The sequence below is a fragment of the Cupriavidus sp. H19C3 genome (genome assembly GCF_049393815.1).
Lineage (GTDB): Bacteria > Pseudomonadota > Gammaproteobacteria > Burkholderiales > Burkholderiaceae > Cupriavidus.
The window spans coordinates 341,034-398,704 of the sequence record NZ_CP184986.1 but is presented as its reverse complement, the minus strand read 5'-3'; the positions used below and the strand labels follow the sequence as shown (position 1 = coordinate 398,704).

At 66.9% G+C, this 57,671-nt stretch carries 48 protein-coding genes (2 of these 48 cut by a window edge); 23 read left to right on the top strand and 25 right to left on the bottom strand.

What is annotated here, in order from left to right; all coding sequences use genetic code 11:
• Nucleotides 1-594, top strand: the 3' portion of a protein-coding gene (locus DFLDMN_RS21305; protein ID WP_423199857.1) for an SDR family oxidoreductase. It extends 135 nt beyond the left edge of the window; only the last 594 of its 729 coding nucleotides appear in the window; the start codon falls outside the window, past its left edge; the stop codon is at nt 592-594.
• A gap of 84 nt (nt 595-678) precedes the next feature.
• On the top strand, nt 679-1,671 hold the full coding sequence (locus DFLDMN_RS21300) for a Bug family tripartite tricarboxylate transporter substrate binding protein (RefSeq protein ID WP_423199856.1): 993 nt from the start codon (nt 679-681) through the stop codon (nt 1,669-1,671).
• Between the two features lie 56 nt (nt 1,672-1,727).
• Here DFLDMN_RS21300 and DFLDMN_RS21295 read toward each other — a convergent pair whose 3' ends face one another.
• Complete coding sequence (locus DFLDMN_RS21295; protein ID WP_423199855.1) at nt 1,728-2,348, bottom strand: 2-hydroxychromene-2-carboxylate isomerase; 621 nt, start codon at nt 2,346-2,348, stop codon at nt 1,728-1,730.
• Between the two features lie 180 nt (nt 2,349-2,528).
• Between DFLDMN_RS21295 and DFLDMN_RS21290 the strand changes: the two genes are divergently transcribed.
• Both DFLDMN_RS21290 and DFLDMN_RS21285 read left to right on the top strand, forming a co-directional pair.
• Complete coding sequence (locus DFLDMN_RS21290) at nt 2,529-3,605, top strand: MATE family efflux transporter (RefSeq protein ID WP_423199854.1); 1,077 nt, start codon at nt 2,529-2,531, stop codon at nt 3,603-3,605.
• Between the two features lie 48 nt (nt 3,606-3,653).
• Nucleotides 3,654-3,917 carry a hypothetical protein gene (locus tag DFLDMN_RS21285; protein ID WP_423199853.1) on the top strand — a complete coding sequence of 88 codons (264 nt, stop codon included), beginning with the start codon at nt 3,654-3,656 and terminating at the stop codon, nt 3,915-3,917.
• Nucleotides 3,918-3,963: 46 nt separating this feature from the next.
• Here the strand turns inward: DFLDMN_RS21285 and DFLDMN_RS21280 are convergent, their stop codons facing one another.
• The 3 genes from DFLDMN_RS21280 to DFLDMN_RS21270 form a co-directional block, all read right to left on the bottom strand.
• Nucleotides 3,964-5,523, bottom strand: a complete 1,560-nt coding sequence (locus DFLDMN_RS21280; protein ID WP_423199852.1) for a methyl-accepting chemotaxis protein — start codon at nt 5,521-5,523, stop codon at nt 3,964-3,966.
• 181 nt (nt 5,524-5,704) lie between these two features.
• A complete protein-coding gene (locus DFLDMN_RS21275) occupies nt 5,705-8,407 on the bottom strand; it encodes a DUF6600 domain-containing protein (RefSeq protein WP_423199851.1) in 2,703 nt (900 codons plus the stop codon).
• Nucleotides 8,408-8,923: 516 nt separating this feature from the next.
• Nucleotides 8,924-10,252 (bottom strand): putative bifunctional diguanylate cyclase/phosphodiesterase, encoded by a 1,329-nt coding sequence (locus DFLDMN_RS21270; RefSeq protein WP_423199850.1) that lies wholly within the window; start codon nt 10,250-10,252, stop codon nt 8,924-8,926.
• Between the two features lie 323 nt (nt 10,253-10,575).
• Here DFLDMN_RS21270 and DFLDMN_RS21265 point away from each other — a divergent pair, with 323 nt between their 5' ends.
• From DFLDMN_RS21265 to DFLDMN_RS21230, 8 genes are all read left to right on the top strand, one after another.
• Entirely contained in the window at nt 10,576-12,240 is a 1,665-nt protein-coding gene (locus DFLDMN_RS21265) for a methyl-accepting chemotaxis protein (protein ID WP_423199849.1), read from the top strand.
• A gap of 58 nt (nt 12,241-12,298) precedes the next feature.
• A complete protein-coding gene (locus DFLDMN_RS21260; protein WP_423199848.1) occupies nt 12,299-12,766 on the top strand; it encodes a chemotaxis protein CheW in 468 nt (155 codons plus the stop codon).
• Nucleotides 12,767-12,774: 8 nt separating this feature from the next.
• On the top strand, nt 12,775-14,379 hold the full coding sequence (locus tag DFLDMN_RS21255) for a CheR family methyltransferase (RefSeq protein WP_423199847.1): 1,605 nt from the start codon (nt 12,775-12,777) through the stop codon (nt 14,377-14,379).
• Complete coding sequence (locus DFLDMN_RS21250) at nt 14,372-15,070, top strand: chemotaxis protein CheW (protein WP_423199846.1); 699 nt, start codon at nt 14,372-14,374, stop codon at nt 15,068-15,070. The genes DFLDMN_RS21255 and DFLDMN_RS21250 overlap by 8 nt, the downstream gene beginning before the upstream one ends.
• The gene (locus DFLDMN_RS21245) at nt 15,067-17,532 is read left to right on the top strand and encodes a hybrid sensor histidine kinase/response regulator (protein WP_423199845.1); all 2,466 of its coding nucleotides are present in this window, start codon (nt 15,067-15,069) and stop codon (nt 17,530-17,532) included. The genes DFLDMN_RS21250 and DFLDMN_RS21245 overlap by 4 nt, the downstream gene beginning before the upstream one ends.
• Nucleotides 17,529-18,542 carry a chemotaxis response regulator protein-glutamate methylesterase gene (locus tag DFLDMN_RS21240; RefSeq protein WP_423199844.1) on the top strand — a complete coding sequence of 338 codons (1,014 nt, stop codon included), beginning with the start codon at nt 17,529-17,531 and terminating at the stop codon, nt 18,540-18,542. Before DFLDMN_RS21245 ends, DFLDMN_RS21240 begins: the two co-directional genes overlap by 4 nt.
• 34 nt (nt 18,543-18,576) lie before the next feature.
• Nucleotides 18,577-19,593, top strand: a complete 1,017-nt coding sequence (locus DFLDMN_RS21235; RefSeq protein WP_423199843.1) for a diguanylate cyclase domain-containing protein — start codon at nt 18,577-18,579, stop codon at nt 19,591-19,593.
• Between the two features lie 277 nt (nt 19,594-19,870).
• Nucleotides 19,871-20,695, top strand: coding sequence for a DUF4397 domain-containing protein (locus DFLDMN_RS21230; RefSeq protein WP_423199842.1), 825 nt, complete (start codon nt 19,871-19,873; stop codon nt 20,693-20,695).
• A 125-nt stretch (nt 20,696-20,820) separates the two neighbouring features.
• Here the strand turns inward: DFLDMN_RS21230 and DFLDMN_RS21225 are convergent, their stop codons facing one another.
• The 4 genes from DFLDMN_RS21225 to DFLDMN_RS21210 form a co-directional block, all read right to left on the bottom strand.
• A complete protein-coding gene (locus DFLDMN_RS21225) occupies nt 20,821-21,144 on the bottom strand; it encodes a transcriptional regulator (RefSeq protein ID WP_423199841.1) in 324 nt (107 codons plus the stop codon).
• A 109-nt stretch (nt 21,145-21,253) separates the two neighbouring features.
• Complete coding sequence (locus DFLDMN_RS21220) at nt 21,254-22,756, bottom strand: tripartite tricarboxylate transporter permease (protein ID WP_423199840.1); 1,503 nt, start codon at nt 22,754-22,756, stop codon at nt 21,254-21,256.
• 13 nt (nt 22,757-22,769) lie between these two features.
• Nucleotides 22,770-23,231: a tripartite tricarboxylate transporter TctB family protein gene (locus tag DFLDMN_RS21215; protein WP_423199839.1), complete on the bottom strand. Its 462-nt coding sequence runs from the start codon at nt 23,229-23,231 to the stop codon at nt 22,770-22,772.
• 453 nt (nt 23,232-23,684) lie between these two features.
• Nucleotides 23,685-25,181, bottom strand: a complete 1,497-nt coding sequence (locus DFLDMN_RS21210) for an MATE family efflux transporter (protein ID WP_423199838.1) — start codon at nt 25,179-25,181, stop codon at nt 23,685-23,687.
• A 121-nt stretch (nt 25,182-25,302) separates the two neighbouring features.
• Between DFLDMN_RS21210 and DFLDMN_RS21205 the strand changes: the two genes are divergently transcribed.
• Nucleotides 25,303-26,730, top strand: a complete 1,428-nt coding sequence (locus DFLDMN_RS21205) for an NAD-dependent succinate-semialdehyde dehydrogenase (protein WP_423199837.1) — start codon at nt 25,303-25,305, stop codon at nt 26,728-26,730.
• On the opposite strand, the gene DFLDMN_RS21200 is transcribed toward DFLDMN_RS21205, so the two are convergent.
• The 7 genes from DFLDMN_RS21200 to DFLDMN_RS21170 all read right to left on the bottom strand — a co-directional run bounded on the left by DFLDMN_RS21200 (nt 26,717) and on the right by DFLDMN_RS21170 (nt 33,704).
• Nucleotides 26,717-28,033, bottom strand: coding sequence for a DUF2252 family protein (locus tag DFLDMN_RS21200; RefSeq protein ID WP_423199836.1), 1,317 nt, complete (start codon nt 28,031-28,033; stop codon nt 26,717-26,719). The two genes, DFLDMN_RS21205 and DFLDMN_RS21200, sit on opposite strands and share 14 nt — an antisense overlap.
• 54 nt (nt 28,034-28,087) lie before the next feature.
• Nucleotides 28,088-28,462: a cytochrome C oxidase subunit IV family protein gene (locus tag DFLDMN_RS21195; protein WP_423199835.1), complete on the bottom strand. Its 375-nt coding sequence runs from the start codon at nt 28,460-28,462 to the stop codon at nt 28,088-28,090.
• A gap of 8 nt (nt 28,463-28,470) precedes the next feature.
• The gene (locus DFLDMN_RS21190; RefSeq protein ID WP_423199834.1) at nt 28,471-29,196 is read right to left on the bottom strand and encodes a heme-copper oxidase subunit III family protein; all 726 of its coding nucleotides are present in this window, start codon (nt 29,194-29,196) and stop codon (nt 28,471-28,473) included.
• Nucleotides 29,197-29,213: 17 nt separating this feature from the next.
• The gene (locus DFLDMN_RS21185; RefSeq protein ID WP_423200528.1) at nt 29,214-29,858 is read right to left on the bottom strand and encodes a bb3-type cytochrome oxidase subunit III; all 645 of its coding nucleotides are present in this window, start codon (nt 29,856-29,858) and stop codon (nt 29,214-29,216) included.
• A gap of 29 nt (nt 29,859-29,887) precedes the next feature.
• The gene (gene ctaD / locus DFLDMN_RS21180) at nt 29,888-31,645 is read right to left on the bottom strand and encodes a cytochrome c oxidase subunit I (protein ID WP_423199833.1); all 1,758 of its coding nucleotides are present in this window, start codon (nt 31,643-31,645) and stop codon (nt 29,888-29,890) included.
• Nucleotides 31,646-31,701: 56 nt separating this feature from the next.
• On the bottom strand, nt 31,702-32,886 hold the full coding sequence (locus tag DFLDMN_RS21175; protein WP_423199832.1) for a c-type cytochrome: 1,185 nt from the start codon (nt 32,884-32,886) through the stop codon (nt 31,702-31,704).
• Nucleotides 32,887-33,200: 314 nt separating this feature from the next.
• Complete coding sequence (locus tag DFLDMN_RS21170; RefSeq protein WP_423199831.1) at nt 33,201-33,704, bottom strand: hypothetical protein; 504 nt, start codon at nt 33,702-33,704, stop codon at nt 33,201-33,203.
• A 216-nt stretch (nt 33,705-33,920) separates the two neighbouring features.
• Between DFLDMN_RS21170 and DFLDMN_RS21165 the strand changes: the two genes are divergently transcribed.
• Together DFLDMN_RS21165 and DFLDMN_RS21160 are read left to right on the top strand one after the other, a co-directional pair.
• On the top strand, nt 33,921-34,103 hold the full coding sequence (locus DFLDMN_RS21165) for a hypothetical protein (RefSeq protein WP_423199830.1): 183 nt from the start codon (nt 33,921-33,923) through the stop codon (nt 34,101-34,103).
• Nucleotides 34,104-34,150: 47 nt separating this feature from the next.
• On the top strand, nt 34,151-34,321 hold the full coding sequence (locus DFLDMN_RS21160) for a hypothetical protein (RefSeq protein ID WP_423199829.1): 171 nt from the start codon (nt 34,151-34,153) through the stop codon (nt 34,319-34,321).
• 71 nt (nt 34,322-34,392) lie between these two features.
• Here the strand turns inward: DFLDMN_RS21160 and DFLDMN_RS21155 are convergent, their stop codons facing one another.
• Together DFLDMN_RS21155 and DFLDMN_RS21150 are read right to left on the bottom strand one after the other, a co-directional pair.
• Entirely contained in the window at nt 34,393-34,578 is a 186-nt protein-coding gene (locus DFLDMN_RS21155) for a rubredoxin (RefSeq protein ID WP_423199828.1), read from the bottom strand.
• A 75-nt stretch (nt 34,579-34,653) separates the two neighbouring features.
• Nucleotides 34,654-38,811 (bottom strand): DUF748 domain-containing protein, encoded by a 4,158-nt coding sequence (locus DFLDMN_RS21150; protein ID WP_423199827.1) that lies wholly within the window; start codon nt 38,809-38,811, stop codon nt 34,654-34,656.
• Between the two features lie 336 nt (nt 38,812-39,147).
• Here DFLDMN_RS21150 and DFLDMN_RS21145 point away from each other — a divergent pair, with 336 nt between their 5' ends.
• Nucleotides 39,148-40,452, top strand: a complete 1,305-nt coding sequence (locus DFLDMN_RS21145) for an MFS transporter (RefSeq protein ID WP_423199826.1) — start codon at nt 39,148-39,150, stop codon at nt 40,450-40,452.
• A gap of 127 nt (nt 40,453-40,579) precedes the next feature.
• Here DFLDMN_RS21145 and DFLDMN_RS21140 read toward each other — a convergent pair whose 3' ends face one another.
• The 5 genes from DFLDMN_RS21140 to DFLDMN_RS21120 all read right to left on the bottom strand — a co-directional run bounded on the left by DFLDMN_RS21140 (nt 40,580) and on the right by DFLDMN_RS21120 (nt 44,974).
• Entirely contained in the window at nt 40,580-41,716 is a 1,137-nt protein-coding gene (locus DFLDMN_RS21140; protein WP_423199825.1) for an alpha/beta hydrolase family esterase, read from the bottom strand.
• 182 nt (nt 41,717-41,898) lie between these two features.
• Nucleotides 41,899-42,741, bottom strand: a complete 843-nt coding sequence (locus tag DFLDMN_RS21135; RefSeq protein WP_423199824.1) for a DUF2950 family protein — start codon at nt 42,739-42,741, stop codon at nt 41,899-41,901.
• Between the two features lie 2 nt (nt 42,742-42,743).
• Nucleotides 42,744-44,171, bottom strand: coding sequence for a DUF3300 domain-containing protein (locus tag DFLDMN_RS21130; protein ID WP_423199823.1), 1,428 nt, complete (start codon nt 44,169-44,171; stop codon nt 42,744-42,746).
• 89 nt (nt 44,172-44,260) lie between these two features.
• Nucleotides 44,261-44,569, bottom strand: coding sequence for a hypothetical protein (locus tag DFLDMN_RS21125; RefSeq protein ID WP_423200527.1), 309 nt, complete (start codon nt 44,567-44,569; stop codon nt 44,261-44,263).
• A 117-nt stretch (nt 44,570-44,686) separates the two neighbouring features.
• A complete protein-coding gene (locus DFLDMN_RS21120) occupies nt 44,687-44,974 on the bottom strand; it encodes a transposase (protein WP_423199822.1) in 288 nt (95 codons plus the stop codon).
• Between the two features lie 1,046 nt (nt 44,975-46,020).
• On the opposite strand from DFLDMN_RS21120, the gene DFLDMN_RS21115 reads away from it, so the two are divergent.
• From DFLDMN_RS21115 to DFLDMN_RS21105, 3 genes are all read left to right on the top strand, one after another.
• Nucleotides 46,021-46,983, top strand: coding sequence for a LysR substrate-binding domain-containing protein (locus tag DFLDMN_RS21115; protein WP_423199821.1), 963 nt, complete (start codon nt 46,021-46,023; stop codon nt 46,981-46,983).
• 396 nt (nt 46,984-47,379) lie between these two features.
• Nucleotides 47,380-48,045 carry a response regulator gene (locus DFLDMN_RS21110; RefSeq protein ID WP_423199820.1) on the top strand — a complete coding sequence of 222 codons (666 nt, stop codon included), beginning with the start codon at nt 47,380-47,382 and terminating at the stop codon, nt 48,043-48,045.
• Nucleotides 48,046-48,300: 255 nt separating this feature from the next.
• Entirely contained in the window at nt 48,301-49,581 is a 1,281-nt protein-coding gene (locus DFLDMN_RS21105; protein ID WP_423200526.1) for a cobyrinate a,c-diamide synthase, read from the top strand.
• Here the strand turns inward: DFLDMN_RS21105 and DFLDMN_RS21100 are convergent.
• From DFLDMN_RS21100 to DFLDMN_RS21090, 3 genes are all read right to left on the bottom strand, one after another.
• Nucleotides 49,578-50,402 carry a hypothetical protein gene (locus DFLDMN_RS21100; RefSeq protein ID WP_423199819.1) on the bottom strand — a complete coding sequence of 275 codons (825 nt, stop codon included), beginning with the start codon at nt 50,400-50,402 and terminating at the stop codon, nt 49,578-49,580. The two genes, DFLDMN_RS21105 and DFLDMN_RS21100, sit on opposite strands and share 4 nt — an antisense overlap.
• Before the next feature lie 305 nt (nt 50,403-50,707).
• A complete protein-coding gene (locus DFLDMN_RS21095) occupies nt 50,708-51,169 on the bottom strand; it encodes a MarR family winged helix-turn-helix transcriptional regulator (RefSeq protein ID WP_423199818.1) in 462 nt (153 codons plus the stop codon).
• A gap of 37 nt (nt 51,170-51,206) precedes the next feature.
• The gene (locus tag DFLDMN_RS21090) at nt 51,207-52,817 is read right to left on the bottom strand and encodes an MFS transporter (RefSeq protein WP_423199817.1); all 1,611 of its coding nucleotides are present in this window, start codon (nt 52,815-52,817) and stop codon (nt 51,207-51,209) included.
• Between the two features lie 232 nt (nt 52,818-53,049).
• On the opposite strand from DFLDMN_RS21090, the gene DFLDMN_RS21085 reads away from it, so the two are divergent.
• The 4 genes from DFLDMN_RS21085 to DFLDMN_RS21070 form a co-directional block, all read left to right on the top strand.
• Nucleotides 53,050-53,244 (top strand): hypothetical protein, encoded by a 195-nt coding sequence (locus tag DFLDMN_RS21085; RefSeq protein WP_423199816.1) that lies wholly within the window; start codon nt 53,050-53,052, stop codon nt 53,242-53,244.
• A 116-nt stretch (nt 53,245-53,360) separates the two neighbouring features.
• Nucleotides 53,361-55,613 (top strand): YcaO-like family protein, encoded by a 2,253-nt coding sequence (locus DFLDMN_RS21080; RefSeq protein ID WP_423199815.1) that lies wholly within the window; start codon nt 53,361-53,363, stop codon nt 55,611-55,613.
• Between the two features lie 96 nt (nt 55,614-55,709).
• Nucleotides 55,710-56,606: a hypothetical protein gene (locus tag DFLDMN_RS21075; RefSeq protein WP_423199814.1), complete on the top strand. Its 897-nt coding sequence runs from the start codon at nt 55,710-55,712 to the stop codon at nt 56,604-56,606.
• 2 nt (nt 56,607-56,608) lie between these two features.
• Nucleotides 56,609-57,671: the beginning of a YcaO-like family protein gene (locus DFLDMN_RS21070; protein WP_423199813.1), read on the top strand. It continues 1,205 nt past the right edge of the window; only the first 1,063 of its 2,268 coding nucleotides appear in the window; the start codon lies at nt 56,609-56,611; the stop codon falls past the right edge of the window.

Here is a 57,671-nt window from a genome sequence, read left to right as displayed (position 1 = left end):
GAACAGATCCGGGCCGAGGGCGGCGAGGCCCACGCATTTGGCTCCGACGCGCGCAAGGAGGACCAGATGGTGGCGCTGTTCCAGCAGATCGAAGCGGAGATCGCGCCGATCGAAGTGGCCATCTTCAATATCGGCGCCAATGTCCGCTTCGATATCACCGAGACGACCGCGCGCGTCTACTACAAGGTGTGGGAGATGGCCTGCTTCGCGGGCTTCCTGATGGGCCGTGAAGCGGCGCGCGTGATGGTGCCGCGCGCGCGCGGCTCCATCTTCTTCACCGGCGCCACCGCGAGCCTGCGCGGCCGGGCCGGCTATGCGGCCTTTGCCGGCGCCAAGCACGGCCTGCGTGCGCTGGCGCAATCGATGGCACGCGAGCTCGGCCCCCGGGGCGTCCATGTGGCACAGCTGATCGTCGATGGCGCGATCGACACCGAATTCATCCGCGAGACCTTTCCCGAGCGCTACAAGCTCAAGGAGCAGGAAGGCATCGTCAATCCCGACCATATCGCCGACACCTACTGGATGCTGCACCGGCAGCCGCGCGATGCATGGACCCACGAGCTCGATATCCGGCCGTGGATGGAATCGTTCTGACGGCACGCGAGCAGCGGCGCCAGCGGTAACGCGCGACGGCCGGGTCATCGACACCGGCCGCGCGCACTTCACCAGGAGACAGTAGTGAAACGGCGTGATGTTCTGCATCTGCCGGTGGCGACGCTCGCCGCCGGCTGCTTCGGCCTGACGGCCGCCATGGCAGGGGCGCAGCCTGCCGACCCGAACTTCCCCACGCGGCCCATCCGCGTACTGGTCGGCTTTACCGCGGGCGGCTCCACCGATACGCCGATGCGCGTGCTGGCGGCCAATGCCGCGAAGATCCTCGGCCAGCCGGTCGTGATCGAGAACAAACCCGGCGCGGCCGGCGTGATTCCCGCGCAATTGCTGCAGTCGAGCGGCGCCGACGGCTACACCATCGCCGTCATTCCGCAGGGCGTCTACCGCGCGCCCTACACGTCGAACATCAGTTGGGATCCGGCCCAGCTCAGCTACATCATCGGCCTGTCGGGCTATGTGTTCGGCATTGCAGTGCCGGCCGATTCGCCGATCCGCACGATTGCCGACTACGTAGCCTATGCGCGCGCCCACCCCGGCGAGCTCAGCTACAGCACGCCGGGCTCGCTGACCACCAACCACCTGACCATGGAGCAGTTCGCGCGACTGACGCAGACGCGCCTCAATCATGTGCCGTTCAAGGGCACGCCGGAATCGTTGCAGGCTGTCATGGCCGGCCATGTGATGTCCGCCGCGGAGACCTCGGGCTGGGTGCCATATGTGGAAGCGGGCAAGCTGCGGCTGCTCGCGGTCTGGAGCGACAAACGCATGCCGCGCTTTGCGGCCGTGCCGACGCTGAAGGAGTCCGGCATCAACCTGGTCCAGACCTCCCCCTGGGGACTGGCCGCGCCACCGCATACGCCGCCCGCGGTGGTGGCCAGGCTGCACGACGCCTTCAAGCGCGCGATGGAACAGCCAAACTTCCGCGAAGTGCTGTCGAAGTACGACATGGAACCGGCCTACCTGAGCAGCGAGGCTTATCGCCGGTACGCCATCGCGGCGATGGCGCGCGAGCACGAGGTGCTGAAGCAGATCGGCTTCACCAGATCCGGCGCGAATTGACCGCGCGCCCCGGCGCCTCGCCTCCGCCCCAGGGGAGAGGCGCGGCGTCCGGCCACTCAGCGCGCCGTCTGCAAGCGCACGATCTCCTCTTCCACCGACGGCAGCGTGTCCTTGCCAAAGTAGATTTCGCCGTTGACGAAGAACGTCGGCGAACCGAAGGCGCCCTGGTCGAAAGCCTGCTGCGTATTGTCGATCAGCCTCTGCTTGACGTCGGCCTCGCCGATGCGGCGCAGGATCCGTTCGCTGTCGAAGCCGGCGGCGTCGAGCGTGCCGGCAAAGATGGCCGGGTCGTCCATCTTCCTCTCGTCTTCCCACATGGCCTTGAAGATGGTGTCGACATAGCGCTCGAAGTCGCCGTCGATCTGCATGGCCACCGCACCGCGCATCAACTGCAGCGTGTTCACCGGGAAATGCGGATTGGGCCGGTATGCATCGAGCCCGTGCCGGGCAACAAAACGGCGCGTCTCCAGGCGCGCGTACTCCTGCTTGTTCTTGATACCGGCAAACGCTTCCGCCGGCGAGCGGTTGCCGGTCAGGCGGAACAGGCCGCCGAGCAGGATCGGCACATACGCGAACGCCACGCCCGTGCGTGCCGTGATGCCCGGCAGGACCCGGTGGGACAGATAGGCATTGGGGCTGCCGAAATCGAAGCAGAACAGCGCGGTGACATCGCTCATGTCAGGTCTCCTGTAGGACTATTTTCGGAACAATGTACTGCACTGCAATCCAAATCACAACCATCGCTCGGGTAGCATTCTGCAAGTTAACAATATTGACGCTACAATCCGCCGCATCCGCCCGCTGAATTCGGAATTCTATTCCGGATAGCAGTCAACAATGCCCCTCCGAAGACGCGTATGACCGAGCCCACCAGCGCCACCGCCGCGGCAGCCCCCGCAACACCGTCAACCGCCGCCAATGCGCGCGCGGCCCGGCTGCTCAACGACCCGATCCTGCCCACGCTGCTGCGGCTGGCGGTACCCAATATCGTGGTCATGCTGGCGCAGGCGACGGCCAACTTCCTCGAAAGTTACTACGTCGGCAAGCTGGGCGTGCCGGCGCTGGCCGGCGCCGCACTGGTGGTGCCGCTGATCATGGCCATGCAGATGCTGTCGGCCGGCGCGGTAGGCGGCGCCATCTCGTCGGCCATCGCGCGCGCCCTGGGGGCCGGGCGCCATGCCGAGGCCGAGGCGCTGGCGCTGCATGCCACGGTGATCGGCGTGGTAGCGGGTGTGGTGCTGAGCGTGGGCATGCTGGTGCTGGGCCCGCATATCTATACCGCGCTCGGCGGCGATGGCAGTACCCTCGCGGCAGCGGTGACCTATTCCAACGCGGTGTTTGTCGGCACTACGTTCCTGTGGCTGCTCAATGCGTTCGCCAGCGTGCTGCGCGGCACCGGCAACATGATGCTGCCCGCCTGCGTGGTAACGGGCGGCGTGCTGGTGCTGGTGGTGGCGTCGCCGTTGCTGATCTTCGGCGCGGGACCGATTCCGCCGCTTGGCATCGCTGGCGCGGGCTACGCGCTGGTGACGTACTACGTGGTGGGCTGCAGCGTGCTGCTGGTGGCGCTGCTGCGCGGCTACGGCGGCATCCGGCTCTCGTTCGCGCACCGGCTGCGCTGGCGCCTGTTTGCCGAAATCCTTGGCGTGGGGCTGTTTGCCGCGGTCAACAGTCTCATGATCAATGTGTCCGTGATCACCGCCACCGCCATGGTCGGCATGCATGGCGCGCACGCGCTGGCCGGCTTTGGCCTGGGCATTCGCCTGGAGTATCTGCTGGTGCCGCTGATCTTCGGCTTTGGGGCGGGCATGGTGGCGATGGTCGGCATGAACACCGGCGCGGGCCAGCATGCGCGCGCGCGCAGGGTGGCATGGACCGGGGCGCTGGCGGCGGCGGCACTGACCGAACTGATCGGGCTGGCCGCCGCGCTATGACCCGAGGCGTGGCTGTCGCTGTTCACCCAGGACGCGGAAGCGATCCGCATGGGCGCGGCGTACCTGCGCGCGGTGGCGCCCGCGTATGGCTGCTTCGGCCTGGGTCTGGCACTGTACTTTGCTTCGCAGGGCGCGCGGCGCCTGCAGTGGGCGGTGTTCGCCTCGCTCGCTCGCGTGGCGGTTATCGTAACGCTCGGCTACCTGACGCAACGGCTGTGGGGCATGGAGATTGGCGCGTTCTTCGCCGCGCTGGTGGTCGGACTCGCCATCTTTGCGGCCATGAACGCGGTGCCGTGGCTGGTGCGGCGCTGAAGCGCCGCCGGGCGCGGGCGCCCGGCGGCTACCGCTGGCCCGGCGTTCAGGCGCGGAACACCGCCATCGCCTCGCGCAGTTCGCGCGACTGACCGTCGAGCGCGGAGGCCGCCGCAGAGGTCTGCTCCACCAGGCTCGCGTTCTGCTGCGTAATGGCATCCATATGCGCCACCGCGCGGCTGACCTCCTCCACGCTCGAAGCCTGGTCGACCAGCGCATCGGCAATCTCGTTGACGATACCGTTGACGCGCCGCACCGAGCCCAGGATCTTGCTCATGGCATCGGCCGCGCTCTGGATATCCGCGGCACCGTCGTGTACGTGCTCGACCGAACTGGCGATGAGCGTCTTGATTTCCTTGGCCGCCGTCGACGACCGCTGCGCGAGCGAGCGCACTTCGGTCGCGACCACCGCAAAGCCCTTGCCCTGCTCGCCAGCGCGCGCCGCCTCCACCGCGGCATTGAGCGCGAGGATATTGGTCTGGAACGCAATGCCTTCGATCACGGCGGTGATGTCGGCGATCTTGTTGGATTCGGCGGTAATGCCATCCATCTTCTGCACGATCGACTGCACCATCTCGCTGCCCTGCTCGACCTCGGCCGCGGTCGTGGTGGCCAGCGTGTTGGCATGCTGCGCGCGTTCGGAGTTCTGGCGTACCACGCCCGCCACCTGCGCCATCGACGCCACGGTCTGGCGCAGTGCCGAGGCCTGACTGTCGGTACGCGTCGCCATGTCGGCATTGCCGGCGGCAATCTGCTCGGTCGCGTTGGACACGGCTTCGGTATGCGCGCGCACGTTCAGCACCACATCGCGCAGTGCGGCCTGCATATGGTGCAGCGAGGCCAGGATGCTGCTGTCGTCACCCTCGCGCACCTGCGCCGGATAGGTCAGGTCGCCCTCGCCCACCGCTTCCGCCACGCGCTTGACGTCGGGCGGCTCGGCGCCGAGCGTCAGCGAAATGCTGCGCGCAAGCAGCCACGTCACGCCGATACCGAGCGCGATGGCAATGGCCGTCAGGCTCAGCATCAGCACCTGGAAGTGCACGCCGACGTCGCGCGCCATCGCGCCCTGCTCCTGGTTCAGCTGCTCTTCGAGGTCGATAAACGCGTTGATGGCGGCCAGCCATGCCACAAAGGCGGGGCGAGCCGAGTCCAGCAGCACGCGCCGCGCGCCTTCCGCGTCGCCGGCCTGCTGGCGGGACAGGACATCGGCGATCAGCGGCATGGTACGCGCCTCGGCCGACTTGATGGTGGCAAGGCGGGCGCGCTCTTCCTGCGAGACGCGCATGCCCTTGGCAAAGATCTCGTCCATGGGCTGCGCGGATTCGCGATACGCGCGCGCCAGCTGTTCGATCTGGTTGACCACGGCGGGCAGGTCGGCCGCCGAGACCAGCGTCGCATCGCGCAGCGCGATCGAGCGGTCGTGCACGCTGCCACGGAAGTTGATCGCGTAGCGTTGCTTGACGCCATTGACCTCGTTGATCGTATAGAGGCCGGCGTTGATCTTGTTGACGCGCGTGATACCTACCGCGGTCAGGACGATCATCGCCAGCAGGAGACCGGCAAAGCCGCCCGCGATACGCGCGCCTACGGAAATACGTTGCAGCATGATGCGCCTGGTTCAGGTTGATGGAAGACCCTCCGCCTTACGACCGGCGGGGCCAAACCTTTAGCGCATCGCGTGCGGCAATTCCACCTTGCGGGGCGAATGCGGCAGGACTGCGGCGATTTGCCACGGATCCTGCCTGCGATTCGAAAGAAATCGGGTGAAAACAAAAGGGACCGGACTGTCAGCGCCGGTCGTCGTTGCGCGCCTGTTGTCCTCCACGCGAGAACTGGCGTTGTTGCTGTTGTTGAGAGTGTTGTTGCTGCATTTGCTGCTGACGCTGCTGTTCCTGCATCTGCCGCTGCTGCTCGAACGCCTGGCGCTGCTGCTGCTGGAACTGCCGCTGCTGCTCCATCTGCTGACGCTGCATCGCCTGGGCGCGCTGCTGCTCCGCCTGCGCCCGCTGCATCGCCGCGCGCTGCTGATCCTGCTGCTGGCGCTGCATCTCCGCCGCGCGTTGCTGCTCCATCTGCGCGCGTTGCATGGCCGCGCGTTGCTGGTCCTGCTGCTGCCGCTGCTGCTCGAAGGCGCGCTGCTGGTCCTGCTGCGCGCGCTGCATGGCCGCACGCTGCTGATCCTGCTGCTGGCGCTGCATCTCCGCGGCCCGTTGCCGATCCTGCTGGGCGCGTTGCATGGCCGCGCGCTGCTGGTCTTCCTGCTGGCGCCGCTGGTCGAAGGCGCGTTGCTGTTCCTGCTGCGCACGTTGCATGGCCGCGCGCTGCTGATCCTGCTGCTGGCGCTGCATCTCCGCGGCCCGTTGCTGATCCTGCTGGGCGCGTTGCATGGCCGCGCGCTGCTGGTCTTCCTGCTGGCGCCGCTGGTCGAAGGCGCGTTGCTGGTCCTGCTGCGCACGCTGCATGGCGGCCCGCTGGTCATCCTGTTGCTGACGCTGCTGTCCAAACGCGCGCGGCTGGTCCTGCTGCTGCCGCTGCAGCGCCTGCTGTTGCTGACGCTGGAAGTCCTGGCCCTGCCGCTGCTGCTCGTGCAACTGGCGCTGCTGGTCCAGCTGCTGCCGCATCAGCGCCTGCTGTTGCTGGCGCTGGAATTCCGGCTGCTGACGCTGTTGCTCGCGCAACTGCCGCTCCTGATCGAAGCGTTGTCGCTGCATGGCCTGCTGCTGGCGCAGCGCCTCGTCCGGCAAGCCGCGCATCTGTTCCGGCCGGGCCACGAAGGCGTTGCGGCCTTCGCGCGGACGCTGGGCCGCCTGACTGATGCGTACATCGGGTTGCGCCACGGGTTGCGGCGTACGGTAGGCGGACTGACGCGGGTTCTGTCCGCCGGGCTGACGCGCATCCGGGCCCGGCGCGCCACGCCACGCCGGGCCCGCGCCGGCCGTCCCACCTTCGCGCGCAAACCGCCGCGCAAGCTCGTCGGGCGCCACGCGCCCGGGCGCACGCGCGGCAATGACCTCGCGTGCAAAGCCCTGCCGCGCCTGCGGCGGCAAGTTGCGGGTCGGCGCCGCGCCGAACAGGCTCGCCTTGACCGGCGCCATCGCGGGCGCCCCGCGTTCGCCAGGCGGAATACGGCGCCATTCGTCCATATGCATGCCGCGCGACCGCTGCCCTTCGACAAAACTGCGCGCCGGCATGCCGGTAATCGCCCCGGGGACGCCGTGGTTGTACCAGCGCTCGCGGTCGCCACGGCCATGCCAGCGGTCGACCGGGAAATAGTTCACGCGCGTCTGATAAGCCGGGCTCGCGCGGTACACCGGCCGATAGCGTTCGCCCGGCCCGAGCGGATACCAGGCCACGCCCGGGCCGCCGCCGATGCGTACCCCCACCGTGGCGCCACCGATAAAACCGACCACCGCAGGCGCGTAGCACGGCCGCACGTTGAGCGGCCCCGGCACCCAGCCCCAGCGGCTGCCGACGTACGCCCAGCGACCGTAGTGCGACGGCGCAAAACCCCAGGGCTGGTCGTCGATCCAGGTCCATCCCCAGGGCGCCACCCAGGCCCAGTGGCCCACGCTATAGGGTGCCCAGCCCGCCGGTACCGCGCGCGGAAACCAGATCGCACCGTAGTCGCCATCCTGCTGCCAGTCGCCATAGCCGTCGAGCGCCGTGTAGCCAGTCATGTCGCGCGGCACATACTGGGCCGCCACCGAGCGGTCCTCGCGCGCGTCGCGCTCGGCGGTCCAGCGGTCGAAGGCGTCGGTCGGCGCGAGGTTGCCGGCGCCGCCGTCCTCGAGATCGGTCCCGGTAAAGCGCAGCCGCTCGCCGCGCTCCATCTCGGTCGACCGGTTGTCGCCATACAGCACGGCATGGCCGTGCCGCATGGTGACGGTCGTGGCGCTGCCGTCGGGCGCCACGTCGATCCGATAGTCGCCTGGCTCGGTCGGCAGGAATGCGAGGTTGGGGGTATCGATCTCGACCGATTGTCCCTGCGGCAGCGCGCGCACGCGCAATTGCAGCGTGCCTTCGGTCAGCTTGATCTGCGTACTGGTGTCGTCGAGGTCGAGCACGCTGACCGCGGTGGCGCCGCCGAGGCGTACCGCCGTGGTGCCGGCATGCAGTTCCGCGCGGCTGCCCGGATCGACCCAGAGCCGGTCACCGGTCGTCACGGGGCGGTTCAATCCGGTGGCAGCCCACTGGTCGGAGCCGGCCGGGGCAAAGCTGATATTGCCGGCCACATCGGTCAGCGTGGCGATACGGGCGGAAGGGTCGGCGCCCACCGCGGCGGCATTCGGATCGCCAACCGGACCGCCGAGCGGATCGCCCAGCGGGTTGTCGGCGGGCATGGCGCCCGGGTTGGCCCCGGGGTAATAGTCGGGTGGCGGTCCGGCATTCTGCGCGCGCGCCAGTCCGTGTGCGCCAAGCACGGCGAGACCGAGCGCGGCAATCGGCGCCAGCCGGCGCATGCGAAGGCAGGGCAGGCGAAGGTGAGGCAAGTGGGAAACCATGAAGCGGGGCATGTGCTGCGGGGTCCGGAGGGGAGTCGTACGCCGTGTCGGGTGGGCCATATTGTCACCCTATATCCGGATGGGCGGCACCGGCACAATTGCCGCCGCAGACTTTGTAAGCACGTATTTCCCGCGCCGGGCACGATGGTATGTGCGCTTGCCATGCGAGGCAGATGGCGGGCGGCTGGCCGCCCGGGCGGCAGCGGCCGCGCGATGGGCGGCCGTGAAAGATGGATACAAGTCTTGCACGCGTGCGGTCCACAGCGCGGCATCGTCGGCCATGCTGCACCGCCGCGAAATGGCTGGCATCCACACTGCCAGGCAGTACGGTGGCACGGCGAAGCGGGAGATCGGAAGCGGAAAGCGGAAAGCGGAAAGCGGAAAGCGGGAGGCGGGAGGCGGGAGGCGGGAGGCGGGAGCCGGAGAGCGGGAGGCGGTGGGGGAGGAAGCGGCTTAGAAACGCGGAGAGCGACCGGGGGGAAAGGCCGAAGAACCGCGATCGTCTCAGCGCGGCTGGTTGCGCAGGTAGTCGGTCAGCCGGTCCGGCGCCATCGGCCGGCCATAGAGATAACCCTGCGCCTCGAAGCAGCCATGGGCCAGCAGGAAGTCGCGCTGCCCGGTGGTTTCGACGCCTTCGGCAACCACGCCAATGCCCAGGCTCTTGCCGACGGTGATCACCGAATTGACGATGGCCGCATCCACACCGTCCTCGACCACATTGCGGATAAACGACTGGTCGATCTTGAGCCGGTCCACCGGAAAGGTCTTCAGGAACGACAGCGAGGCATAGCCGGTGCCAAAGTCGTCGCAGGTCAGCGTGACGCCGTCGCGCCGCAGCGCCTGCAGCTGGTCCGACACATCGTCGCCCTGCTGGAGCGCGATGGTTTCCGTGATCTCGATCTCGAGCAGGCCGGGGGGCAGCTCCAGCGCGCGCAGCACGTGGCGCACCTCGGTCAGCAGCCGGCTCTCGGCCAGCTGCGCGGCAAACAGGTTGATCGCCACGCGCGGGGCCTCGTCGCCAAACTGCAGCGACCAGGCCCGCGCCTGCGCGCAGGCGGTATGGAGCAGCCACATGCCGACGTCGCTGGCCACGCTGCTGGCGGCCAGGGCATCGATAAAGGCGGCCGGCGTGAGCAGGCCGAGCGTCGGATGGCGCCAGCGCATGAGCGCCTCGGCGCCGAGCACGCGGCCGTCGCGCAGATCGACCTGCGGCTGGTAGAGCAATTCGAACTGGCGCTGGGCATACGCCTCGCGCAACGCCTGCACGAGCGAGAGCCGCGTGGTCACATCGGCGCGCATCTGCGGCTTGAAGAAGCGGATGGTGCGACCGCCGTCGTGCTTGGCCCGGGCCAGCGCCAGGCTGGCGGCGGCAAGGACGTCGGACGTGTTGTCGCCACCGGGGGGCAGCACGCAGGCCCCCACGCTCGCCAGCACATGATGGCGGCGCCCGGACATCTCGAACGGCGCGGACAGCATCGACTGGATGGCGGCGCTCACATGGCGCACCAGCGTCGGATCGGAAATGGAGGTCAGCAGCACGCCGAATTCGTCGCCGCCGACGCGGCCGATAACGGCATCGCGCGGGGAGGCATCCTTCAGGCGCCGGGCCACGTGCTGGAGAATCGCGTCGCCCTCGGCATGGCCATGCATGTCGTTGAATGCGCGGAAGTCGTCAATACCGATCAGGAGCAAGGCAAAGCGCGGCGTCGCCTCCGCACCCAGGCGCGCCTCCAGCCGCTTCAAGAATGCCTGGCGGGCGACCACGCCGGTCAGCGGATCGAGATCCGCCGGCGGCAAGGCGCCAGTCGCCTTCGCCTCCGACTTGGCCACCATTCCTGCCCTATCTGTTGTGATTGACATTTTCCCCGCTCAGCTATTTGGCAAGTGTGACGAAAACCATGGAAAAATCAAGCGCTACCGCATGCCGGCGCAAGCGCGCAACGACCGGCCAGGCGCCTTGCGGGCGTCGTTGAAATGGACAAGCCCTTAAAGTACCCTAGCCCGCAACCGGTACCACCCCGCCGAAGCGGTGACTTTTTTCCCTCATTTGACAAATATGTCATCGCATATGATGTCATCGCATATGCCGATCAGACCGGACGCACCGGAGGCTTCAGGTTGGACACGCGACGACCGATAACCATCGTTGCGGTGCAATGTCCGACCGAGCGGCCAGCATCCTCATCCATCAGACCTCTATCGTGAAGCACTGGACCATCCGCACCCGCATTCTCGCTAGCTTTACCTTCATCCTGCTGGTCATGACGCTGATGGCGGCGGTGGCATACAACCGCCTCGACGCGATCGACCGGGAGACCAGCCTGATGCGCCGGGACGCGCTGCCGGGCCTGACCTACAGCGCCGGCATGCGGGGTATCTGGGGCGAGATCTACGTGCTGGCCTGGCAGACCGTAACGGCGGCCGACGAGGCCCAGCGCGGACGGCTGCTGGCGCAGACCCGCGATGCGAACCAAAGGTTCGACCGTTTGGAACAAATGTATGAAGCCTCGATTTCGCGCGCAGAGGACCGCACGCGCCTGGAGGCCTTCAAGCAGGTCCGTGCCAGATACGACCAGGCCGCGCTGCCCTATATGGATCCGCTGCGCTGGAAGGACACCGCCGCCGCCGAGGCGGCCCTGCGCGGCAGCGCCCATGACCTCTGGTTCCAGGGCCGCAAGCTGCTCCAGCAACTGGTCGACGACAATACCGCCGTCAACGAGCGGGCGGCCGCCAGCATCGTGCGCGCCGTGGACACCGCCGAATCCAGTATCGCGGTGGCCCTGGCCGTGGCCCTGCTGGTGGCGCTCGTCTGCGGCTTCCTGCTGCTGCGCGCCATTACGGTGCCGATGCAGTCGATCGTCTCGCTGCTGGGCTCGATGCGCGGTGGCGACCTGCGCCAGCGCATGGCGCTGCAGCGCCGCGACGAATTCCATGCGGTGGAGGAAGGCTTCAACCAGATGTCGGGCGAACTGACCTCGCTGGTCGGGCAGGCGCAGCGCTCGGCCATCCAGGTCACGACCTCGGTCAACGAGATCGCCGCCACCGCGCGCCAGCAGCAGGCCACGGCGACCGAGACCGCCGCCACCACCACGCAGATCGGCGCGACCTCGCGCGAGATCTCGGCCACCGCGCGCGACCTGGTGCGCACCATGAGCGAGGTCTCGCACGCCGCCGAGCAGACCGCCGGCCTGGCCGGCACCGGCCAGGTGGGCCTGTCGCGCATGGAGGCCACCATGCACCACGTGATGGAGGCCGCCGGCTCGGTCAACGCGCGCCTGGCCACGCTCAACGAGCGCGCCGGCAATATCAACCAGGTGGTGACCACCATCGCGCGCGTGGCCGACCAGACCAACCTGCTCTCGCTCAACGCCGCCATCGAGGCCGAGAAGGCCGGCGAGTACGGCCGCGGCTTCTCGGTGGTGGCGACCGAAATCCGCCGCCTGGCCGACCAGACCGCGGTGGCGACCTACGACATCGAGCAGATGGTGCGCGAGATCCAGTCCGCGGTGGCAGCCGGCGTGATGGGCATGGACAAGTTCTCGGAGGAAGTGCGCCGGGGCATGTCGGAGGTGACGCAGGTGGGCGACCAGCTCTCGCAGATCATCGGCCAGATCCAGTCGCTGGCGCCGCGCGTGCAGATGGTCAACGAAGGCATGCAGGCACAGGCCGGCGGCGCCGAACAGATCAACCAGGCGCTGATGCAGTTGTCCGAGGCGGCGCAGCAGACCGTCGAATCGCTGCGGCAGTCGAGCCAGGCGATCGACGAACTGACCCTTGTGGCCAACGAACTGCGCAGCGGCGTGTCGCGATTCAAGGTGTGAGCACCATGCGCATGCGCGGGCATCCGTGTCCCAGGCGTCGCGCACCGGAGTGCAAGCGATGAAACTGTTCCTGCTGTTCCGTATCGGCGCTGACCGCTACGCCCTCGACGCCGCCGAGATCGCCGAGGTGCTGCCGCTGACCCGGACCAAGCAGATCCCGGGCGCGCCGCCATGGGTGGCGGGGCTGATGGTCAGGCACGGGCAGCCGGTGCCGGTGCTCGACATTGCCGCGCTCGCCACCGGCACCCCGGTCGTGCCGCGCACCAGCACGCGCACGGTACTCGTGCACTATCGGCGCGGTCCCGATGGCCCCACGCATCGGCTCGGGCTGCGGCTCGAATTCGCCACCGAGACACTGCGTTGCGACGAAGCCTCGTTCGTCGCCGGCGGCCTCGACCCGGCCCATGCGCGCTATCTGGGCCCGGTGCGCCACGACGCGCGCGGCCTCGTGCAATGGATCACCGTGTCGGCGCTGTTACCCGACGATGTGCAGGCGCTGCTGTTTCCCGCGCCCCTGCCAGCATGACCGACGCCATGTCCCTGCCGAGACCCGAAACGCAGATCGAAGCATTGCTCAAGGAGCGCATCGGCCTGGACGCCGAGACCATCGGCGGCGGCGCCATCGCCCGCGCCGTGCGCGACCGCGCGCTGGCGGTGGGCGCGCGCGATACGGCCGCGTACTGGAACCTGCTGCATGCCGCCCCCGACGAACTGCAGGCGCTGATCGAGGCGGTCATCGTGCCGGAGACCTGGTTCTTCCGCCACCGCGAGGCGCTGCTCGCGCTGGCGCGCGTGGCCGCGCAGCAGGTGTTCGGCGCGCCCGGCATGGTTCCCCACACCCCGGGCCCGCATCCCTTTGGCCCCCATCCCCTGGGTACGCACGCCGGCACGGGGGGAGATCCGCCCCTGCTGCGTATTCTGAGCGTGCCGTGTTCGACCGGCGAGGAGCCCTACTCCATTGCCATGGCGCTGCTCGATGTTGGCATTCCCGCCGCGCGCTTCCGCGTCGATGCCGTCGATATCAGCGCCCGCTCGCTGGAACGCGCGCGCATCGGCCACTACGGCAGCAATGCGTTCCGGGGCCGGCCGCTCGATTTCCGCGACCGCCATTTCGTGCCGGCCCCCGCCGGCTACCAGTTGAGCGAGGCGGTGCGCGCGCAGGTGCGGCTGCTGCGCGGCAACCTCATGGATCCACTGCTGCTTGCCAACGAGCCGCCCTATCACTTCGTGTTCTGCCGCAACCTGCTGATCTACTTCGACGCCGACACGCAGCGGCGCGCGGTGCGTACGCTGCAGCGGCTGACGCGGACCGACGGCATGATCTTCGTCGGTCCGGCCGAAGCCAGTCTGCTGACCCGCGAAGGCCTGTCCGGCACCGGCGTGCCGCTCGCCTTTGCCTTCCATCCGCACGATGCGCTGCCGCGCGCGGCGGCCGCGCCCGGCCCGGCGTCCGCGGCGCGCGTGCGGAGCGGCGCCGCCGCCGGTGGCGCGGGCGGCGCGGGCAGTGCCACCGCGCGCCTGCGGCCGCCGCAGGCGGGCACGGCACGGAGCGCCGCCGCTTTGCCGGGGGCGGCGGGCAGCGCCGCACCCACCGCGGCGGCGCCGAAGGTCGACGCGCCGGATATCACCGCACCGGGTTTCACCACGCCGATTGTCAGCGCACCGAACAGCGCCGCACCGGACCGCAACCCGGCCCCGTCCCGGCCGGGCGCGGCGAATGTGCCGGCTTCCGGTGGTCCGGCTTCCGCTGTGTCGCCTGCCGCTGTGTCGCCTGCCGTGGCGTCCGCCTCGCCATCATCGTCATCCATGTCCGGCGATGCCGCGGCACGCGCGGAGCTTGCCGCCATCGCGGCGCAGGCCGATCGCGGCGAACTGGAAGCCGCCACCGCGGCATGCCGCGACTACCTCGCCCGCCATGCCCACGCCGCCGACGCCTATTGTCTGCTCGGCGTGCTGCACGACGCCGCCGGGCGCACCGCCGATGCGCAATCGGCCTACCGCAAGGCGGTCTATCTCGATCCGGGCCATGAAGAAGCGCTCTATCACCTTGCCGCGCTGCTGGAAAGCAGCGGCGATGCCGCCGGCGCCGGGCGCCTGCGCCAGCGTGCTCAACGACATGCCCGCCTGAACCATGGCTGAGCACGCAACCGAATCCCCCCTGCTACGCGCAGGCGCCGTCGACGATTGCTGGCGCCGCATCGGCGTCTCGGGCGACCGCAGTTGTCCGCAACTGGCAACCTGTATCCATTGCCGCAACTGCCCGGTGCACGCCCATGCCGCCGTCGCGCTGCTCGACGCGCTGGGCGGCGGCGAAGCCGTCGATGCCGCCACGCTCGAGCATGAGCCAGCCGGCCATGCGGCCGAGCGCGCGCGCAGCCGGTCCTGCCTCGTGTTCCGCGTGGACGACGAATGGCTCGCATTGCCCACCGCGGTGCTCGGTGAAGTGACCGCGCCGAGCCCGATCCACTCGCTGCCGCATCGCCGCCATGCGGCGCTGCTGGGCGTGGCGCCCGTGCGCGGCGCACTGCTGCCGTGCATGTCGCTGGCGCTGCTGTTCGGTGGCGAGCGCCCGCGCGAGGCTGCGCCGCAGGCGCGCGCGCGCTTTCTGATCCTTGGTCAGGGCCGCCATGCCATGGCGCTGCCCGTGGACGAGGTGGCCGGGGTGGAGCGCATCGGCGATAGCGCGCTGCTGCCCTTGCCCGCCACGCTCGCGCGTGCGTCCGCGCGTTATACCGAAGCACTGTTCGATCAGGCCGGACGCGTGTCCGGCACCGTCGGCCTGCTCGATGCCGACCTGCTGCGGCAGGCCCTGGCGCGGAGCCTGGCATGAATCCCGAGCAATTGCGCGATGCGTCCCTGCTCGAGCTGTTTGCGCTCAAGGCCGAGTCGCAGGCCGAGGTGCTCAATGCCGGCCTGCTCGCGCTCGAACGCGACCCCGTGGCGGCGGCCCATCTCGAAGCGTGCATGCGCGCCGCGCATTCGCTCAAGGGCGCCGCGCGCATCGTCGGCATCGACGGTGGCGTGCGCGTGGCCCACGTGATGGAAGACTGCCTGGTAGCCGCGCAGCGCGGCAGCTTGCGACTGTCGGCAAGCCATATCGACGCCTTGCTGCAAGGCACGGACCTGCTCCAGCGCATCGGCCACCCGCCCGACGGCGATCCCGGCTGGGCGGAGCGCGACGGCCAGGCGGCAATCGCGGCGTTCGTGCAGCGCATGGAAAGCCTGCTCGCGAATCCGGGGCGGCAGGAGATGGGGAGCGGCAACACTGCGGCCGGGACCGCGGCGCCGGCACCCGCGGTGGCACCCGTGGCCGCAACGACCGCAACGCCGCTGCCTGCGACCGCAGCAGGCGCCACGCAGCCAGGGCCGACCGGATCCGGGCCGGCATCCCAGCCCACGGCGACACCGCCCCCCTCGACCGCTCCCTCGACCGCTCCCTGGGCCGCTCCCTCGACCGTCCCCTCGCCCGCACCCGCGCCCGCCCCCTTGCCCGCGACCGCGCGCGCGGCGACTCCCGCGGCCGGGCCCTCCGGCGACACCCAGGAGCGCATGCTGCGCGTCAACGCCGACCGCCTCGACCGGGTCCTCGCAATGGCCGGCGAGGCGATGGTCGAAACCAACTGGCTGCATCCGTTCGGCGTCACGCTGCAGCAGGTGCGGCGGGAGCAACTGCGCGCGCTGCAGGCCATCGACGCGATGCACGCCCTGCTCGGCAGCCCCGATGCGAGCGTGGCCGGGATGCGTACGGCACTCGGCGAGATCCGCGCGCTGATCGGCGATGCCAGCGACCAGATTGCGCGCCGCGTGGACGAGCTCGATCAATACGACCATCGCACCGGCCGTCTGTCGCGGCAGCTCTACGACACCGCACTGGCCTGCCGCATGCGGCCGCTCTCGGACGGTATCACCGGCTTCTCGCGCATGGTGCGCGACCTGGCCCGCACGCTCGGCAAGTCCGCCCGCCTGGAGATGTCGGGCGAGCAGACCCAGGTCGACCGCGACATCCTGGAACAGCTCGACGCCCCGCTCGCGCACCTGCTACGCAATGCCGTCGACCATGGCATCGAGCCGCCCGCGCTGCGTGCCGCGGCCGGCAAGCCCGACGAGGGCCGCATCTCGCTCTATGCGCGGCATAACGCCGGCCGCCTCGTCATCGAAATCTTCGACGACGGCGCGGGCGTCGACCTCGAAGCGCTGCGCGCGGCCATCGTCAGGCGCGGGCTCGCGCAACCGGATACCGCCGCGCGGCTCTCCCAGGCGGAACTGCTCGAGTTCCTGCTCCTGCCCGGCTTCAGCCTGCGCGACACGGTGTCCGAGGTATCGGGCCGCGGCGTCGGCCTGGACGCCGTGCAGGACATGGTGCGCGCCGTGCGCGGCAGCCTGCGCGTGTCGCAGCAGCCGGGCAGCGGCCTGCACTTCCACCTGGAGCTGCCGCTCACGCTGTCGATCGTGCGCGCGCTGATGGTGGAGGTGGCCGGCGAGGCCTACGCCTTTCCGCTCGGCCATGTGCTGCGCGCGGTCAGCGTGCGGCGCGACGAGATCGCGCAGATCGAAAGCCAGCAGCACTTCCGTCACGAGGGCCGACCCGTCGGACTGGTCAGCGCCGCGCAGCTGCTGCAGCGCCCCGAGCGCGCGCATGACGACGACGCGCTGCCGGTGGTGGTGCTCGGCGAGCACGACCGCATCTACGGCGTGGCGGTGGACCGCCTGCTCGGCGAACGGACGCTGGTGGTACAGCCGCTCGCGCCCGCGCTGGGCAAGATCAAGGACATCGCGGCCGGCAGCCTGACCGACGACGGCACGCCGGTGCTGATCTTCGACGTGGAAGACATGCTGCGCTCGGTCGAGAAGCTGGTCGCGGACGGTCGCCTCGCGCGCGTGCGCCAGCCCGGCCAGGATGCGGCCCAGACGCGCCGCAAGCGCGTGCTGGTGATCGACGATTCCCTGACCGTGCGCGAACTCGAACGCAAGCTGCTGGCCGGCCGCGGCTACGACGTGGCGGTGGCGGTCGACGGCATGGATGGCTGGAACGTCCTGCGCGCCGAGCATTTCGACCTCGTCATCACCGACGTCGACATGCCGCGCATGGACGGCATCGAGCTGGTGGGCCAGATTCGCGCGGAACCGCGCCTGCAGCAACTTCCGGTCATGATCGTGTCGTACAAGGACCGCGAGCAGGATCGCGAACGCGGACTGCAGGCCGGTGCGGATTATTATCTGGCCAAAGGCAGCTTCCATGACGCCGCGTTGCTCGACGCGGTGCAGGACCTGATCGGCGAGGCACGCGCATGAAGATCGGCATCGTCAACGATTCGCCCCTGGCCGTCGCGGCACTGCGCCGGGCCCTCTCGCTCGACCCCGCCCACGAGATCGTCTGGGTCGCGGGCGACGGCGAACAGGCGGTCAGCATGGCGGCGGCACGTACGCCGGACCTGATCCTGATGGACCTGCTGATGCCGGTCATGGATGGCGTGGAAGCGACGCGCCGCATCATGGCGGCCACCCCGTGCGCGATCGTCGTGGTGACCATGGACCTGGGCCGCAACGCGGCGCAGGTTTTCGACGCGATGGGCTACGGTGCGATCGATGCGGTGGACACACCCACGCTGGCGGAACCCGACGCGCAGATCATGGCCGGCCCGCTGCTGCGCAATATCGGCCGTCTGCTGGCCGGCCGCGCCGCCGGGGCGCACGCCCTGCGCGCGCCCCGGCCCGCTTCGGCCGCACCGTCGCTGGTCGCGATCGGCGCCAGCGCGGGCGGGCCTGCTGCGCTGGCGGCCGTGCTCGGCGCGCTGCCGCGCGACTTCGGCGCGGCAGTGGTGATCGTCCAGCATGTCGACGAAGCCTTCGCGCAAGGCATGGCTGAATGGCTCGATGCCCAGTGCGTGCTGCCCGTGCGTATCGCGCGCGCGGGCGACACGCCGCAGGCGTCCACCGTCCTGCTGGCCGGCACCAACGACCATCTGCGCCTGACGTGCGGTGCACGGATGGCTTACACGACCGAACCGGGTGAGTCGCTCTACCGGCCATCGATCGATGTATTTTTTGCCAGCGTGGCGGAACACTGGCGCGGCCAGGCGGTCGGAGTGCTGCTCACCGGCATGGGCCGGGACGGCGCGCTTGGCCTGCGCGCCATGCGCGAACGCGGCCACCTGACCATCGCGCAGGACCAGGCGACCAGCGCGGTGTATGGCATGCCGAAGGCCGCCGTCGCACTCGATGCGGCCAGTGAAGTCCTGCCGTTGCCACGTATCGCGGCGCGGCTGGTCAAAGCCTGCGGCGGGGGCCGCACGCCATGCTGACATGGCAGGGCAACGGGAACAGAAGGAACACATCATGTCCAAATACTACGACCCGGCCGACGTGGCGGCCGACGGCCGCCACGGCGAATATCTCGCGATGGTGCTGCTGGTCGACGACCAGGCCATCATCGGCGAGGCCATCCGGCGCGCACTGACCGGTGCGCCCGATATCGACTTTCACTACTGCTCGCAACCGGACGAAGCGGTCGCGGTGGCCGAGCGCACGCAGCCCACGGTAATCCTGCAGGATCTCGTCATGCCGGGCACGGATGGCCTGACGCTGGTGCGGCATTACCGGGAGAATCCCGGCACGCGCGACATCCCGATCATCGTGCTCTCCACCAAGGAGGAGCCGACCATGAAGAGCGCGGCGTTCGCGGCAGGGGCCAACGATTATCTGGTCAAACTGCCCGACAGCATCGAGCTGATCGCGCGCATCCGCTATCACTCGCGCTCGTACCTCAACCTGCTGCAGCGTGACGAAGCTTACCGCGCGCTGCGCCAGAGCCAGCAGCAACTGCTCGAGACCAATCTCGAACTGCAGCGGCTCACCAACTCCGACGGCCTGACCGGACTCTCCAACCGGCGCTACTTCGACGAGTACCTGGGCGCGGAATGGCGCCGTGCACAACGCGAGCAGACGCAGCTGGCGCTGCTGATGCTCGACGTCGATGCCTTCAAGGCCTACAACGACACGTACGGGCACGTGGCCGGCGACGAAGTGCTGCGCCGCGTGGCGTCCGTGATTCGCGACAACTGCGAGCGCCCTGCCGACCTGCCCGCGCGCTTTGGAGGCGAGGAATTTTCGATGATCCTGCCCTCGACCTCGCCCGGTGGCGCGCGCCTGCTCGCGGAAAAGGTGCGGCGGGCGATCGAGGCGCTGAAGATTCCGCACAGCGGTTCCCCCACGAGCGACTGCGTGACGGTCAGTATCGGCGGCGCGGTACAGGTGCCCGATGCGGCCGCAAATTTCAACCGGCTGGTGGAGGCGGCCGACAACGGCCTGTACCAGGCCAAGCGCAGTGGCCGCAATCAGGTGGTCATGGTGTAAAGTTTTCCGTCACAAACGCGCGATGCAAAAATTTCCGCCTCGCGCGCATCCCTTGCCCTGCTTCGTTCCGCGCGGCGCGCGGCAAACCGCCGCGTATCGGCCGCGTAACCAGACTGTGGGATTTCTCCGACAGGGAATTCGGAGCCGCGCGTCTGCCATGCCAGCGCGCGGATGCCTATCGTTCCATCACGGCATGCGCGATCTATTGAGCTGCCTCACCGCTGCCCCGGCACGGCTGCTGCGCGCCCTTATTTCCCAACGGCAAGAGGTGAATCCAATGACAAGTCTTAAGAGCAAAGTGACTCTCGGCCTGGCGCTCGCCGCCACGGCACTCCTGGCGGCCTGCGGCGGCGGCGACGACGGCGTCGACGACCGGCTTGGCATCTCGCGTCCAGCGGTACGCATGATCAATGCGGTGACGGCCGGCCCGAACCTGGATCTGATCCAGAACGGCTCGCTCACCCAGGTGCAGAATGCCCCGTACAAGTTCGTGTCGGGCTATTTCGATATTTCCACCGACAACAACCTGTTCCAGCTGAACATCGCCGGTACGCAGACCACGGTCGGCCAGACCACCATCAACGGTACCACCGGGCACAAGTACACCATCGTCGCCGTGCCGGGCACTGCCGCGCCGGACGTGGTGCAGATCAATGATCCGTTCGACAAGGGCGTGATCTCCGACTCGGCCCGTATTCGCGGCCTCAACGCCTCGATCAACGCGCAGAACGTCGACATGTACATCACGCAGCCGGCGGTCGATATCAACTCCGTCCAGCCGACGCTCGCCGCGATCCCCTACAAGGGTGCCGTGCCGGCATCTGGCCAGGACTCGATCTATATCGATGGCGGCACCTATCGCCTGCGCGTGACCACGGCCGGTACCAAGACCGTGATCTTCGACTCCGGCTCGCTGACGATCAACGACAACGCCGACTGGCTGATCACCACGATCCCGACCGATGGCTTTGGCGCGGTGGTGCCGAACAACATCAAGGTGCTGGTGGCACAGAGCAATACCAGCTCGACCAACTCGCTGGAGCTCGTCTCGCAGCCGTTGACGGCTTCGCCGGCACCGGCCTCGACCGCCGCGGCACAGTAAGTGCGGCAACGAGTGAGGCAACCCGCGCGGCAACCAGCGCGATAGCCTGGGCCGCAAGCTCTGACGGTACGCCCCGGCGTGCCGCCAGAGCCGAGAAGCCGGGCCCCCAAAAAAAAAACGCCGCGTCATGCGGCGTTTTTTCTTTCCTCATCTTCCTCGATCTGCTCCATCTCCTGCTTGAGCACGCTGAGGTGGGACAGATACGCATCGAGTTCGGCGCGGCCCGCGTCGGTAATGCAATACACGCGGCCGTTGCCTTCCACCAGCTCGGCGGTGATCGCGCGCGCCATCATCAGGCTGCGCAGGATCGGCCGCAGGGCCCGGATATTCTTTTCGATGCCGCGCTCGCGCAGCCGTTCCACGAGGTTGAAGACCGTGGAAGGGCTGGCCTGCACGAGCTTGAGGATGTAGAGCCGGAATACGACCCGGTCCAGCACAGGCGGCTTCATGGTTTGTATCATGCTGACGCGCCAAAAAAGCGGGGTGCGCGGGGCACCCCTGAAGCTTGCGTTGTGTACGCCGGAGGTGCCGGCGTCGTTCCTGCAGCGCCCGCGGGCGCTATTCCTCCTGGAACGCTTCCTCGCGCTTGGCCTTGATCGACGGCAGCGCGACCACGGCCACCAGGGCGGCGGCTGCGATCAGCAGGCCCATCGACAGCGGACGCGTGACGAACACGGTGAAGTCACCGCGCGACAGCAGCAGCGCACGGCGGAAGTTTTCTTCCATCATCGGTCCCAGCACGAAGCCGAGCAGCAGCGGCGCCGGCTCGCACTTGAGCTTCAGGAACAGATAACCGATCACGCCGAAGGCGGCAGCCATGAACACGTCGAAGGTCTGGTTGTTGACCGAGTACACGCCAATGCAGCAGAACGTGAGAATCGCCGGGTACAGGAAGCGATACGGCACGGTCAGCAGCTTCACCCAGATCCCGATCATCGGCAGGTTCAGGATGATCAGCATCAGGTTGCCGATCCACATCGAGGCAATCAGGCCCCAGAACAGCGCCGGGTTGCTGGTCATCACCTGCGGACCGGGCTGGATGTTGTGGATGGTCATGGCACCGACCATCAGCGCCATCACGGCATTGGGCGGAATGCCGAGCGTCAGCAGCGGGATGAACGAGGTCTGCGCCGCGGCGTTGTTGGCCGATTCCGGACCCGCCACGCCTTCGATCGCGCCCTTGCCGAACTCGTGCGCATACTTGGAGGTCTTCTTCTCCAGCGAGTACGCGGCAAACGAGGCCAGCGCCGCACCGCCACCCGGCAGGATGCCCAGTGCCGAACCCAGCGCCGTGCCACGCAGCACCGCGGGGATCATGCGCTTGAAGTCTTCCTTGGTCGGGAACAGATTCGTCACCTTGTTGGTGAACGTCTCGCGGGCTTCCTTCTGCTCCAGGTTCGCGATGATTTCCGCAAAGCCGAACATACCCATGGCCAGTGCCACGAAGTCGATACCGTCGGTCAGCTCGGGCACATCGAACGAGAAGCGCGCGGCGCCCGAGTTCACGTCGGTACCGATCAGGCCCATCAGCAGGCCCAGCACGATCATCGACACGGCCTTCGGCAGCGAACCCGATGCCAGCACCACGGCGCCGATCAGGCCCAGCACCATCAGCGAGAAGTACTCGGCGGGGCCGAACTTGAATGCCAGTTCCGACAGCGGCGTGGCAAACGCGGCCAGGATCAGCGTGGCCACGCAACCGGCGAAGAACGAACCCAGGCCAGCGGTGGCAAGCGCCACACCGGCACGGCCGCGACGGGCCATCTGGTAGCCGTCGATGGTGGTCACCACCGACGACGATTCACCGGGCAGGTTCACCAGAATGGCGGTGGTGGAACCGCCGTACTGGGCACCGTAGTAGATACCGGCCAGCATGATCAGCGCGGCCACCGGGGGCAGCGAATACGTGACCGGCAACAGCATCGCGATGGTCGCGAGGGGCCCGAGGCCCGGCAGCACGCCGATCAGCGTACCCAGCACGCAGCCCAGGAACGCGTACGCGAGGTTCTGCAGGTTCAATGCCGTGGAAAAACCCAAGGCAAGGTGGTCGAACAATTCCATTGCGTCTCGCTCCTTAGCCGGTAATAAATGCAGGCCACACCGGCATCTGCAGGTTGATGCCGTACACGAACGCGCCCATGCTGATCAGCACGAGAACGACGCCGGCGAGCAGCGCGCCCTTCCAGCTGAATTCGTGGCTCGCCATCGACGAGATCACGACCAGCACGAAGACCGACAGCACCATGCCGAGCGGCTTGAGCAACAGGCCGAACAGCACCACCGAACCCAGAATCCACAGCAGCGTCTTCAGGTCCCAGCGGGCCAGTTGATCTTCTTCACCCTTCTTGCCCAGCGCGCCGAGCGTCACGACCGCGCCGAGCAGGGCCAGCACCAGGCCCAGCAGGAACGGAAAATATCCGGGTCCCATCTTTGCGGCCGTTCCCATGGAATAGCCGCGAGCGACGAAGGAAAAGCCCAGACCGACCACGACGAACATCAGGCCGGAGGCAAAGTCCTTTTGGCTGCGTATGCGCAAAACGATTCTCCTCTACGTTTATCAAAATCAGGCCGTACGGCATGGCACGCCGGCTCGGACGTCCACGCCGCGAAAGCCACCATTGATCAAGGGACATCCATCAAGGGGCATTCGGCGGGATGGGACGAACAGTAGAGATGCGATCTTTCAGGTGCCTTTCAGTTGTCTGGTGTTCAGGGTATTCACCGATCATCGACGTGGCGCGCATGCGCCGCGCAATTTTTAAAATACATCACACTATGATGCAATTTTCCGCGACCCGATGCGGCCTATCGCGGCATGACGCACCGCGTCGAAAGGAGACTGAAAGCAAAGCGCCGCGAAATTCGCGGCGCTTTGCTTTCGAAACCCTTACACGACAAAACAGGCAGGAGGCGCGTCAAATGTCTCTCATGCGGAAACACGTGTACCTGTCTTAATACGATCACCTGTCTCCTTCCTGCTCGCTCTCCACTACCTCCCCGTCGCGCCCTCTGCCTCGGCGGCGGCCGCCACGGGCACGCGCACGCGCGTGTCCGCCGCATCGGGGCACGGCGTGCCCATGCTCGTATCGGGCGCCTGCCCCACGGCCTCGGCGTGAGCGTCGACTGGCAGGATATGGCTGCGCCGCCAGTTGCCGAAGCGGTAGTAGCCGATGGCGAGCACCACCGATACCGCCGAGCCCAGCGGAAAGCTCCACCACACCGACTCCGCGCCGATATGCGGAGACAGCAGCCACGCAAACGGCAGACGGATACCCCACATCGCGACGAACAGGATCACCAGCGGCGCCATCACGGCGCCGGTGGCCCGAACGGTACCGAAGATCACGATGGTGAAGCCGAACAGGATGAACGACCACAGCACCACGTTGTTGATGTGCTGCGCGGTGGCAATGGCAAGGCTGTCATCGCCGAGGAACAGGCTCAGCGAATGGCGATTGAACCCATAGATCAGCGCGACCAGCGCGCCGGTCATCGCCACATTGAACAGCATGCCCATCCGCGTGATGCGCGCCACGCGCGCCCACAGCCCCGCACCGACGTTCTGCGCCACCATCGACGACACGCTCGCGCCTACCGCGAGCGCGGGCATCTGCACATACGTCCACAGCTGCGAGGCCACGCCATAGGCGGCCGTGGTCTGCGAACCATAGTTATTGACGAGCGACATCATGACGATGGCCGACGACGAAATCACCACCATCTGCATCCCCATCGGCAGGCCCTTGCCGACCAGCGCGCGCAGGATGGCCGGATCGGGCCGCAGCAGCCCCAGCTGCTGGCGGCCCAGCAGCAGGAAATGCTGGCGGCGGTACAGCACCGCGATCATCGCCAACAGGCTGGTCATCTGGGCGATCAGCGTGGCCAGCGCGGACCCCGCGATGCCCATCGGCGGCAATGGCTCCACGCCGAAGATCAGCAGCGGATTGAGCACCACGTCCAGTACCACCGACAGCAGCATGAAGTAGAACGGCGTGCGCGAATCGCCGGCGCCGCGCAGCGCCATCATGACGAAGTTGTAGAAGTACATGAACGGCAGCGCGATGAAGATCATGCGCAGGTACACCTCCGCCAGCGGCGTGGCATCGGCGGGCGTATGCATCGCCGCCAGGATGTCGGGTGTGAAGATGTAGCCGAGCGCCGCCGCGATGACCGACAGCAGCACGAAGAACGTGGTGCTGGTGCCGACGATGCGACGCGCTTCCACCACGTCCCGCGCACCTACCGCCTGGCCGATCATGATGGTGTTGGCCATGCTGATGCCAAACACCACCCCAAGCAGGAAGAACAGGATGATGTTGGCATTGGACGTGGCGGTGAGCGCCGCCTCGCCCAGGTAGCGTCCCACCCAGACCGCATTGATCGAGGCATTGAGCGACTGGAGGATATTGCTGCCGAGTACCGGCAACGAGAAGGCGAGCAGGGTCCGGCCGATCGGGCCAGTGGTCAGGCGGGCGTCTGGTTTCATGCGACGGATTATAGGTGTCGGCCCACCCCCTGATGCATGTTCCGCGCCAACGCGCTAAGCTTGCGGGGTTCTGGCGCCCATGTTGCGGTGCCGCATCCCTCAGGACCCTCAGGAGATACGCATGTACCAGGATCTCGCCCTCTATATCGATGGTGAATTCGTCAAGGGCGGCGACCGCCGCGAGCAGGACGTACTCAACCCGGCGACCCAGGAAATCATCGGCAAGCTGCCCCACGCGTCGCGCGCCGACCTGGACCGCGCGCTGGCGGCCGCCCAGCGCGCGTTCGAGTCGTGGAAGAAGACCTCGCCGCTGGACCGCTCGAAAATCCTGCGCCGTGTGGCAGAACTTACGCGCGAGCGCGCCAGGGAGATCGGCCGCAATATCACCCTCGACCAGGGCAAACCGCTCGCCGAGGCGGTGGCGGAAGTCATGATCTGCGCCGAGCATGCGGAATGGCACGCCGAGGAATGCCGCCGCATCTATGGCCGCGTGATCCCGCCGCGCCAGCCCAATGTGCGCCAGCTGGTGGTGCGCGAGCCCATCGGCGTGTGCGCGGCCTTTACCCCGTGGAATTTCCCGTTCAACCAGGCCATCCGCAAGATGGTGTCGGCGATCGGCGCCGGCTGCACGCTGATCCTCAAGGGCCCGGAAGATTCGCCGAGCGCGGTGGTCGCGCTGGCCCAGCTGTTCCACGATGCAGGCCTGCCCCCGGGCGTGCTGAATATCGTCTGGGGCGTGCCCGGCGAAATCTCGACCTACCTGATCGAGTCGCCGATCGTGCGCAAGATCTCGTTTACGGGCTCGGTGCCGGTAGGCAAGCAGCTGGCCGCGCTGGCCGGCGCGCATATGAAGCGTGTGACGATGGAGCTTGGCGGCCATTCGCCGGTGCTGGTGTTCGACGATGCCGATATCGAGCCGGCGGCCGAGATGCTGGCGCGCTTCAAGCTGCGCAATGCCGGCCAGGTATGCGTCTCGCCGACCCGCTTCTATGTGCAGGAACGCGCGTACGACAGGTTTCTGGCGCGTTTTACCGAAGTGATCGGCTCGATCAAGGTCGGCAACGGCCTCGAGGACGGCACCCAGATGGGACCGCTGGCGCACGAGCGCCGCATTGCGTCGATGGAACAGTTCCTCGATGATGCCAGCCATCGCGGCGGCAAGGTCGTGGCCGGTGGCAAGCGGATCGGCGACAAGGGCTATTTCTTCGCCCCCACGGTGGTGACGGACCTGCCCGACGATGCCCGGCTGATGACCGACGAACCGTTCGGCCCGGTGGCCCCGGTGACGCGCTTCAAGGATACCGACGAAGTCCTGCGGCGCGCCAACAGCCTGCCGTTCGGCCTGGCGTCCTATGTGTTCACCAATTCGCTCAAGACCGCCAACTACGTCTCGAACAATCTCGAAGCCGGCATGGTCAATATCAACCACTTCGGCATGGCCCTGGCGGAAACGCCGTTCGGCGGCATCAAGGACTCCGGCATCGGCAGCGAAGGCGGCCAGGAGACCTTCGACGGCTACCTCGTGACCAAGTTCATCACGCAGGTCTGAGCCCTCTCCGCCGAGGGGATTCGCGAGCGGTGCCCCTCGCCCGCGCCGCGGGCGAGGGGCCGGCGTCCGCACGTCCGCCCCCGCGCGCCAGCGCATAGTCCCGCGCAAACGCCTTCCACTGCGCCAGCGACACTTCGCATCCATGCCGTGCCAGCCTCAGCACTGGCGCATGCCAGCGCGCGCCGGCCGCAAAGGCCTGTAGCTGTTCGATGCGATCGGCCGCATGGTGCCCGCAGCCGCGCAGGTGCGCCCATGCCGCCGCGCGCGCCATTTCCGCCAGCGCCTCGCCCAATGCCGCCTTGTCCCGGCAATGTTCGAGGTCGACGCGGTCGGTCGTGGGCTGCAGGCTCTTGACGATATACGACGCCCCCTCGAGCGTTACGGCCGCCAGCAGCGCTGGCGACGCCGCCTGCATGATCTGCTGCACCTGCGCCACGCGCTGTGCGTCGCTGTGCCATTCCGGGCGTGCCCGGCCCGGCAGGTCCACCCATGCGCTCGGCGCCGCGCGCTTGACGTCGATCAGGCGCTGCTGCGGCAGCGCGTCGGCCTCCTGCGCCAGCACGATATAGCGCTCCACGCCCAGGCTCCCCACACCGGCCACGCGCCGCGCGGCATCGAGCGCCACGAAGCGTTGGCCGTGCGCGGCGTGGCTGTGCGCGGCGTGAGTCTGAGCGGCCTGGAGCTGCGCCGAAAAGCGCGTCACGATCTCGCTGGCGCGCGCACGCTGGTCGCGATCGGCCGCCAGCGCCCGGTCACCGAGACGCAGCCGGCGTTCGCCCTTGCGCAGTACCGTGCGTTCCGCCAGCAGTTCGCCACGGCGGCGGCGCTTCACGCGTCGCAGCAGCGTGGCGACGATGCCGGTCGCCGTGGCCCGCTCGAGCCAGCGCGGCTTGCCGCTGTACAGCGTATGCGCATACACGCGCAGCATGCCCTCGCAGGCGTGGCGGGCATCCGGCGCCGACAGGCCGATGCGTTCGCCGGCCACCATGACGCTGGACAGCATGCGGATCAGGTCCACCGTCAACGGCCCCAGCAGTGCGTCGTCGAAATCGTTGAGATCGAAATAGACCAGCCCGTTGTCACCCTTGAAACTGCCGAAGTTCTCGATATGGAGGTCACCGCAGACGTAGGTGACAGGCGCGTGCAGCAATGCGGCCTCGTGGCCGAGCGCGGCCGCGTAGAGATGATTGGTGCCGCGGAAAAAGGCAAATGGATCCCGCGCGATCGCGTCGAGTTTCATGGTCAGCCGCTCCGGGTCGCGGCCATGGTTGTAGATCAGGATGGCTTCTGTGGCAGGGTGCATGCGCGCGACGTCCTCGCAAGGTTGCGCGTGGACGCGGGCCAGGCAGAGCGGCCGCTAGCGGAAGAACGCGCCGCGCGTGAGAAAAGTGTAATCCGCTTCCGCCGCCATCAGCCACACCAGCACCAGCAGGCACAGCGGCGGCAGCAGGATGGCGCAGATCAGCGCCATGCGCTCCCACGCCATATGCATGAACACGGCGATGATCAGCCCGGCCTTGAGCGCCATGAAGAGCAGGATCAGCGCCCAGCGCGCATAGCCTTGCACATGGAAGTAGTCGACCATGTACGACAGCGTGGACAAGACGAACAGCAGGATCCAGACCTTGAGGTAAAGGCCGATCGGATGCTGCTGGCCATCGTGCGCCGCCGGGCCGGCGGGCGCCGTGGGCGCGCCGGCGGGCGTGGCGGCAGAAGTCGGAGTAGAGGCCATCGCGCACCTCACCAGAGATAGAACAATGCAAAGATGAAGACCCACACCAGGTCCACGAAGTGCCAGTACAGGCCGGCGATCTCCACGATCTGGTAGTTGCCGGTCCGTTCGTAGCGTCCGCGCAGCACGCGCGTGGCCACCACCAGCAGATAGATCACGCCGCAGCTCACATGCAGGCCATGAAAACCCGTGATCATGAAGAAGGTGGAGCCGAACTGCGCGGCACCCAGCGGATTGCCCCACGGCCGCACGCCTTCGTCGACGATCAGCTTGGTCCATTCGAATGCCTGCATGCCGACGAACATCGCGCCCAGCAGCGCGGTGGCCAGCATCAGCAGCGCGCATTCGCGGCGCTGGCGCCGGTAGGCAAAGTTCACCGCCATCGCCATGGTGCCGCTGCTGGTGATGAGCACGAACGTCATGATCGCGATCAGGATCAGCGGAATCGGCTGGCCGCCCAGGCTCAGCGCGAACACCTCGCTCGGGTTGGGCCACGGCACCGTGGTGGACATGCGCACGGTCATGTAGCCGGTCAGGAAGCAGCTGAAGACAAAGGTATCCGACAGCAGGAAGATCCACATCATCGCCTTGGCCCAGGACACCTTGAACGCGCGCTGGTCGGACGACCAGTCGGCAACCAGGCCCCTCAGTCCGGCCGGCAGGCCGGTGGTGCCGGTCGCACCGGCAGCCGAGGTGGTGGTGGGGGGGTGCGATGGCGAAACTTGCGTAGACATGAGACCTCCCGCATCCATCAGGCGGTGCCGCAGATATAGCGCACCAGTTCCGGCGTGAGCCAGCCCAGCGCGCCCAGCAGCACCAGCCAGATGCCGAACAGAAAATGCCAGTAGCGTGCACACAGGCCGATTCGCGCGAGCGTGCGCGGGCCGCTGCCGCGGTCAGCCGCCACCATGGCCCAGCCCACGATGCCGCCGAGCATATGCAGGCCATGCATCGCCGTCAGCAGATAGAAGAAGCTGCCGGCCGGATTATTGGCCGGCACCACATGCATGGCGTACAGCGCGCCCCAGGCCCATAGCTGCGAGGCGACAAAGGCGATGGCGCCGAGCCCGCCCATGCGCAGCGCGCGCCGCGCCCGCGCCATCTGACCGCCCCGCCCCAGGCGCACCGCCATCTGCATCGCCACGCACGCGCCCGCCAGCAGCACCGTCGACAGCCATACCTGCCACGGCAAGCCGATGCGGTGCCAGTCCGGACTGTCCATGCGCATGATGTACGCCGCGAGGAACAGGGCGAACAGCGAAGTGACCACGCCCATGAACGCCCACAGTCCCACGCTGCCCGGCGTGCGCATGCCGTCGTCGTGCATGGCGTCGCCGTTGGTCGGTCCGCCCCCGGACGACTCGCGCGAGATGCGGAACAATGCGGGCGCCGGCAACGTGCCCGCTCCATTCGACGTGTTGGTACTCATGCGACGGCTCCCCGGCTGGCATGCGGTTCAGGTTCGGCCCCGCCGGCATCGGGCGGCGCGTTCTGCGCGATAAAGTCTTCCTTCGCGCCCGGCACGCTGTAGGCGTAGGCCCAGCGATAGACCACCGGCAACTGCGGGCCCCAGTTGCCGTGCACGGGCGGCGTATCCGGCGTCTGCCATTCCAGCGACGCGGCCCGCCATGGATTGGGACCGGCCGCGCGGCCGCGCCGCAGACTCCACGCCAGGTTGAAGACGAACAGCAGTTGCGCGGCGGCCACCACGAACGCGGCGATCGAGATGTACATGTTCATCGTATGCGCCGACTCCGGGATGAAGGCGTAGTTCTCGTAGGCGTAATAGCGCCGCGGCATGCCGAGAATGCCCAGGTAGTGCATCGGAAAGAAGATGGCGTAGGTGCCGACGAACGTGATCCAGAAGTGAATGCGGCCGAGCGTGTCGTCGAGCATGCGCCCGGTCACCTTGGGGTACCAGTGGTAGATACCGCCAAACACCACCAGGATCGGCGACACGCCCATCACCATATGGAAGTGCGCCACCACGAAGTACGTATTGGAGAGCGGAATATCGACGCTCACGTTGCCGAGGAACAGCCCGGTCAGGCCGCCGATCACGAACGTGCTGATAAAGGCGATGGCAAACAGCATCGGCACGGTGAAATGGATATCGCCGCGCCAGAGCGTGATGACCCAGTTGTAGACCTTGATCGCGGTGGGCACGGCGATGATCAGCGTGGTGGTGGCAAAGAAGAAGCCGAAGTACGGATTCATGCCGCTCACGAACATATGGTGCGCCCACACCACCACCGAGAGCAGACCGATGGCGAGAATTGCCCATACCATGGTGCGGTAGCCAAAGATGCTCTTGCGCGAATGCACGCTGACGAGGTCCGACACGATGCCGAACGCGGGCAGCGCCACGATATAGACCTCGGGGTGCCCGAAGAACCAGAACAGGTGCTGGAACAGCAGCGGGCTGCCGCCCTTGTAGTCGAGCTGTTGCCCCATCGACACCATCGCCGGCATGAAGAAGCTCGTGCCGAGCGTCTTGTCGAGCAGCATCATCACGCCCGAGACAAACAGCGCCGGAAACGCCAGCAGCGCAAGAATGGTCGCCATGAAGATGCCCCATACGGACAGCGGCATGCGCAGCAGCGTCATGCCTTCCGTGCGGGCCTGCAGCACGGTCGTCACGTAGTTGAGGCCGCCCATGGTCGCCGCGACGATAAAGATCAGCAGCGACACCAGCATCAGGATGATGCCCCAGTCGTAGCCGGGCGTACCGGGCAGGATCGCCTGCGGCGGATAGAGCGTCCAGCCAGCACCGGTGGGCCCGCCCGGCACGAAGAAGCTCGCCAGCAGCACGACCACCGACAGCAGGTACACCCAGAAGCTCAGCATGTTGAGGAACGGGAACACCATGTCGCGCGCGCCCACCATCAACGGAATGAGGTAGTTGCCAAACCCGCCGAGAAACAGTGCGGTCAGCAGGTAGATCACCATGATCATGCCGTGCATGGTGACGAACTGGTAATAGCGGTTGGCGTCGATGAACGCAAAGTGCCCTGGAAAACCGAGCTGCAGGCGCATGAGGTTGGAGAGCGCCACGCCGACCAGCCCCACCACGATGGCGACGATCGTGTACTGGACGGCAATCACCTTGTGGTCCTGGCTCCAGACATAGCGGGTCCAGAAACCCTGCGGGCCGTGGTGAGCGGCATCATCGGCATAGGACATGCGTGTCTCCCCCTTGCATGACCATGGCACCCGGGGTGCACCCGGCGCGACGGTCGCTATTTCGATCCGGCCTGGGGCGCGCCGGCGGCGCCGGTGCCATGGGCGCGGATATAGGCGGTCAACGCCGCCACCTCGGCTTCCGTGACCGGCATCTTTGGCATCAGCGGTCCGAAGCCCCTGACCAGCCGCGCGTGCGGATCCTCGATCTCCCGCTTGATGAAGGCATCGTCGACGGTCGCCGTGGTGCCATCGGCAAAGGTCTCGGTCTTGCCGTACAGCCCCTTCCACGTCGGCCCCACACCCGGTGCGCCGTCGATGCTGTGGCAGCCGACGCAGCCCTTGCTCTGCGCAAGCGCGCGGCCCTGCTCGACAAGGTCGACCCCACCAACGGCGCCGGCGGCACCGCCCGCGCCCGCAGCCCCTGCCACACCAGCGACCGGCACGCTCGCGCGCGTCTGCGTCATCACAAAGCTCGACTGCTTCGCCAGCCAGGCGTCGAACGCGGCCGGCTCGTCCACCACCACGTGCCCGCGCATGTTGTAGTGGCCCACCCCACAGAGCTGCGCGCAGAGGATGTCGAAGCGGCCGACCTGCGTCGGCGTGAACCAGAACGAGGTCACCATGCCGGGCACCATGTTCATGCGCGCGCGGAACGGTGGCACATAGAAGTCGTGCAGCACATCCTTCGATCGCAGCAGGACCTTGACCGGCCGGTTGAGCGGCAGGTGGACCTCGGGCCCGACCACGATCAGGTCGTCCTGCCCGTTGGGATCGTCGGGATTCAGGCCGAGCGGATTGGTGCCGCTGACAAAGCGCGGATCGGTGGTGCCGAGCTCGCCACCGGGGCCGGGAAAGCGGAAGGCCCATTGCCATTGCTGACCCACCACTTCCATCACCATCGCCTCCTTGGGCGGTCGCACATAGTCGGCGTACACGAACAACCCCGGCGCGAGCAGTACGATGATGCCCACCGTGGTGAGTGCGGTCAGTCCCAGCTCGAGCCGGCGATTCTCGGGCGCGTAGTGCGCGCGATGGCCTTCGCGGTGGCGGTAGCGCCAGACGATATAGCCGACGAACAGGTTGATGACGACGAAGAAGATGCCGGTGATGACGAGGGTAATGGTCAGCGTGTCGTCCATCTGTTTCCAGTTGGACGCCAGCGGGGTCGCCCACCACGGGCTCAGGAAATGAAAGAGCACCGAAGCGACGACAAGGACCACGAGCGCAATGGCGATCGCCATATCCACCCTCCTCCGCACGGCAGGCGCCGCGAGGGATGCGCGAATCACGCAAGTGAGATAAGACTAGTCCATCGCGTCACGTCACTGCAAGGCGACATGCGGGGCAATGGATCTGCCGCGGTGCGCAACGCCACGCCCGGGCGCACCGGGCAAAAAAAGCGGACAGCCAGAACGCCGCTGTCCGCCTCTGTTCCGCACACCGCCCGTGTAGTGGCAAGGTACGCGGCAAAACTTTCATCCGGTCAGAAGCTGACCGGCTTCGCTACCGGTCCAGGTAGCAGTCCAGGTATCGATGCGGGCACCGGGTGCCGATATCAATGCACCACGTCGCGCGATTCGAGCTTCCAGTAGCACAGCCCGATTGCCATGCCGAACAGCAGATGGCCAAGCAGCGTATGCCAGCCGCGCGCCTCGATGAACCACGGAAACGCCTGTGTCATCACGAAGAAGTTGAAGCCATAGACCAGGATGCCGAATACCGCCCCCGCCAGCAGCGCCATGCCGATGCTGGAGTCGAGCTGAAACGGCGCCATGATGGCGGCCAGCACCATGCCGAGTATCGCGCCGAGCACGAAGTGGATGACGAGTGCGGTGGCAACGGTACCGATGCTGAACAACGAGGTCTGCAGCACGTCCTGCCCCATCACGATCGCCGCGATCATGCGCGTGGGCACCCACGGGTTCACGCCCGAAAGCATCGAGGCCCAGAACAGCTCCAGCACGATCAGGAATGCGCCCGCGGCCAGTCCCGAAACGGCGGCCGCGCGCCAGTCCGGCAAGCGGCGCACGTAGTGGTGCGAATGCATGTGAAGTTCCATGTCTGCCTCCGACTTCCAATGTCTGGTGCGTCCAGCATAGGACACGCGGGCCACGTAGGGGCCGGCATGCGGGGGCGATGCCACAGCGCGCAGCCCTCAGGAATCGTGCAAGGCACCTCGTGTGTGCCGGCTCAGGGACAACCCTGAGTCGGCCCGCCTTGTATTCGCCACACACGGCCTATACTGGAAGTACAAGACGCAAGACAGGAGACCGCCATGTTTCACCTCCAGGCGCATGATCTTGTATTCCTGGTCCCCATGGCCCTCGTCGGATTGCTGGCGATGGGTGCGGTTCCGGTGGCCGCCAAGGCGCTGCGCGTCAGTTGCCGCTGCGCTGGCGTGATCATCGGATTCGTATTGGGCGTACTGGTACTCGAGGCATTGCCGCTACTGATATAGCGGGCGTCATCGCGAAAGGCGCGGCCGCTCCGTGAGCAGGAGGCCGCATGTCGCTCGACTGGATCGCCGCCTTGCTGGCGGTGCTGCTGGTCGCTACCGTGGCGACCGCATTCTGGCGCTGCAGTCATCCATGCCGCATGCGCTACCGGCGCTGTGCGCGCCAGCGCAGGCATCTGGGCAGGGCGCGCGTGCATCCGCGGCCGCAGGCGCGGCACTGATTGCACCACCTGCGCCGACGCGCCTGAACGTTAGAGCATTTGAAACAGGCGTCCCGGAACGGTGGGATGCCTCAGATCTCGATCATCGCGAAATCTTCCTTGCCGACGTCGCACTCGGGGCAACGCCAGTCGGCGGGAATCTCCTCCCAACGCGTGCCCGGGGCAATGCCGTCGTCGGGCCACCCCTGCTCCTCGTCATACACCCAACCGCAAATCACGCAAACCCAGGTCTTGTAGGCGACGGCTTCCTGCTGCAAAACGCTCTCCGTGGAATCGAATGGAAACGGGCCGCATGATACCGCGCCAGCGGTTGCGGCCCGTGCGTCCTGCCGTTATTGCCGGATGGAGAAGTCCACGCGATTGGGCCCGCCCTTGTCCTTGATGCCTTCCGCGGTCAACTTCGGGGCGGTGAGGAAGAGCCTGGAATCGGGTACCTTGCCTTCGCGCTCCAGTGCCTGCTTGACGGCGAGCGCGCGCTGGTCCGCCAGCTGGCGCAGTTCGGCATCGGTGACGGGGGCATGTTCGAGCAGCAGCTTTTCCATCTCCGCCGTCGGCAGCGACTTGGTCAGGCCGATCAGGTTGCGCGGCTTCTTGAAGGACTCGCGCCGGTACACCGCCTCGAGGTACTTCGGATATTCCTGCGGCGATACCGTGACCTTCGCGCCCTGCTCGCCGCCTTCGCCCTCGTCGGCCTGGCCACCGGCGCGCGCGCTGCGGCGCAGCTCGCGCTCCTTCTGCTCCGCCACACGCTGGTCCAGCCACACGCGGCGCGCGCCGTCGGCATCGGTGGCGGGATCGATACGCCCGCTGATCTCCAGCCGCAGCGCGGGCCGGTCGTTGAGCGCCTTGGCGACCGTCGCCACCTTCTCGCGCGCGGCCGGCGAGAGCGTGGCGCTGCCGGGCGCAAACTCGATATAGCCAAGCTCGTCGCCACCACCGCCAAAGGCCGAAGCGATCAACGAGAACGGTGACGTGATGGCCTTGGTCAGCAGGTTGACGATCACGCGCACGATCACACCGCCGATGCTGAACTCGGGGTCGGACAGCGAACCCGACACCGGCAGGTTCACATCGATCACGCCATTGCGGTCCTTGAGCAGCGATACCGCGAGCAGGACCGGCAGCTTGGTGGCGTCGGGACTGTCGACGCGCTCGCCGAAGGTCAGCTGGTCCAGATAGAGGTGATTGCGCGCGTCGAGCTTGCCGTTCTCGATCTTGTAGGCCACGTCGACGGTCAGCTTGCCCTTGGTGATGGGATAGCCGGCGTACTTGGCGGCGTAGGGTGTCAGCCGCGTCAGCTCGACCCCCGCGGCCTTGGCGGCGATATCGAGATAGAGCTGCTCGCCAAGCGGATTGAGCTTGCCGCTGATGCTGACCGGCGCATCGTCGTCGAGCCGGCCGTTCAATACGAGGTCGGCGGGAGTGGGGTCGCCCGACGACACCTTCGAGATCGAGCCCTTCATATCGGTCAGGTTGGCCGAGTAGTTGGGCCGGACGAAGAAGTCGGAGAAATTGATATTGCCCTTGTTGATGGTCACACCACCGAGCCGGATCTGCGGGGCCGGGCCGGCCGGCCTGCTCGCCTGAGCCGGCTGATTGGTCTGAGCGGATTGAGCGGGCGCTGCCGGAACCGATGCCGATGCCGCCGGCGCGGATGCGGGATTGGCCTGCGTCAGGCTCGTGGACGGTGCCGGCTGGCCCTGGGCGGTACCGCCCGCCATCACATCCTGAAGGTTGAGGCGGCCGTTCGCGTTAAGGATCACGCGCGCATAGAAGTCCGACAGCGACACATTGTTGATCCCCACCTTCAGCGGGCCCTTGCTGTCGTCCATGTCGAAGTCGATGCCCGACACCGCCAGCGTGCGCCAGCGCAGGAAGTCGTCGCCGCTGATGCGGTCCACGGTGCGCACATTGCCGGCCACCGCATTGCCGGTGAACTGCGCCACGATCGGCTTGCCGGCCGGCGCGAGGAAATTGACCTTGCCCTTGACGGTCACGGTGCCGCTGCGCAGCGCCGCGTTGAAGCGGTCGGACAGGTACGGCTGAAACGGCGCCATATCGAGCTGGCGCAGATCGAGCTGCACCTGCGCGCCGGGCGCGGCCGGCAGCAGGTTGCCCTCCACGCCGATCACGCCACGGCGACCGGACTCGGCATGCAGCCGGATCGGCACCGGCGCCGAAGCCAGCGGCCAGGTCACGGCGCCGCTGGTGAAGCCGATATTGCGATACTGGTGAATCACGGGCCGGCCACGGTTGGCGGGCGCGGGCTCGTAGTCGGCCAGGCGCGCCGCGCCGCCCTCGACGGCGATCTTGCCGACGCGGACCTTCCAGCCCGGCGGCGTGCCATTCGTCTTGCCGTTCGTCTTGCCGATCGCCGCACCATTCGCCGCACCATGCGCCCCACCGTGCTTCGCCGGGGCGCGCGCGGCACCGGTGGCGCCCTGCTCCTGCGCCGACTGCACGGCCCAGATGCGCGCCATTTCCAGCAGTTGCCCGCGATGATCGCGCGTGGCCGCGATCTGCGGCTGCACCAGCGACACCGCACTGGCGTCAAAGGTCTGCCGGGCCAGGTCGAGATTGATGTCCTCGACCACCAGCTTGTCGGCACGCACCAGCGGCAGGTTCGCGCCTTCCAGATCGGCCCCACGACGCTGCGCGACGGCGGCAGCGCGGCGCGTGCCATTGGCGGCCCTGCCCCCCACACCACGCTCCCCGCGGGCCTGCCGGCGCTGCGCGCGCGCCGGCGCCTCGGGCTCGGTGGCTTGCCGCGCCGCTTCGGTCGCACCGGCCTGAACGGCAGGCACGGCCGGCAGCGTGATCGGATCGCGTGTAGCGACGTACACCGGCGACAGCTCGAGCCGCGATTTCTGGAGCGCGAACTGGAACGTCGGCTGCTTCCATGCCATCGTGTAATGCAACTCGGCATTGATGCCGGTGTCGCCAAACTGGCTCTGCAGTGCGCGCGGCCACCAGGCGGCAAAGCCCTGGGGCCGCAGGCCGACGGTCTTCAGCGTACCGGCCAGCGTGCCCTGGCTGAGGCCGAGGGTGCCGGTATGTTCGAGCGTCTGCCCGTTGGCGATGGTGACCTTGGCGTCGAGCCGGGCAGGCTTGTCGCCGGTACTTGCGAGGTCGGCGATGTCGACATTGACCGGCCCGATCTCGAGCTTGCCCGGACCCGATGGCGCCAGTTCGTCCTGGAAGCCGAGCTTCGCATCCTTGAGCGCAATGCGATTGACGGCGTAACTCCACGGCACCTCGCCCGTGGCGGGGGCAGCGGGGGCCCCCGCTGCCGGCGCGGAAGCGGGCGCGGCTGCCGAAGCCGCCGGAGCCGAAGCCGCCGGCGCGACTTGCGCTGCCGAGGCACCGGAAGCCACGGCGGCGGTGGCCGCGGTCGTGGCCGCCGGCGCTGCCGGCGCCGGGGTCCCCTCCGGCAGGAACGCCGTGGCCAGGTTCAGCGACCCATCCCCCCGCCGCACGGCCTGCAGCACCAGCCCTTCCAGGTCGACGCTGCGCACGGTGGCGCGATGCGCGAGCGGCTCGACGCGGTCGAGGTCGACCGCAAGCCGGCTCGCCTTGACGAGCGGCGCGCCGCCATGGGTCACGATATCGGCATCGCGCAGCACGATGGTGCCGGACACGGTCAGGTCCTGCTTGTCCTTGTCCTGCCGGAAACCCACCGCCAGCCGCGTATCGACCAGGCCACCCTTGACCTCGGCATCCTTCAGCCGCGGCGCAAAGGCCATGTAGTGCGGCAGCTCCAGCCCGTCGAGATTGACGTTGAGCTGCGTCTCGCGCGTTTCCGCAAACGGCTGCGTGGTCCCCGCCAGCGAGAGCGGCGTGCCATTGATCCTGGCAAACAGCGTCGGCCGCGTATTGATGGCAACGTCGTGGGGCAAGTTGGAGAGAAACGGCAGCGTCAGCGTAAAGTTGTCGATCCGCTGCACCGTATCGCGCGGCTTGTCCTCATAAACCAACGTCGAATTGGTCACCGCGATATTGCTGACGGAGAAACGGGCCGGCTTGCTGTCCGCCGGTTTGGGCGGCTGCGCGGCAAAGCGCTGCTGCACATCGGCAAAGTTCATGCGGCCCTGGGCGTCGCGCACCACATGCACGGACAGTGCGTCGACATGAAGCCGGTCGACCACGGGCGCCAGATGCCAGACGGAGGCCAGCGAGGTATCGGCTTCGACCTTGCCCAGCGTGACCATCGGCGTCTTGCCGTCCGGCTCGTAGATGGTCAGCTGGTCGAGCGTGGCGGCAAGCTCGAAGGGCCTGACATGGGCCGCGCCCAGGGTGACCTTGCGCCCGAGCGCCTCGGTCGCCTGCTTTTCCACCAGGTATTTGATCAGCGGCGGTCCGCCAAAATAGCCGGCCAGCCCGAATACCGCCAGCGCGACCAAGATCCCGCCCACCACACGTAACGCCAGACGCCGGCGCGGCGTGGCCGTCGCCACACCCGTGGCGGCCTCGATGGATTCCTTGAATGCCATGTCTACCCAGAAGATGTGACCCCGCCGATATGCGTGCCGGCTGGTTGCCATGCCGGCTGGAAACCTCTCGTGCCAGTGTGCCCGGGATTTCACTTTTAAACATTATGGCAACGCATTATGGCAAGGCAAAGCGACAAATCCAAACATTGGGGCGTAAATAAAAGTTGCGGGGGGCCGTTCTGGTATCGTTACGCCTTTTGCGAAGTGTCATCCGCAAACCCCTGGCCCACCCCGCCACACCGAGTTTGCTTTCCGCGCGTCATCCCCGTGCCCCCCGCTTTCCACGTCATCCGTGTTGCGCGCTTCGCCTGTGAGTTCTTCCCTGCGAGTTTTTTCATGTCCACCTCCAGCAGCACTGTCGGGGCCTTGGGCGCGCGCGGCCAGGCCGCACGCCCGTTGACCGGGCAGGATTTCAAGACGCTCGCGCTGGCCGCCCTCGGCGGTGCGCTCGAGTTCTACGATTTCATCATCTTCGTTTTCTTCGCCACGGTCATCGGCCAGCTGTTCTTCCCGCCCTCGATGCCCGAGTGGCTCCGCCAGTTCCAGACCTTCGGCATCTTCGCGGCCGGCTACCTTGCCCGGCCGCTCGGCGGCATCATCATGGCGCACTTCGGCGACCTGCTCGGCCGCAAGAAGATGTTCACGCTCTCCATCCTGCTGATGTCGGTGCCCACGCTGGCCATGGGCCTGCTGCCGACGTATCACACCATCGGCCTGCTCGCCCCGCTCGCGCTGCTGCTGCTGCGCGTGCTGCAGGGCGCAGCCGTGGGTGGCGAGGTGCCGGGCGCCTGGGTGTTCGTCTCCGAGCACGTGCCACACCGTCACGTCGGCTATGCCTGCGGCACGCTGACCGCGGGCCTGACGGCCGGCATCCTGCTGGGTTCGCTGGTGGCAACGGGCATCAACTCGGTGTTCACGCCGACGGAACTGGCCGACTGGGCCTGGCGCGTGCCGTTTCTGCTGGGCGGCGTGTTCGGTATCGGCTCGATGTACCTGCGCCAGTGGCTGCACGAGACCCCGGTGTTCGCCGAACTCCAGCAGCGCAAGGCGCTGGCCGCCGAAATGCCGCTGAAGTCGGTGGTACGCGACCATCGCGGCGCGGTGGTGGTGTCGATGCTGCTGACGTGGATGCTGTCGGCCGGCATCGTGGTGGTGATCCTGATGACACCGACCTTCCTGCAGAAGATCTATGGCTTCGACGGCCGCACCGCACTGGTGGCCAACAGCGCCGCCACGCTGGCGCTCTCCGTCGGCTGCGTGGTGGCGGGTATCCTCGCCGACCGCTTCGGTCCGCGCCGTACCCTTTTCTGCGGCGGCCTGCTGCTGGCCGGCACCGCGTACCTGTTCTACACGACGGTCGGCACGCATCGCGAACTGCTGGTGCCGATGTACGCGCTGGCGGGCTTCATGGTCGGCTCGATCGGTGCCGTGCCGTACGTGCTGGTCAACGCATTCCCGGCTCAGGTCCGGTTCTCGGGGCTGTCGTTCTCGTATAACGTCGCTTACGCGATTTTCGGCGGGCTGACCCCGATGATCGTGACGCTGATGCTCAAGACCAACCCGCTGGCGCCGGCCCACTACGTGGTGGCGATCTGCCTGATGGGCGTCGTCACGGCCTTGTTCGTCAAGCAACGGGCCTGACCCGCGGCGGCCGCCCGCGGCTACTGACTGGCGCCGGCCGACCGACCCCCGGTTGGCCTCCACGGCCGTCCATCCGCATGCGATGGCACGGCCGGGTAGCCGCGCCGCGTGCCCCCGGCTCCGCCGGCTAGCGCCGGTGGTGGCGGAAAAACTCCCACATCATCGCGCTCGCGTCCGGGCCCGTTTCGCTGTGATAGCGAATCCGGCCATCGCCGCCGCTCCATGCGTGGCCCAGGCCCGCGACTTCCACCAGCTTTACCAGATCCCGGTTCCACCGGCCAAAGCGCGCCTCGCGAAAATCGCCGGGCGGTATGCTGGCCTCGTTGGCTGCCTCCGCGGTGATCGCCACGTCGTCGGCGTCCATCGCGGTCGCCACCGGCGAGGTCTTCGGCGGCATGCTCACGGCAATCCGGTCGCTCAGTCGGTTGTAGGCAAGGAATTGCCGCGCCAGCAGGCGGCCGTTGACCGGGTGCACGGCGTCGTCCGCCAGCCCATGCACCACGATGACGGGCATCTCGGGTCCGTCCGGCCTGGCGCCGGCAGCTTCCAGCAATTCCCGCGGCGCCGTCGCCGAGCCATGCTCCATCGCGCGCAGTCCCGCGCGCGGCGTGTTGGCGGCGCCGATCACCACGCCCGAATGCAGGCCGACGGCGGCCACTTTTTCCGGATAGCGCAGGGCGACCACGGCCGCCATGGCCGCGCCCGCAGACAGGCCGGCCAGGTAGATCTCACCGGCCCGCACATCCGGCCGGGCCGCCAGCTCGTCGATCAGCGCGGCCACCGCCTGCGCCTCGCGGCCGCCGTCCTCGGGGCCGAGGTCGAACCATTGCCAGCAACGCTGCACCGAACGGCGCAGCGGCTGCTGCGGATAGGCCACCATAAAGCCCTCGCGTTCGGCCAGCGCATTCATGCGCGTGCCATCCGCCAGTTCCTCGGGGGTCTGCCGACAGCCGTGGAGCATGACCACCACCGGCATCGGACCATGCAGGCGCGAGAGTGCGCGGGAAGGAATATAGAGACGATAGGAAAGCTGCGGCACCAGCTCCCCGGGCAGCGGTGCCAGCCCGAGGCGGTGCGATTCCCATTGCCCGGGCAGCGCGGCCGGGGCGCGGTCGCCGGCGGGCGGCACAGGCCGCAGCGGCGCGGTGGGCTGGAAGGCGTCGAAACGTCCCAGCCAGGACTTCATCTGCTTTGCGGCCCGGTGCTGCGCAAGGCTGATCTGACGCCATTGCGTTTCCCAGGCCGGGGACAGGCTTTTGGCCATATTGAGACTCCTGCTCTTCTGCGAACGGATCTCCTCCTATCTTTGTGCGATGCAGCATACCACAAGGCACCGTCACGGCCCGGCGCATTGTATGCATCACACAACATTAAAAAAAGCCCGCGCCGGATGGCAGCGGGCCACATACCTGTCACGCGGCGTGTGAACGCGAAGACGCCGCCCCCCTATCGATCCGCCACGCGCTGCCACCCCTCGGGGGAGAAGTGGCGCAGCGCCGCGGCGCGGGAGGCGGTGGAAGGACCGAGATCGCGCTCGTAAAAATTGCGGTCGGAGTCGATCAGGAAGGTCTTTACGCCGGTATCGCCATAGCGTGCCGGCCACGCCACAAACGCAAAGCGCGCTCCGGTACCGGCGCCGGGGGGCAACACGCGGAAGCGGTAGCCGTAGTACGCCTCGGCCGGTGGCGTGTCGGGGCCCATCATTAACGCGTCGGCGCCGAGCGGGCTCGCATCGGCCTCGCGATCGGCCGGCCAGTACAGCCCATCGGTGCGGCCGCGCGTGCTCACGATCCGTTTGGCATAACGCCCCTCGCCCATCCGATCGGCATACCGCTGCTGGGCATCGGAGAGCTGCAGCAGCGTGTCCATGGCGACCAGTTCGTTGCGGCCGATGCGGCGGTTGCGCACCTCCCGCCGGCCGGCGTCGATGTCGAAGCGCCACCCCGTGGCCTGCCGGACCAGCGGCGCCGGGAAGGTCCAGCCGGAATCGCCTACCGCCACGCTCGTCACGCTGTCCGTCACCGGCTCCACGGCATGGTGGGCATGCCACGCGGCCAGGAAATCGTAGATATCGTCCTGCGTAATGCCTTCCGGCGGCAACAGCAGCTGATAGCGTGGGCCCAGCACGCGTCGCAGCGCATCGGTGTCACTGCGCGCCACCGCATCGCCCAGCGCTTCCGCCGCGGCCTCCGGCGTGGCATAGGCCTGCTGCGCGTGCGTCGGCCCGACGACGGTCAGCATGGCGGCCGCCAGCAGCGCGCGCGCGACCATGAAAAGAGAAACCCGCATGACTATCTCCGCCCGTGACCCATGTGACCGCCGCCACCGGCCGGCCGCTCGAATCCACCCCCGCCCTGGCGCTCGCCTCCCCCGCCCGCGGGACGCTGCGACGCAGCGCGACCGCCGCCTTGTATGCCGCCGCCCTGTATGCCGCCCTGTATGCCGCCCTGCACGCCGCCCAGCGAGCTGCTGGTTCGCTGCAGCCCCTCGCCCTGAGCGCCGCGCGCCGATTGCTGCCGTGCCCGCTCGCCATTGCCGGCGTCGCGCAACGCGTTGCTGCGGTTGGCATCGAGCGAGCGGTTGCGCGCATCGGCATGATCCGCGCGCTGCCGATCCTGACCGGCCGGACGCGGATTCGCCGCGCCGCCGCCATGGCCTGCAATCGACTGCCCGGTATGCCCCTGGAACGATTGCGCAGCCCGCTCGCGCGCGGCCTCGCGCGACCCCGACTGGGCCTGCACGCCACCGCCACCCGCACCCAGGCGTGCACTGCCCACCTGCTGCTGGCCCGCGCCACCCTGACCCGGCCGTGGCGTGCCGGCGGTTTGCATGGCCGTCGCACGGTTGGCCAGGCCCTGCTGGCGTTGCGCATCGAAACGGTTGGCAACATTCGGATTGGCGTACGGCACGCTGCCGCGGTTGGCGGGATTGTGCTGCCAGTTCACGTTGGCACGATTGACGTCAAGGCGCTGGTTGACGTTGATGTTGTTGTAGCGGTTGACGTTGATATTGACGTCGTGCGAACCCCAGTTGAAGCCGCCCCACAGCGAATTGACCGCGGCCACGCCAAGCCCGAAGCCGATCCCCGCCACCAGCGAGGTGGCGAACACCGACCCCGGCGGGGGCGGATAGTACGCCGGCGGATAAGCCGGATACGGCCAGGCGCCGTAGACGACAGTTGGGTTGTAAGTCGGCACATAAACCACCTGGGGCGTGGCGGGTTCGATCTGCACGATGGTCGTGCCGCCGCTTTGCTGGGTTACCACCTTCTGCTGCGCATTGCTCTTGAGCGAGCCCGCCTTCTGCGCCTGCACGCGCAGGCGCTGCACGGCGTCCATGACGTCGTCAGGCTGGGCCAGGAACGCATCGCCCATGGACTGCACCCACGTGGGCTCTCGCCCCATCATGTCCATGACCGACGGAAAGGCCACGAGCGACTGCACGCTCGGATCCCATGACTGGCCCTGCACCGCCTTGGTGGCGGCATCGCCGGACAGGCCAGGGTTCGCCTTCGACCATTGCGCGGCCGCGGCCACATCGGCCGGATAGGTCGACGCCATCAACACCTGCGACAGCAGCGCGTCCGGATAGAGCGCCACCGGCGCGAGCAACTGGTCGAGCTGGGCCTTGTCGAGGCGGGCCTGTGCCGCCGCCCACGGCGACGTGGCCAACAGCACGAGCCCGACCCACCATACGAGGAAATATCGCAAGCGGTACATCTGAACTCTCCGGGTGCAGGCGCCGTACGCTCCGGCGACTCGCGGCATGATGGGATCACGCGGCACCATCGGCGGCCACCGCGCAACGGCTATCTCTTTTCCTGTGCACACTCCTGTCGATAAGCCTCTTCAAGGCGCTTGCGCTCCGGCGCGCGTTCGAGCGTGCTGTATTGACGTCCGTCGGCCGTGGTCACCTGGCCGCTGCCCTGCGACCATTGCGGCCCGGCCGGCAGGGCATTGATCCGGTCGAGCAGTTGCAGGCAATGCTGCCGTTGCGAGGCCGGCAGCGTGCCCGCCTCGCCTTCCACCGTCGCCGTAGCCGGGTCCAGCATGCGTGGCGGCGGCGGCAGATTTGCCGGCGGCGGCGGCTCGAGCTCGGCCGCCCAGCCATTGGTCATCGTCAGCGCACCAGCCAGCATGGCGCCTGCCATTCCCCTTGCCCCCGCTTTGAACATCTTCCTCAAGTCAAACTCCAGATACGGCGCGCGGCGCCGTCGGTTCACGATCGCGGGCCGCTAGGAATTCTTGTTATTACCATTGCGGCCGCCCCGGTTGCGCAGCAGTTCCAGCTTGAGCAACGCGTCCGCGAGCATACTCTTGAGTCGCGCGTTCTCTTCCTCGAGCTGGCGCAATTTGCGGTTATCCGGCGCGTCGGCCTGCCCGGGCAGGCCATAGCGCGCGCGCCAGCCATAGAACGAAGCATCGCTGAAGCCATAGCGCGCGCACAGCTCCCGCACCGGCACGCCGTTGGCGGCCTCGGCCAGATACATGCGGATCTGCTCTTCGGAATAACGTCTGTTCACGCATCGCCTCCGCTCGCCCACGGCTGATTAGACCGGACTCGCATCCTGCCTTGCGGTACGTTAATCCAACGCACGCGCGAAAAGCAATTCAGTGTCTTCGCGCGCCGAGTTAAGCAATTTGATGGGGTGGTCGCCGCGTCGGTGCGCCCGTCCGTCCGCGCGGGACCGGCATCGTCGAACGCAGAGAACGCATGACCGACGGGGCATCGCGGCCGTCCTGCGAGCGTCCCACGAGCGACCTGCGAGCGATCTGCGAGCGACCTGCGAGCGATCTGCGAGCGACCTGTGAGCGGCTTCGGCGGCCGGCATTGCCGCGGGTATCGCGTGCCCACATCGATGACCGGGACCGATGATCAAATTTTGCCAACCAAATTGGAAAAATTAAGATTCCATCCTCTGTTTGCGCAATCTGTTAAGGCACCATCGGTATGTCACAAAATCGTACAGGCGGCGCTTCAAAAATCGCTGCCCAGTCTGGAAACGCGCATGTCTATTGGGTTGCAGCAATGTCATCATGTCCAAACAAAGCAGCCTTTCCAAGTGTTTCAATTGTGATAAATCACGCCGCCTTCCTAGTAAGTTTCAAAAGATTGTATTAAGATGCCTCGGCATCAACTAAATTTACAAGCGCCTTCAAGGATACGAATTTGCAGGCATCGGCGACACGCGTTGAAGCGGTATGTCATTGATGCGAATGATGCGGATTTTTATCCCGGAAAGGCAGCGTGCGGCGGCGGTATGTCGCACGCGTCCCGGGCCTGAAGACAGTGCAGCGTCTGCCCGCCCGCATCGCCCCGTTCAGCGGCCGCAAGGCCCTTCGACAGGTGGCGTTGCGGCAGGTGTGAATCTTTTTGTCTTCTGAATTAGCCCGGACGAATCCCGACGTTTCCGTTCCGTGCCCTCAGACAAACGACGCTTCGATTTTTGAGGCGCGATTCGATACTTCCTGCCCGCGGTCCTCCGCATGCATGTTCGTTCGATTCGCTCATGTTGCCCCCATAACCATAACAACAGGAAACAACAACCATGGACCGGGAGAAGCCAGCATGCGGCACGTCAGCACCAAGCTATTGCACGTCTTCGTCCTCCTGATGGAGTATCGCGACCTCAATGCGGTCGCAGCCTGCATCCAGGGCCGTGTGCCCACCGTGGCCTATGGCCTGGCGCGATTGCGGGAAATCACCGGCGATGCGCTGTTCGTCAAGCGCAACGGCACGCTTGAACCCACCCCGCACGCGCTACGGCTAGAGCACACCGCGCGGCAGATTCTTGCAAAATGGAATCAGCTGGTGCGACCGCATGATCCTGCCGCACAGCGGCATGGCCAGGGCCGGCGCATCTCGATCGGGTTTTCTTCGTCGATTGGCGATCCGGTGATTACCGAGATCATCACCACGTTATGCGAGCAGTTTCCGCGCGACAGCTTTATCACGCGCCCGGTGATCGCCGATGCCACGCTGGTGAGCCGGCTCGAGTCAGGCGAACTCGACTGTGCGTTCGTCGTCGATGGCACGCAGATTCCCGAGGGCGTGATCCCGCATAGCTTGCTGGCCACGCCGCGGCGGCTGGTGAGCGCATCCCGCGCGGATGGCAATGACGATGCCGAGAGCGACTGGATCCTGCTGCAGGAAGACTGCGAAGCCGGCAGTCCGCTGCGCACCTTCCTTGCCCGCCAGGCGAATACGCCCGGGCATCGTGAAACCGTGGTCCCGTCGTGGCATACGCAGATCACCCTGCTGCATGCGACCGGTGGCGTCTGCCCGGTGCTCGACTTCAACGTGCCGCTGGTCACGCGCGACCGCAAGACGCGCCTGCTGGCACCGCCGGCGAACTTCCCGGGCTGGGCCGCGCTGCATTTCTGGATGCCCGAGCACACGCCGGACCGCGCCGCCATGCGCGACGTGATGGACGTTGGCGCGGCCGTCCTGCGCGATCCCCTCAGAGCCATCGACAACCGCCGCCACGCGCGGTCCGGCAACCAGGCCGAAAGCCCGCGCGTGGCGGCCTGACGCGCGGCGGCGCTCGCTTCGGCGTTCGCCGCCGCCGATTTTCCCCTGCTTCACGCCGTGCGCCCTCCCTGGCTCGCGCGCTGCCTCCCTGATCGCCGCGGACTGCGGCACCGCCTCTTCCTTCCAGCGTGCCCCCACGCGCCCTCATTCTCATTCCCAGCACGTAATGCCAAAAATTGGCATGCATTTTGCGAATCGTCTCACTCCCATGACAAAGACCCAGCAGTATTCTCGCCGGGCACTGCCGTGCTCCGTACTGTCTCCCGTTTAGTGGCGGGCACGCGCATGCGCGCAGTTGTTGCGACGTTGGCGCCGCGCGTCCCCCCCGGTCGTGCGGCGCGCTTTTTTAACGCTCGCGGGCATCGCGCCGGAAGAACGCGTAGAGGAGCCACCCGGATGTCATTGAGGATATTGCTGGCCGATGACCACCCCGTCATCACGGCGGCGATCAGCGCCAGGCTGCAGACGCAGACTGGCTGGGAGGTATGCGGGGAGGTCAACAGCGCCACCGACCTGCAGCATCAGGTCGACCTGCTGGTGCCGGACGTGGTCGTCACCGACTACCACATGCCGGGGCCCGCCGCGCTCGACGGTGCGCGCCTGCTCATGGCGTTGCGACGACGGCATCCCACCGTGGCCATCGTCGTGCTGACCATGATCACCAATCCGCTGGTGCTGCGCGCCATCCTCGACGCGCGCGTGCACGGGTTGCTGCTCAAGGACTGCCCGCTGTCGGAGGTGGTCATCGCCATCGCGCGGGCGCAGCGCGGCTTTACCTATATCGGCAAGTCGGCCTTGCGCGCGCTGGCGCCGACCGACCTGCGCACGATGCTGCCGTACGGCCTGAACGGCATCCAGCGGTTGTCCACGCGCGAAATGGAGGTCCTGCGCCTGTATCTGACGGGACGCACCGTGACCGAGATCGCCAGCACGCTGTGCCGCAGCGTCAAGACCATCAGCCGGCAGAAGAACTGCGCCATGAGCAAGCTCGGCGTCAGCAACGACCGCGAGCTGTTCGAATGCGCGGCGTTGCAGGGTATGGTGTTGCCGCGCGGGCAATGACCGGAGCGCGATGTCATGACGGCATTGCCGGTTCCCCCCTGACCCTGGCCGCCTGCGCAGGCCGCAGCCGCCCTCGTCCTGATTGCCGAATCGCTATAATCAGGCGCCCGCATGGTGGCGCCGCCATGCTCCGTGCTTATCGACATGCCCGCCCACCATCTCAATGCCCCCGGCAGCGCCACTGCCAGCGCCACTGCCAGCGTCCCCGCCAGCGCTCAACACGATGGCTCTGCCGCGGTGCGCGGCGTACCCGCGATGATGATCGCCGCGTCGGCATCCGGCCAGGGCAAGACCACCATTACCGCCGCGCTGGCGCGACTGCATGCCCGGCAAGGCCGCGCCGTGCGCGTTTTCAAGTCCGGCCCCGATTTTCTCGATCCCACCTGGCTGGCCGCGGCCAGCGGTGCACCGGTGCATTCGCTCGACCTGTGGATGACCGGTATCGACGACGCCCGCCTGCGGCTTGCACAGGCGGCGCGCAGCGCGGACGTGATCCTGGTGGAAGGCGTAATGGGCCTGTACGACGGCGACCCCAGCAGCGCCGATATCGCGCGCCGCTTTGGCCTGCCGGTGCTGACGGTGATCCAGGCCGGCGCCATGGCGCAGACGTTTGGCGCGTTGGCCTATGGGCTGGCCAACTATGGCGAGCCCTTTGCATCCATGCGCGTGCTTGCCAACAGCGTGGGCTCGCCGCGCCATGCCGACATGCTGCGAGCGAGTCTGCGTGGCAATATCGAATGGGCCGGAGCACTCGCGCGCGATGCATCGGTGGCGCTGCCCGAGCGTCACCTCGGCCTCTACAGCGCCAATGAACTGCCGGACCTGATGGCGCGCCTGGATCGACTGGCCGATCTGCTCGAACCCTTGCCGGCCGCGCAGTTGCCACCGTCCGTCCGGTTCGAGGACATGTCGCCGCCTCCGCCGTTACCGCAAACGCTGGCCGGCAAGACCATCGCCGTGGCCTGCGACGATGCGTTCCGCTTTATCTATCCGGCCAATGTCGACACGCTGGAAGCGCTGGGCGCGCGCGTGGCATTGTTCTCGCCGCTGCGCGACGCGGACCTGCCGCCGTGCGACGCGGTGTGGCTGCCGGGCGGCTATCCCGAACTCCATGCGGCCGCGCTGGCCGCCAATGCATCGATGAAGGAGGCGTTGCGCCGTGCCCGCGCCAGCGGGTTGCCGATGCTGGCCGAATGTGGCGGCATGATGGCACTGTTCGAGACGCTGGTCGACAAGAACGGCGAGGCGCACCCGATGGCCGGCGTATTGCCCGGCACGGTTCGCATGCAACGCCGCCTGGCCGCACTGGGGCACCAGGCGGTATCGATCCCGTGGCTCGACAACGCCACCGTGCGCGGCCATACCTTCCACTACTCGCAGACGGAGACCACGCTCCTGCCCGCCACGCGCGCGACGTCTCCGCGCGACGGCAAACCCGGCGAGGCCGTCTATCGCGTGGGCGCACTCACCGCGTCATATGTGCACCTCTACTTTCCGTCCAACCCCGCCGCGGTGGCCGCGCTGTTCAGCGCCTAGGCGGGACGAAAGTTGGAGCGGACGTACGCGAGGCGAAAACCCGCGCGACAGAAATTGCGATAAGACGAATATCCGGTTGCCGTCTCGGCGGGCGGATTGCCGGTTTCCGCGCCGAACGCCGTGATGCCCGCCGCGAGACCGTCGGCGATGCGCGCGGCAATCAGCGCCGATTGCGCGCCGCGTCGCCGGTATCCAGGCAGCGTGGTATCGACGCCAAGCCAGCCTCGATCCCCATCCTGGAACAACGCCGCCGCCGCGACCGGGATACTGCCTTCGCAGGCGAGATAGGTGCGCCAGCGCGGACGTTGCACGAGCGCGGCAAACCACGTCGCGCAGTGCGCGGGCAAGCCGTAGCCGGCCTGCACCACGCGCCCGAATGCATCGGCTTGCCCCGCCTCGACCGCGCGCACCGTCATGTCGGTGGCGACCGCTACGGGTGGCGCCGCGCCCCGCGTGAACTTGGCCCAGCCGGTGCCGGTGGGACGCAACTGCCGGTCCGCGAGCCAATCGCGCAGGGCCGGGTCTGCCAGGGTCGCCGGCGGACATTGCACAGCCCATGCCTCGCCGTGTTCGCTGAGCCAGGCCACCGCCGCGTCGAGCGCCGGGACGGGAGTTGTCATGTCCGCGCTGATATTGAGCGCGCGATTGAACTCCGTCGACGGCAGCCCACGGCAGGCGAGCAGCGCGATCGCCCCCTCCCGCCGATGATGCACGCCATGTCGCTGCACGTACGCCGCCGGCGCGGCGGCGTACATATCCAGCCATGCCTCGGCTTCGAGGCGTTCGATACATCGACCTTCAGGGGACGCGGACTCGCTCATGATCGGCTCAACAAACAGAAACCGGAGAACGGTACCGCAGCGCGGACATGTCAGGGGCGCGGCGGGCGCCTGCCTGGCACCGCCGCCGTGCCTTTAGACAAGGAGCGCGGAAATGGGGGCACATCGCGCGGCCCCGGATGGCCCGGGCACCGAGGCGCCCAGGTACCAGGGCGCTGTAGCGTTACAACGCCGTGGCGGTGCGGCGGTGTGGCGGTGTGGCGAGATCGCTGCCGTACGGCGGTGTGGCGGTGTGGCGGTGTGGCGGTGTGGCGCAAGGTCCGGACACTACCCTCTGGCGCCGCGATTCAGGCAGCGTTCTGCTCTGCCTGGGTTCGCGCCACGGCCTCGGCGATGCCGGCCTCGAGTTCGCCGAGCCCCTTCGACAGGTTGTGCATGGTGGTCTCGGACACATTGGCCAGCACGTCTTCAAGAAACGCCGCGCGACGCGGCAGCGCTTCTTCCACCACCTCGCGGCCGAGCGGTGACAGCGTGACGTTGGTCATGCGGTTGTCGCGCTCGCTGGTGGCGCGCTCGACCCAGCCCAGTTCCTGCAAGGCCTTGAGCTGGCGCGTCAGCGCGCCCGGGTCCATGCCGACCCGGTCGGCCAGCGGCTTCTGCGCAATCGCGCCATCGTTGCCGTACAACGCGTACAGGATGCGCCAGCGCGGCATGGGAAGACCGATGCGCGCCTCGAAAGCCGCGGCCCACGCACGGTAAGTGCGTCCGAATTGCTGCAGTACGGCCAGGCTTTGTCGCTCCAGTTCCACTCCATTCTCCAGTCGGCCGTCCGGTCCGGACGGCTTGTCACTCGGTGGCCATCGCCGGCTCTTGCACACGCACGAGCTTGACGGGCGGCACCCGGCGCGCACGCCAGATCCCGATCAGGGCCACCACGGCGGCCATCGCCAGGCCCAGGTGGATCGCACCGACCAGCGAAAGCCGCGCCTGCTCGAGCAGTTGGACACCATTGTGCCCTGCCTCGTGCAGTTGAGTCAGCAATACCCCTTGCGCGGCCTTGTCGATCAGGATCTGCGGGTCCGACATGCGCGCGACCCATTGCGTGGCACCCGCCGAGGTCAGCGCCTGTTCCACGCCGCCCGTATAGCTGCGTGTCACCAGCGTGCCCACCAGCGCAGTACCGATCATGCCACCGACCATACGCAGCGACTGCAACATCGCGGTGGCAATACCGAGATGCGAGCGGCCCGCGGTCTGCTGCGCAAACACCGTCAGGTTCGGCATGATAAAGCCCAGGCCGAGACCGCCAAACAGCATGATCGCCAGCAACAGGTTATGGTGCATGCTGCGTGTAGCCTGTGTCAGGCCCAGGCACGCGATCGCAAGCAGGGCAAAACCCGCGTACAGCATGCTATTCGGCAACGGAATACGGGTGATGATACGGCCGTTCAGGATACTGCCGACCGTAATGCAAACCACCAGCGGCGTGACCAGAATGCCCGCTTCCTTCGGCGAATAACCGAAGCCTCCCTGAAACAGCAGCGGCGCGTACAGCAGGATCGAGAACATCGTAAAGCCCGCCAGCACCGCCAGCAGGAACAACGGGGCCAGGCCCGGATTGCGGAACATGTCAAGCGGGAGGATCGGGTTGGGCGACCGCAGCGACCAGCGCCATAGCGCGACAAAGGTCAAGATCGAGAGCACCAGCAGTCCGATTGTCACCAGGTCCACGCCACGTTCGGGCAACCACTCCACCGACAACTGCAACGTGCCCAGGCCGATGGCGATGAGCAGCGCGCCAATCCAGTCCACGCGTGTGGAGCCGGCATGCTGGTGCTGACGCAGATGGGGCAGGTAGCGCCATACGAACACGAGGCCCAGCAAGCCGACCGGCAGGTTCACATAGAACACGGCGCGCCAGCCATACCACTCGGTGAGAAAACCGCCGAGCGAAGGCCCCACCGCGTTGGCCAGGCCGAACGCGGTACTCAGGATGACCTGCCAGCGCAGGCGCACGTGCGAATCGGGAAACAGATCGGGGATACAGGCGAATGCGGTACCGACGAGCATGCCGCCGCCAATGCCCTGCAACGCGCGTGCTATCACCAGGAACGGCATGCTGGTCGCCATGCCGCACAACGCCGACGCGGCGACGAAGACGATGATCGACGCCAGCACGAATGGCTTGCGCCCATAGTAATCGCCCAACCGACCGAAAATCGGCACGGTGATCACCGACGTCAGCAGATAGGCAGTCGCCACCCAGGCGTAATACTCGAACCCCTGCAGTTCCGCCACCACGGTCGGCAGCGCGGTACCCACCACGGTCTGGTCCAGCGCCACCAGCATGACGACAAACCCGACGCCCAGCATCGCCAGCAGGGATTCGCGGAACGGCAGCACCTGCCCCGCCCGTACGGGTGCAGCGCTCTGCCCTTCGCGTGACTCGGAAGCCATTTTGTTGCCCGATCAATAGTTGTAATGTCAATGATTATAGGACGAAGATCGGGGTTTTGCAGCGGTGATTGCTACGAGACCGCATAGTAACGGACCGAAACAACATGCCCCGGCGAATCGTCGGTGTTTCGATTGTGTGCTTCCTAAACTTGTCCTGCCAGCGCTGGATATATTCACTTGGAAGCCCGGTCTATTGACCGCGTAGGCTTTCTTCGTCCATCTGGAGAATTTGATGAAAAAATCCGTTGTACTACACGTCGTGGAAGGCTCGCAGGCAACCCAGCGCAGTTCCGCGGTAAAGGTACCCAAGGACAGCGTTCGCAAAGACGACGTAACGTGGTCCGCCACGCGCAAGATGCGTCTGCCTCACAAGGTGGGCCTGCCACTGGGCTCCGGCGGCGGTGGCGACAGCGGCTGCGGTTCCTGAAGCGTGTTGTCTTTGTCCAAATCCCTCGTTTCTGGCGAAACGAGGGATTTGTCTTTTTAGTCGACCAGATTCCTGTTGTGGTGTCGTTCCGGACCGCCACCGGGAAATACCGATAGATGGCATTGAGCAACCGTTCCCCCACACTGGCGTCGGTCAGTAGCAATGAAGCCCCGTGGTATTGCCCGGCCTTGGCCGGGCCGACCATCGTCGACAACGAGACGCTTGAGATCAGATTGCCTTCGGGCACGCTTTCAGTGCAGGCACCCCCGGCCTACCTGCAGGCGCTCGTCGCCCTGTGCGACGGCACGCGGCCGACCGCCCAGGTGCTCGCGGAACTCCCGGAGACGATCGATCGCGACAAGTTTGCGGAATTTCTCGCGTTCCTGACCGAATCGGAAGCGATCGTCGACGGCAACCTGCTGACCGCACAGGCGCTGCACTTTGGCCGCCAACTGGCGCCATTCGGGGAATCCGCGCCGCAGGCGGTCATTGATGCCATCTCGCGCCGCTTCGCGGCAGCCGGAGCGCTTGTGCCGTCGGAGGACGACGAGGTGGTGGAGGACGCGCCCTGGATGCGGGCACTGAATGCCCGGATCTCCAGCTACACGTTCGACGAGCGTCGGCCAGTCACCGTGCGCCAATTGAGCGCGTGGCTATGGTCGCTCTGCGGCATTGTCGAGCTGACGCATCCGCGCATTGGCGCCCAGGTGCCGCGCCGGACCGTCGCCTCGGCGGGCGCGCTTTACACGATCGAAGCGTGGCTGGTCTTGCAGCATCAGGTCGGACGCTACGCGCCCGGGCTATATCGCGTGCGTTATCCCGGCCCGCGCCGCGTCGCCCTGGACAAGCTCGGCGATCGCCATGACCTACTGCCGCGCATGTTCGCGCAGCCGTGGCAGACGCGGTATGCCACTGGCGCCCTCATTCTGACCGGCGACGTGCCGCTCGCGGCGACAAAATACCGGAACCGTTCGGTCCAATATCTGTTCTCCGAGGCTGGCGCGGCCTTTCAGAATGCGGGGTTAGCCGCCACGGAGCTAGGCCTCGGCATGGCGCAGCTCGGGTGCTACCACGAGTCGACCATCGAGGCCGCCTTCAACCCCGACGCGAAGACGATTCTGGGCACGGCGGTTTTCGGCACGGCGCCGACGCAGGAACAGCTCGGTCTCGCGCGTGCCTCCCCGGCTTTCGACTTCAGCTGGCCGGCGACCGACGCGCTGCGCTACGCCATGCCCGGACACCTCGCATGCGCGCGGCTGAAGCGCGATACCGCCGGGGACTACGCCTGGGGTGTGGATGCCGATCCGCGACGCGCGACTACCAAAGCCCTTGCCGAAACCATCGAGCGCCTTGGATGGCAATCGCCCGCCACGCTGCAATTGACAACGGCCACTTCGCTGGGCAACGTCTGCGACGTATCCACCCTGACTGGCTACAGCGCCGGCCAGTATGCCGATCCCGAATTCCCGTTCGTACCCTTCGCGCCCACGCGTGAATACTGGTGGGCCAGCGGCGTCGACGTCGCCAGCGGCAATTCAGTGCACGTGCCCGCAGACCTCGTCTACAGCCATGCGGGACTCGTCGCTTCAGGACACGCAAGCAACACGCCGCTGACGTGGTCCACGACGTCCGGATGCGCGGCCGCTACTTCGCTCAGCGTCGGCATCGAGCGTGCCTTGCTGGAACTGGTGGAGCGAGACGCCTTCATGCGTCATTGGCTCGCCCAGCGTGCCGGCACGGTGGTTGCGCCCGGCAGTATTCCCGGCCACCTGCGCGCCCGGGTCCGGCTGATGGAAGATGCCGGCTGCCGCGTTTGCCTTCAGTGGCTGCCGTCGCCTTGGGGCGCGGTGATACTGGCAACTGCAAGTCACGACGAGGCCGGATTCACCACACTCGGCGCCGCGGCCGCCCCGCATCCCGAGGAGGCGCTGGAACGGGCGATCTGCGAGCTGGAATCACGGATCTTCGTCTGGCTCAACGGCCTCGCCACGTTCGAGCCCATCACCCCGGATGCGGTGCGCACGCCGACGCACCATTTCGTGCTTTATACCCAGCGCAACTGGTACCGGCATGCCGAAGCGTTTCTGATGGCCCAGACTGGCGAGCCCGCCAGCTTTAGCGCGCTGGCGTCGCAAATAGCAACGCCATTGACGGCCCTCGCCTCCCGCATGGCCGCGCGGGGCCTTGCGCCCTTCTATGTCGATATCACGCCCTCCCAAAATGCCATCGACCAGGGGCGAACCCCGCTGAGGGTCGTCCGCGCGTTTATCCCCACGCTCGTGCCGCTGAGCTTCGGTTCGCGGCTGGAGCCGCATGGGCTGGTCGATCACATCCATCCCGACGCACGTTTTCCGCATCCTTTTCCCTAAAGCTCCGACGCCATGTTCTATCATCGTCGCCTGTTGAACCACTTCATGCATATCAATGAGTGGCTGGCAAAGAACAACGCCACCGCCGATCTCGATATGCGCACGTTCGAAGTCCGCGTCAGCGCCAATGCGCGACAGATCCGGCTTTATCCGCAATTCCTCTTCGAAACCGAGCAGTCGCTGGCCTATACGCATGCATTGACGCCCAACGTCAACGGCTTTATCGGCTGGCTACCGTATCGCGCACGCCGCTGGCCGATGTCCACCAACAAGCTGCTGTTCAAACGGCATATCGAGCGCGCGGGAAAACGGACGCCGCAGTTCTGGCTGCGCGCCGAGGACGGCCCTACCGATGTCATCATCAAGCCGGCGGTTGGCAGTTTTGGCAGCGGCCAGCGTGGACCCTTCCGTACCATCGACCCGTCCAATCCCGATCACGCGCTGCGCACCGACGGCGAGTTCTACGAACGTTTCCGCACCGGCACGGTTCTGAAAGCCTGGTACTGGAACGAGCGCCCGATCTGTGTGGAACTACGTCCGATGCTCGAGATCACGGGCGACGGCGTCGCCACGATCGAAGCGCTGGTCCCGCAGACGTATCCGCTGGAAGGCAGGGCCGCGCAACGCTTCGCCGAACGCCGCGAGGCGATTACCACCTTGCTGGCATTCCAGGGCCGCGCTTGGTCCGACGTGCTTCCGTCCGGTGAAACGATTCAGATCGATTATCTGTATGGATCAAGCCTGTATCGCGATATCGACGGCAACGCGAATCAGTTGGAAGCCATTCGAGGCACTGCTCTCGAGGATGAGTTGAACAGCTGCGGCCCGATCTTCTACGAGACCATTCCCGAAGAGTTCCGACGCAACACGGCCTACGCGGTCGACGGCATCGTCGGCTCCGCCGGAGATGTCCGCTGGCTCGAAATCAACAGTAACCCAATGTTCCCCGCCGACGGATATGCCGTCGTGCTCGACAGCATCTTCAAGGAATAGGCATGCTGGAAGAACGACTGCCCACACTGGCAGAACTTGGCGTCGACGATCCCGACCGCGTATGCCCGATGCTAGCCGGTCCCGCGCTCATCACCGGCGACCATTTGACCGTCCGGCTTGCCGATGGCGATGTCGACATTGATGCACCGCAGGCGCTGTTGCGCGAAGTGTTCGACCTTTGCGATGGGACCCGTAGCCTCAACGAGCTGCTCTCGACCATCGACGATCAAGTCAGGCAGCAGCGATTGAGTGACTTCATGGGCTTTCTGCTCAACAGCGGCGCGTTGGTCGATGCCAGTTGCTATGCGCTCGGCACCATGCGTTTCGCATGGGGCAACAACCCGTTCGGGCAGGCCGCACTGAATGACATGTCCGTACGCATCGGCGAACGATTCCACGCGTCGGACACGCAGGAACCAGCGCGAGTGCCGGGCGCCGTCACGCGTCATATCCGTCAGCATGCGTTGTCCACACAGTTCGAGAACCGCGAGTCGAGTTATCTATTCGGCGGCAAGCCCGCGAAACAGAGCGATCTGGACAAGATGCTCTGGTCGATGGCCGGCATCGTGTCCGATACGCGCATGCGCGGCACGACCTTGCTGCCGCGCAGGACGATCGCCTCGGCCGGCGCCATGCATCTGGTCGAGATCTACGTTGCCGTTCGCTATCGCACCGGGACTGGCGGACAGGATCTGACACCCGGCATCTATCGCGTGCGTTATCCGGGCGCTTATCAGGTCCGTTACGAAAAGGTCGGCGCCGATATCTCACTACTGCCGCGCGCCGTCGCCAAGCCGTGGAGCCTGGAAAGCGCCGCGGGCATGATCTTCATGCTGGCGAACGCCAGACTGGCTGCGCTGCGCTATCGCAATCGATCGGTGCAATACCTGTACACCGAGGCCGGCATGGCACTGCAGAATGGCGCCTTGACAGCAGCCGATCTCGGGCTGGGGTTCGTGGCGTTTGGCAGCTACTACGAATCTTATGTGCGCGCGCTGTGCGGCGGCACGGATGAACTCGTGCTCGGTTCGGCTATCTTCGGGACGGCGGCATCCCCGCGCCAGA

Coding starts and splice junctions, on each gene's coding strand:
- DFLDMN_RS21295 (WP_423199855.1), bottom strand. CDS start 2,348: ATGAGCGATGTCACCGCGCTGTTCTGCTTCGATTTCGGCAGCCCCAAT.
- DFLDMN_RS21290 (WP_423199854.1), top strand. CDS start 2,529: ATGACCGAGCCCACCAGCGCCACCGCCGCGGCAGCCCCCGCAACACCG.
- DFLDMN_RS21285 (WP_423199853.1), top strand. CDS start 3,654: ATGGGCGCGGCGTACCTGCGCGCGGTGGCGCCCGCGTATGGCTGCTTC.
- DFLDMN_RS21280 (WP_423199852.1), bottom strand. CDS start 5,523: ATGCTGCAACGTATTTCCGTAGGCGCGCGTATCGCGGGCGGCTTTGCC.
- DFLDMN_RS21270 (WP_423199850.1), bottom strand. CDS start 10,252: ATGGTGGCCAAGTCGGAGGCGAAGGCGACTGGCGCCTTGCCGCCGGCG.
- DFLDMN_RS21265 (WP_423199849.1), top strand. CDS start 10,576: ATGTCCGACCGAGCGGCCAGCATCCTCATCCATCAGACCTCTATCGTG.
- DFLDMN_RS21260 (WP_423199848.1), top strand. CDS start 12,299: ATGAAACTGTTCCTGCTGTTCCGTATCGGCGCTGACCGCTACGCCCTC.
- DFLDMN_RS21255 (WP_423199847.1), top strand. CDS start 12,775: ATGTCCCTGCCGAGACCCGAAACGCAGATCGAAGCATTGCTCAAGGAG.
- DFLDMN_RS21250 (WP_423199846.1), top strand. CDS start 14,372: ATGGCTGAGCACGCAACCGAATCCCCCCTGCTACGCGCAGGCGCCGTC.
- DFLDMN_RS21245 (WP_423199845.1), top strand. CDS start 15,067: ATGAATCCCGAGCAATTGCGCGATGCGTCCCTGCTCGAGCTGTTTGCG.
- DFLDMN_RS21240 (WP_423199844.1), top strand. CDS start 17,529: ATGAAGATCGGCATCGTCAACGATTCGCCCCTGGCCGTCGCGGCACTG.
- DFLDMN_RS21235 (WP_423199843.1), top strand. CDS start 18,577: ATGTCCAAATACTACGACCCGGCCGACGTGGCGGCCGACGGCCGCCAC.
- DFLDMN_RS21230 (WP_423199842.1), top strand. CDS start 19,871: ATGACAAGTCTTAAGAGCAAAGTGACTCTCGGCCTGGCGCTCGCCGCC.
- DFLDMN_RS21225 (WP_423199841.1), bottom strand. CDS start 21,144: ATGAAGCCGCCTGTGCTGGACCGGGTCGTATTCCGGCTCTACATCCTC.
- DFLDMN_RS21220 (WP_423199840.1), bottom strand. CDS start 22,756: ATGGAATTGTTCGACCACCTTGCCTTGGGTTTTTCCACGGCATTGAAC.
- DFLDMN_RS21210 (WP_423199838.1), bottom strand. CDS start 25,181: ATGAAACCAGACGCCCGCCTGACCACTGGCCCGATCGGCCGGACCCTG.
- DFLDMN_RS21205 (WP_423199837.1), top strand. CDS start 25,303: ATGTACCAGGATCTCGCCCTCTATATCGATGGTGAATTCGTCAAGGGC.
- DFLDMN_RS21200 (WP_423199836.1), bottom strand. CDS start 28,033: ATGCACCCTGCCACAGAAGCCATCCTGATCTACAACCATGGCCGCGAC.
- DFLDMN_RS21195 (WP_423199835.1), bottom strand. CDS start 28,462: ATGGCCTCTACTCCGACTTCTGCCGCCACGCCCGCCGGCGCGCCCACG.
- DFLDMN_RS21190 (WP_423199834.1), bottom strand. CDS start 29,196: ATGTCTACGCAAGTTTCGCCATCGCACCCCCCCACCACCACCTCGGCT.
- ctaD (WP_423199833.1), bottom strand. CDS start 31,645: ATGTCCTATGCCGATGATGCCGCTCACCACGGCCCGCAGGGTTTCTGG.
- DFLDMN_RS21175 (WP_423199832.1), bottom strand. CDS start 32,886: ATGGCGATCGCCATTGCGCTCGTGGTCCTTGTCGTCGCTTCGGTGCTC.
- DFLDMN_RS21170 (WP_423199831.1), bottom strand. CDS start 33,704: ATGGAACTTCACATGCATTCGCACCACTACGTGCGCCGCTTGCCGGAC.
- DFLDMN_RS21165 (WP_423199830.1), top strand. CDS start 33,921: ATGTTTCACCTCCAGGCGCATGATCTTGTATTCCTGGTCCCCATGGCC.
- DFLDMN_RS21160 (WP_423199829.1), top strand. CDS start 34,151: ATGTCGCTCGACTGGATCGCCGCCTTGCTGGCGGTGCTGCTGGTCGCT.
- DFLDMN_RS21150 (WP_423199827.1), bottom strand. CDS start 38,811: ATGGCATTCAAGGAATCCATCGAGGCCGCCACGGGTGTGGCGACGGCC.
- DFLDMN_RS21145 (WP_423199826.1), top strand. CDS start 39,148: ATGTCCACCTCCAGCAGCACTGTCGGGGCCTTGGGCGCGCGCGGCCAG.
- DFLDMN_RS21140 (WP_423199825.1), bottom strand. CDS start 41,716: ATGGCCAAAAGCCTGTCCCCGGCCTGGGAAACGCAATGGCGTCAGATC.
- DFLDMN_RS21135 (WP_423199824.1), bottom strand. CDS start 42,741: ATGCGGGTTTCTCTTTTCATGGTCGCGCGCGCGCTGCTGGCGGCCGCC.
- DFLDMN_RS21130 (WP_423199823.1), bottom strand. CDS start 44,171: ATGTACCGCTTGCGATATTTCCTCGTATGGTGGGTCGGGCTCGTGCTG.
- DFLDMN_RS21125 (WP_423200527.1), bottom strand. CDS start 44,569: ATGACCAATGGCTGGGCGGCCGAGCTCGAGCCGCCGCCGCCGGCAAAT.
- DFLDMN_RS21115 (WP_423199821.1), top strand. CDS start 46,021: ATGCGGCACGTCAGCACCAAGCTATTGCACGTCTTCGTCCTCCTGATG.
- DFLDMN_RS21110 (WP_423199820.1), top strand. CDS start 47,380: ATGTCATTGAGGATATTGCTGGCCGATGACCACCCCGTCATCACGGCG.
- DFLDMN_RS21105 (WP_423200526.1), top strand. CDS start 48,301: ATGATGATCGCCGCGTCGGCATCCGGCCAGGGCAAGACCACCATTACC.
- DFLDMN_RS21100 (WP_423199819.1), bottom strand. CDS start 50,402: ATGAGCGAGTCCGCGTCCCCTGAAGGTCGATGTATCGAACGCCTCGAA.
- DFLDMN_RS21090 (WP_423199817.1), bottom strand. CDS start 52,817: ATGGCTTCCGAGTCACGCGAAGGGCAGAGCGCTGCACCCGTACGGGCG.
- DFLDMN_RS21085 (WP_423199816.1), top strand. CDS start 53,050: ATGAAAAAATCCGTTGTACTACACGTCGTGGAAGGCTCGCAGGCAACC.
- DFLDMN_RS21080 (WP_423199815.1), top strand. CDS start 53,361: ATGGCATTGAGCAACCGTTCCCCCACACTGGCGTCGGTCAGTAGCAAT.
- DFLDMN_RS21075 (WP_423199814.1), top strand. CDS start 55,710: ATGCGCACGTTCGAAGTCCGCGTCAGCGCCAATGCGCGACAGATCCGG.